This is a genomic window from Rufibacter ruber, from assembly GCF_001647275.1.
Taxonomy (GTDB): domain Bacteria; phylum Bacteroidota; class Bacteroidia; order Cytophagales; family Hymenobacteraceae; genus Nibribacter; species Nibribacter ruber_C.
This window is the reverse complement of the sequence record NZ_LRMM01000028.1, coordinates 1-57,671: the sequence shown is the minus strand read 5'-3', so window position 1 is coordinate 57,671 and position 57,671 is coordinate 1. Positions and strand designations below refer to the sequence as shown.

Annotated in this window: 48 protein-coding genes (1 of these 48 running past the window's edge); 24 read left to right on the top strand and 24 right to left on the bottom strand. The window is 52.8% G+C overall.

Features of this window, described 5'->3' with window-relative positions; all coding sequences use genetic code 11:
- Together A8O25_RS12430 and A8O25_RS12425 are read left to right on the top strand one after the other, a co-directional pair.
- Window positions 1-1,581, top strand: the 3' portion of a protein-coding gene (locus A8O25_RS12430; RefSeq protein WP_153042727.1) for an AsmA family protein. It extends 84 nt beyond the left edge of the window; 1,581 of the gene's 1,665 nt are visible here — the last part of the coding sequence; its start codon lies beyond the left edge, outside the window; its stop codon occupies window positions 1,579-1,581.
- 58 nt (window positions 1,582-1,639) lie between these two features.
- On the top strand, window positions 1,640-2,560 hold the full coding sequence (locus A8O25_RS12425) for a serine hydrolase (RefSeq protein ID WP_153042726.1): 921 nt from the start codon (window positions 1,640-1,642) through the stop codon (window positions 2,558-2,560).
- Window positions 2,561-2,666: 106 nt separating this feature from the next.
- On the opposite strand, the gene A8O25_RS12420 is transcribed toward A8O25_RS12425, so the two are convergent.
- From A8O25_RS12420 to A8O25_RS12395, 6 genes are all read right to left on the bottom strand, one after another.
- Entirely contained in the window at window positions 2,667-3,566 is a 900-nt protein-coding gene (locus tag A8O25_RS12420) for a carbohydrate kinase family protein (protein ID WP_066835303.1), read from the bottom strand.
- Window positions 3,567-4,029: 463 nt separating this feature from the next.
- Complete coding sequence (locus A8O25_RS12415; RefSeq protein ID WP_066835301.1) at window positions 4,030-5,277, bottom strand: RNA polymerase sigma factor; 1,248 nt, start codon at window positions 5,275-5,277, stop codon at window positions 4,030-4,032.
- Window positions 5,261-5,614, bottom strand: coding sequence for a YciI family protein (locus tag A8O25_RS12410; RefSeq protein WP_066835299.1), 354 nt, complete (start codon window positions 5,612-5,614; stop codon window positions 5,261-5,263). The genes A8O25_RS12415 and A8O25_RS12410 overlap by 17 nt, the downstream gene beginning before the upstream one ends.
- A 579-nt stretch (window positions 5,615-6,193) precedes the next feature.
- Window positions 6,194-7,309, bottom strand: a complete 1,116-nt coding sequence (locus A8O25_RS12405; protein WP_066835292.1) for a serine hydrolase domain-containing protein — start codon at window positions 7,307-7,309, stop codon at window positions 6,194-6,196.
- A 733-nt stretch (window positions 7,310-8,042) separates the two neighbouring features.
- Window positions 8,043-9,149 carry a GAF domain-containing protein gene (locus A8O25_RS12400; protein ID WP_066835290.1) on the bottom strand — a complete coding sequence of 369 codons (1,107 nt, stop codon included), beginning with the start codon at window positions 9,147-9,149 and terminating at the stop codon, window positions 8,043-8,045.
- Window positions 9,150-9,459: 310 nt separating this feature from the next.
- Window positions 9,460-10,434: a LysR family transcriptional regulator gene (locus tag A8O25_RS12395; RefSeq protein WP_066835288.1), complete on the bottom strand. Its 975-nt coding sequence runs from the start codon at window positions 10,432-10,434 to the stop codon at window positions 9,460-9,462.
- A 146-nt stretch (window positions 10,435-10,580) separates the two neighbouring features.
- On the opposite strand from A8O25_RS12395, the gene A8O25_RS12390 reads away from it, so the two are divergent.
- The 4 genes from A8O25_RS12390 to A8O25_RS12375 are packed head-to-tail and all read left to right on the top strand — an operon-like array spanning window position 10,581 to window position 14,360.
- Window positions 10,581-12,017, top strand: coding sequence for an NADP-dependent isocitrate dehydrogenase (locus tag A8O25_RS12390; RefSeq protein ID WP_066835329.1), 1,437 nt, complete (start codon window positions 10,581-10,583; stop codon window positions 12,015-12,017).
- A gap of 35 nt (window positions 12,018-12,052) precedes the next feature.
- Complete coding sequence (locus A8O25_RS12385; RefSeq protein WP_066835283.1) at window positions 12,053-12,898, top strand: DUF6671 family protein; 846 nt, start codon at window positions 12,053-12,055, stop codon at window positions 12,896-12,898.
- A 4-nt stretch (window positions 12,899-12,902) separates the two neighbouring features.
- Window positions 12,903-13,391, top strand: coding sequence for a hypothetical protein (locus A8O25_RS12380; RefSeq protein WP_066835281.1), 489 nt, complete (start codon window positions 12,903-12,905; stop codon window positions 13,389-13,391).
- A gap of 6 nt (window positions 13,392-13,397) precedes the next feature.
- On the top strand, window positions 13,398-14,360 hold the full coding sequence (locus A8O25_RS12375; RefSeq protein WP_066835279.1) for a sodium-dependent bicarbonate transport family permease: 963 nt from the start codon (window positions 13,398-13,400) through the stop codon (window positions 14,358-14,360).
- A 122-nt stretch (window positions 14,361-14,482) separates the two neighbouring features.
- Here A8O25_RS12375 and A8O25_RS12370 read toward each other — a convergent pair whose 3' ends face one another.
- The 7 genes from A8O25_RS12370 to A8O25_RS12340 all read right to left on the bottom strand — a co-directional run bounded on the left by A8O25_RS12370 (window position 14,483) and on the right by A8O25_RS12340 (window position 21,550).
- Window positions 14,483-14,833, bottom strand: a complete 351-nt coding sequence (locus tag A8O25_RS12370) for a DUF6370 family protein (RefSeq protein WP_206598682.1) — start codon at window positions 14,831-14,833, stop codon at window positions 14,483-14,485.
- Between the two features lie 286 nt (window positions 14,834-15,119).
- Window positions 15,120-16,103 carry a 23S rRNA (adenine(1618)-N(6))-methyltransferase RlmF gene (rlmF, locus tag A8O25_RS12365; RefSeq protein ID WP_066835278.1) on the bottom strand — a complete coding sequence of 328 codons (984 nt, stop codon included), beginning with the start codon at window positions 16,101-16,103 and terminating at the stop codon, window positions 15,120-15,122.
- 570 nt (window positions 16,104-16,673) lie between these two features.
- Window positions 16,674-17,993 (bottom strand): ABC1 kinase family protein, encoded by a 1,320-nt coding sequence (locus A8O25_RS12360; protein ID WP_066835276.1) that lies wholly within the window; start codon window positions 17,991-17,993, stop codon window positions 16,674-16,676.
- Between the two features lie 5 nt (window positions 17,994-17,998).
- Window positions 17,999-18,664 (bottom strand): TetR/AcrR family transcriptional regulator, encoded by a 666-nt coding sequence (locus A8O25_RS12355; RefSeq protein WP_066835274.1) that lies wholly within the window; start codon window positions 18,662-18,664, stop codon window positions 17,999-18,001.
- 142 nt (window positions 18,665-18,806) lie between these two features.
- Complete coding sequence (locus A8O25_RS12350; protein ID WP_066835272.1) at window positions 18,807-19,127, bottom strand: serine hydrolase; 321 nt, start codon at window positions 19,125-19,127, stop codon at window positions 18,807-18,809.
- A 73-nt stretch (window positions 19,128-19,200) separates the two neighbouring features.
- Window positions 19,201-20,748: a PDDEXK family nuclease gene (locus tag A8O25_RS12345; RefSeq protein ID WP_066835270.1), complete on the bottom strand. Its 1,548-nt coding sequence runs from the start codon at window positions 20,746-20,748 to the stop codon at window positions 19,201-19,203.
- 64 nt (window positions 20,749-20,812) lie between these two features.
- Window positions 20,813-21,550 (bottom strand): Cthe_2314 family HEPN domain-containing protein, encoded by a 738-nt coding sequence (locus A8O25_RS12340; protein WP_066835268.1) that lies wholly within the window; start codon window positions 21,548-21,550, stop codon window positions 20,813-20,815.
- A gap of 210 nt (window positions 21,551-21,760) precedes the next feature.
- Between A8O25_RS12340 and A8O25_RS12335 the strand changes: the two genes are divergently transcribed.
- Window positions 21,761-23,002, top strand: a complete 1,242-nt coding sequence (locus A8O25_RS12335; protein WP_066835266.1) for a DEAD/DEAH box helicase — start codon at window positions 21,761-21,763, stop codon at window positions 23,000-23,002.
- Window positions 23,003-23,430: 428 nt separating this feature from the next.
- Here the strand turns inward: A8O25_RS12335 and A8O25_RS12330 are convergent, their stop codons facing one another.
- Complete coding sequence (locus tag A8O25_RS12330; protein WP_066835264.1) at window positions 23,431-23,805, bottom strand: endonuclease domain-containing protein; 375 nt, start codon at window positions 23,803-23,805, stop codon at window positions 23,431-23,433.
- Between the two features lie 371 nt (window positions 23,806-24,176).
- On the opposite strand from A8O25_RS12330, the gene A8O25_RS12325 reads away from it, so the two are divergent.
- From A8O25_RS12325 to A8O25_RS12310, 4 genes are all read left to right on the top strand, one after another.
- Window positions 24,177-26,414, top strand: a complete 2,238-nt coding sequence (locus tag A8O25_RS12325) for a TonB-dependent receptor (protein WP_338152747.1) — start codon at window positions 24,177-24,179, stop codon at window positions 26,412-26,414.
- 352 nt (window positions 26,415-26,766) lie between these two features.
- Complete coding sequence (locus tag A8O25_RS12320; RefSeq protein ID WP_066835259.1) at window positions 26,767-27,549, top strand: SDR family NAD(P)-dependent oxidoreductase; 783 nt, start codon at window positions 26,767-26,769, stop codon at window positions 27,547-27,549.
- A gap of 147 nt (window positions 27,550-27,696) precedes the next feature.
- Window positions 27,697-28,338: a DsbA family protein gene (locus A8O25_RS12315; protein ID WP_066835257.1), complete on the top strand. Its 642-nt coding sequence runs from the start codon at window positions 27,697-27,699 to the stop codon at window positions 28,336-28,338.
- A 308-nt stretch (window positions 28,339-28,646) separates the two neighbouring features.
- Window positions 28,647-29,558, top strand: a complete 912-nt coding sequence (locus A8O25_RS12310; RefSeq protein ID WP_066835255.1) for a universal stress protein — start codon at window positions 28,647-28,649, stop codon at window positions 29,556-29,558.
- 518 nt (window positions 29,559-30,076) lie between these two features.
- Here the strand turns inward: A8O25_RS12310 and A8O25_RS12300 are convergent.
- On the bottom strand, window positions 30,077-33,337 hold the full coding sequence (locus tag A8O25_RS12300; RefSeq protein ID WP_153042725.1) for a DUF3098 domain-containing protein: 3,261 nt from the start codon (window positions 33,335-33,337) through the stop codon (window positions 30,077-30,079).
- A 404-nt stretch (window positions 33,338-33,741) separates the two neighbouring features.
- On the opposite strand from A8O25_RS12300, the gene A8O25_RS12295 reads away from it, so the two are divergent.
- The 5 genes from A8O25_RS12295 (at window position 33,742) to A8O25_RS12280 (ending at window position 38,091) form a co-directional block, all read left to right on the top strand.
- Entirely contained in the window at window positions 33,742-35,022 is a 1,281-nt protein-coding gene (locus A8O25_RS12295) for a sensor histidine kinase (protein WP_066835251.1), read from the top strand.
- Between the two features lie 350 nt (window positions 35,023-35,372).
- Entirely contained in the window at window positions 35,373-35,951 is a 579-nt protein-coding gene (locus A8O25_RS12290) for a hypothetical protein (RefSeq protein WP_066835249.1), read from the top strand.
- Window positions 35,952-36,003: 52 nt separating this feature from the next.
- Window positions 36,004-37,110 (top strand): DNA alkylation repair protein, encoded by a 1,107-nt coding sequence (locus A8O25_RS12285; RefSeq protein WP_066835247.1) that lies wholly within the window; start codon window positions 36,004-36,006, stop codon window positions 37,108-37,110.
- Window positions 37,111-37,378: 268 nt separating this feature from the next.
- Window positions 37,379-37,537, top strand: a complete 159-nt coding sequence (locus tag A8O25_RS23520) for a response regulator transcription factor (protein ID WP_206598681.1) — start codon at window positions 37,379-37,381, stop codon at window positions 37,535-37,537.
- Entirely contained in the window at window positions 37,525-38,091 is a 567-nt protein-coding gene (locus A8O25_RS12280) for a response regulator transcription factor (RefSeq protein ID WP_206598680.1), read from the top strand. The genes A8O25_RS23520 and A8O25_RS12280 overlap by 13 nt, the downstream gene beginning before the upstream one ends.
- A 60-nt stretch (window positions 38,092-38,151) precedes the next feature.
- Here the strand turns inward: A8O25_RS12280 and A8O25_RS24235 are convergent, their stop codons facing one another.
- From A8O25_RS24235 to A8O25_RS23405, 5 genes are all read right to left on the bottom strand, one after another.
- A complete protein-coding gene (locus A8O25_RS24235; RefSeq protein WP_066835244.1) occupies window positions 38,152-38,829 on the bottom strand; it encodes a SusC/RagA family TonB-linked outer membrane protein in 678 nt (225 codons plus the stop codon).
- A gap of 464 nt (window positions 38,830-39,293) precedes the next feature.
- On the bottom strand, window positions 39,294-40,784 hold the full coding sequence (locus A8O25_RS12270) for a TonB-dependent receptor plug domain-containing protein (protein ID WP_074987975.1): 1,491 nt from the start codon (window positions 40,782-40,784) through the stop codon (window positions 39,294-39,296).
- Between the two features lie 127 nt (window positions 40,785-40,911).
- Entirely contained in the window at window positions 40,912-41,868 is a 957-nt protein-coding gene (locus A8O25_RS12265) for a hypothetical protein (RefSeq protein ID WP_066835240.1), read from the bottom strand.
- A 233-nt stretch (window positions 41,869-42,101) separates the two neighbouring features.
- Window positions 42,102-42,611, bottom strand: a complete 510-nt coding sequence (locus A8O25_RS22975; protein ID WP_153042724.1) for a cupin domain-containing protein — start codon at window positions 42,609-42,611, stop codon at window positions 42,102-42,104.
- Window positions 42,612-42,629: 18 nt separating this feature from the next.
- The gene (locus tag A8O25_RS23405) at window positions 42,630-43,124 is read right to left on the bottom strand and encodes a hypothetical protein (RefSeq protein ID WP_066835238.1); all 495 of its coding nucleotides are present in this window, start codon (window positions 43,122-43,124) and stop codon (window positions 42,630-42,632) included.
- Window positions 43,125-43,417: 293 nt separating this feature from the next.
- Here A8O25_RS23405 and A8O25_RS12250 point away from each other — a divergent pair, with 293 nt between their 5' ends.
- The 6 genes from A8O25_RS12250 (at window position 43,418) to A8O25_RS12225 (ending at window position 49,841) form a co-directional block, all read left to right on the top strand.
- Window positions 43,418-45,817, top strand: a complete 2,400-nt coding sequence (locus A8O25_RS12250; RefSeq protein WP_066835236.1) for a heavy metal translocating P-type ATPase — start codon at window positions 43,418-43,420, stop codon at window positions 45,815-45,817.
- Window positions 45,818-45,966: 149 nt separating this feature from the next.
- Window positions 45,967-46,896: a M20/M25/M40 family metallo-hydrolase gene (locus tag A8O25_RS12245; RefSeq protein ID WP_066835318.1), complete on the top strand. Its 930-nt coding sequence runs from the start codon at window positions 45,967-45,969 to the stop codon at window positions 46,894-46,896.
- Between the two features lie 69 nt (window positions 46,897-46,965).
- Window positions 46,966-47,469: a hypothetical protein gene (locus A8O25_RS12240; RefSeq protein ID WP_066835234.1), complete on the top strand. Its 504-nt coding sequence runs from the start codon at window positions 46,966-46,968 to the stop codon at window positions 47,467-47,469.
- 98 nt (window positions 47,470-47,567) lie between these two features.
- Entirely contained in the window at window positions 47,568-48,086 is a 519-nt protein-coding gene (locus tag A8O25_RS12235) for a 3'-5' exoribonuclease domain-containing protein (RefSeq protein ID WP_066835233.1), read from the top strand.
- Between the two features lie 342 nt (window positions 48,087-48,428).
- Window positions 48,429-48,914 (top strand): RlpA-like double-psi beta-barrel domain-containing protein, encoded by a 486-nt coding sequence (locus A8O25_RS12230; RefSeq protein WP_066835231.1) that lies wholly within the window; start codon window positions 48,429-48,431, stop codon window positions 48,912-48,914.
- A gap of 249 nt (window positions 48,915-49,163) precedes the next feature.
- Window positions 49,164-49,841, top strand: coding sequence for a porin family protein (locus A8O25_RS12225; protein WP_066835229.1), 678 nt, complete (start codon window positions 49,164-49,166; stop codon window positions 49,839-49,841).
- A 194-nt stretch (window positions 49,842-50,035) separates the two neighbouring features.
- Here A8O25_RS12225 and A8O25_RS12220 read toward each other — a convergent pair whose 3' ends face one another.
- On the bottom strand, window positions 50,036-50,680 hold the full coding sequence (locus A8O25_RS12220) for a ferritin-like domain-containing protein (protein WP_066835227.1): 645 nt from the start codon (window positions 50,678-50,680) through the stop codon (window positions 50,036-50,038).
- Window positions 50,681-50,888: 208 nt separating this feature from the next.
- On the opposite strand from A8O25_RS12220, the gene A8O25_RS12215 reads away from it, so the two are divergent.
- A complete protein-coding gene (locus tag A8O25_RS12215) occupies window positions 50,889-52,229 on the top strand; it encodes an IPT/TIG domain-containing protein (RefSeq protein WP_066835224.1) in 1,341 nt (446 codons plus the stop codon).
- A gap of 196 nt (window positions 52,230-52,425) precedes the next feature.
- Here the strand turns inward: A8O25_RS12215 and A8O25_RS12210 are convergent, their stop codons facing one another.
- From A8O25_RS12210 to A8O25_RS12200, 3 genes are all read right to left on the bottom strand, one after another.
- Complete coding sequence (locus A8O25_RS12210; RefSeq protein WP_066835222.1) at window positions 52,426-53,628, bottom strand: patatin-like phospholipase family protein; 1,203 nt, start codon at window positions 53,626-53,628, stop codon at window positions 52,426-52,428.
- 1 nt (window position 53,629) lies between these two features.
- Complete coding sequence (locus tag A8O25_RS12205) at window positions 53,630-54,181, bottom strand: hypothetical protein (protein ID WP_066835216.1); 552 nt, start codon at window positions 54,179-54,181, stop codon at window positions 53,630-53,632.
- A 226-nt stretch (window positions 54,182-54,407) separates the two neighbouring features.
- The gene (locus A8O25_RS12200) at window positions 54,408-56,120 is read right to left on the bottom strand and encodes a M28 family metallopeptidase (protein ID WP_066835214.1); all 1,713 of its coding nucleotides are present in this window, start codon (window positions 56,118-56,120) and stop codon (window positions 54,408-54,410) included.
- 291 nt (window positions 56,121-56,411) lie between these two features.
- Between A8O25_RS12200 and A8O25_RS12195 the strand changes: the two genes are divergently transcribed.
- On the top strand, window positions 56,412-57,503 hold the full coding sequence (locus A8O25_RS12195; RefSeq protein ID WP_066835212.1) for a bifunctional transcriptional activator/DNA repair enzyme AdaA: 1,092 nt from the start codon (window positions 56,412-56,414) through the stop codon (window positions 57,501-57,503).
- The last annotated feature ends 168 nt before the right edge of the window (window positions 57,504-57,671 follow it).

The following is a 57,671-nucleotide window of genomic DNA, read 5'->3' as shown; positions in this document are numbered from 1 at the left end:
TTGGTGGCAATTCACCTGTATTTAAACCCGTGGGCCGAGAAAAAGCTGAAAGCCCAGATCTACCAGAAGACCCACGGGGTGTACACCCTGTACACCAAATCTGTCAGGGTCTCCCTGCTGAGTGGGTCGGTCACCATTGATTCCCTGCACCTGAAGCCCAACCTGGCGGTTTGGCGCACCCTTGACAAACAGAATCCGGCGCAAGCCGCGGCCTCCCTCGCTGACCTCCATGCCGCTAAACTGCATATAAGCGGCCTTCAGTTCATCCAACTCTTTCAGGAGAAACCGCAAACGCTCACGTTGGTAGAACTGGAAACTCCTGTTTTGCGGCTGACTCAGATGAAACAAGACACCAGCCCACCCAAGCCGTTGCATGAGAAGTGGGGGCCTCCCTTTCAAGGGTTGAAAATTGGCAGAATACGCGTGCAAAACGGCGCGGTATCTTTTAAAGAGAAACCAACGCAAAAACGGGCTCTCTATTCAGTGGCGGGACTGTCTGTGCAAGGCTGGGGGGTGGAGATGGACAGTGCCGCCTTTCAAGACACCGCTCGGGCATTCTATATGCGGGAATTCACCGCCAACGCCAGAGAAACCTCCTACTACCTGGGCAACGGGAACTATGTGATAAAGAGCGGGGCCATCCAGGCCGACTCTAAAACCCGGGAGGCCACCCTGGCCAAGCTGCAGTTGGTGCCGTTACGCAGTGCTGCCGCCATGTCTAAAGTTATCGGCGAAGCCGCCACCAGACTCCGGGTCCAGATTCCCGCGGTACGTATGAGGCAGGTTGATTTTCACACCCTTTCCAGGAGCTCCAATGTTCACATAGGGGCAGTGCTGGTGCAAGAGCCCAATGTAAGCGCTTACAAGAATGACAACTACCTTCCCACCAAAAAAGAGGGCAAGCTGCCGCATGATTTTATCAGGCAGTTGCCCACCGGCGTAAACATTAGAAAGGTGCAGGTGAAAGACCTGTATGTGCGATATGATGAAATAGCGGCCAACGCTTTCAAGCCGGGCTACGTGACGGGCAGCCACATCAATTTCACCCTCACCAACCTCACCAATGACTGGCGGCTCATGTCGCGCAAGACCCCGGCCATCTTAAAGGTAAGCGGGCTGCTGATGGGGAAGGCTTTTCTGCAGGCCACCGTCAGGCTGCCGCTGCTAGACCCCAGCGGCTACCACACCATGCAGGGCACCATTGGCAGGGGCAATCCTGCCATTCTCAACCCCATTATTGAACCCAGCATGTTTGTAAGCGTGAAAAGTGGTTTCCTGCAGAAGGGCTCTTTTGCTATGGAGCTGACCCGGGTGTCTGCTTCCGGTTCTTTGCAACTGCAGTATGATGAGTTTCAGATCTCGCTCCTGAATGAGGAGAAAGAGAAAAAGCAGTCACTGGGCAAGAAGCTGAAATCTTTGGTGGCCAATAAGATTGTGTTGAAATCAGAGAGCGAAAAAGACGGGAAAGCCCCCCGCCATGGGGAGATTAAGTTTCAACGCCGCCGGGAGCGGTCTTTTCTTACGTACTGGAAAGACTGCCTGGCCAACGGCGTGCTGTCTGTGATTGGGGCGCCCAAATGAGCAGGGGTTTGATCTTTTACCGCTGAAGGGTTACCTTGGGGCAAACCTGCTGTTCCCCATGAAACTCTTTGTTTTTCTTCTGTTCCTGTTGGTAAGTATGTCTATGCCTTTTGGGGCGTGCGCCCAGTCCCAGCCTCCCCAGCTCCTGAGACAGAAGACAGAAGCTGAGATCAGGCGTATTCTGGAGGCGTCACCCGCTGTGACGGGGTTGGTGGCCGTTGACCTCACCTCCGGCGAAACCCTCCAGTTCAACCAGGACATGGTGTTCACCCAGGCCAGTGCCATTAAAATCCCCATCTTGCTGGAAGTGTACAACCAGGCGCACCAGGGCAAGTTCAAGCTCACCGACCTCAGGGAAATTAACCCGGCCAACGTGGTGGGCGGCACCGGCATCCTCAAAGACCTGGTTGACAGTGCGCAGTTCAGCATCCGGAATTTGGCCGTGCTCATGATCACCTTAAGCGACAACACCGCCACCAACGCGCTTATTGACTTGGTGGGCATGCCCCACATCAACGCTACCTTGCAGAAAATGGGCTACAAACAAACCAAGGTGCAGCGCAAAATGATACAGTCGGCGGCCAGCGGACGGGGCGAGGAAAACATCTCCACCCCCGCAGAGGCGGCCAGAATGCTGCAGATGCTCCACAAAGGCGAGTTCGTGAACAAGGCTGTTTCACAGGAGATTGTCTCTGTTTTAAAGAAAAATAGCCGCGGGAACAGCCGTCTGGCAGCCGGGGTTCCCGCCAATGTGCCCCTGGCCTTTAAGCCCGGAGGCCTGAACGGCGTCTCAACCGAGTGGGCGCTGGTGCTGCTGCCAGAAAGACCTTATGCCGTAGCCATCATGGAGAACTACAAAGTGGTCGGCAAAGCCGAAACCGTGTTGGAGGAGGTGTCTGCGGTTCTGTATCAGTATTATTGGCGCCTGGGCAATGCCACCCGCTACGGCACCTACGTTGACCCTAAACTGATTAAATAGCCCACTGCGTTTTTGGCCTGTTTTCCAGAAAACAGGGCAAAAACGCAAAGCCCTCGCGGTCTTATCAACAGGAGGGGGCTTTGCGTTTTATAAGAAGGGGAATCACTTACTCTAAGTCCGGAGCCGGGCTCTGGTCTAACGCGGCCAGGGCATCCCAGTCAATGATAGGGGTGGCCCCGGCTTTGGTGGCTACCCAGGAACCCGCCCGGCAGGCTTGTTTTAAGGCTTCTGGAACGGGGGAATTGTTCAGGTGCAGGGCCAGAAACGTGGCCAGGAAGGCATCACCGCTGCCAATGGTGTCTGCTACGTCTACCGTAAAACCGGCTTGCTCAAAGAACTGGTCGCCTTGCAACGCAAGGGCGCCGTGTTCGCCGCGGGTGACAATGAGTAAATCCAGCCCAAAGCGCCGGACCAGGAAACGCATGCTCTCCTGTGCGTCTACTGGCACACCGTACCAGCCTCTGATCTCAGCCAGTTCATGGTGGTTCATTTTGGCAATATGGGCCTGGGTGAGTAGGTCCTCCAGCAGTTCCTGGCTGTAAAAGGGAGGGCGCAGGTTCACATCCAGCACATTCAGGTTTGACAACGGGAGGTACTGCCGCAGCGTTTGCCGGGTAATCTCCTGCCGCGCGGCCAGGCTGCCAAACACAAACGCGTCACAGCGCGAGACGGTCTGGGCGGCTTCGGGTTCATAGGTGATGAAATCCCAGGCGGCGGGGGCCACAATAGAATACTGCACTTCGGTTTTGTTGGCGGTATTCACCACAACCGTGCCCGTAGGGTGGGTCTGCTCCACCTGTACCAGTGCCAGGTCCAGCCCTTTCTCCCGCAGAAACAGAATCAGCTCCCGCCCCAGCTCATCATGGCAAAGCCTGCTGATCAGCCGCACCTTCTGGCCCTGGTAAGTGAGATGGATGGCCACGTTCATGGGCGCGCCACCGGGCACCTTGCCGGTGGGCAGCAAATCCCACAGCATTTCCCCGAAGCAGACGATTTCCTTTGGCATATTTTATGAGTGAATGAGCGGTTGGGTGAAGGGGTGAAAATACGTTTTTATACTCATTTCAGGAAAACACGCCGGAAACAGGTTCAGTTTTTTTCTTTGGTGGGGCCCTGCATTAAACCCCTGGTTCAAGTTGCTCACCTGGCCACTATGCAGGGAGTTTACCATATCTGTAAGCCGGCTTCCGGCTGCCCATCAAACCCGCACATGAACGTCTAAAGTGCCAGTACTACCGCGCCCAGCTCAAAACCCTTGTTCATCAGAAATTGTGCTCTCGCTAAACTGGCGGAAGAATAAGTCTTCAATGCTAGTCTCCATTTGCTTTTGCCGGCCATAACCGCGAGCGAAAGGTGCTTCTATCCCGTTTTTTGAGCAGCCTGGCAGCGCTCAGGTGCGGGGCAACCGCTAAGATGGGTTCATTTGAAGCTCATTTACAGCGCAAAAAGCACATGTACGCACGCTCTTGCTAAATCAACTGCTCCTGCTTCTGCTGTATGATTTGCTGCCGGGCGGGGGAAGAGGTGAGACGGAGGGCGGTCTGGTAACAGGCCTTGGCGCGAGCCGTCTGCTGCGTGCGCACATATAAATCGCCTAAGGCGAGATGGTACAGATAGTAATGGCTGGCCTCTTCCTTCATCTCCAGCAGCAACGCAATGCCTGCCTCCAGACCGTCACACTCAGCTACGGCAATGGCGCGGTTGAGGGCTACCACAAAGTTCTGCTTTTGTTGCAGGAGCAGGTCATAGAGGCGTTTGATGGCGCACCAGTCGGTGTGGGGGTAGGAGGGCGCGGCGGCGTGCAGACTGGCTATGCAGGCCTGCAGGTAGTACGGGTTCACCTGGGCCGGAAAAGCGTCTTGCAGGAAATGGAACCCCCGCCTGATCAGGTGCCGGTCCCATTGCGCACGGTCCTGCCGGGCCAACGGCACAAAGCGGCCCTGCCCGTCTACCCTGGTCTCAAACCGCGAGAGGTGGAAATACAGGAGTGACAGCAAGTGCCGCACCGGCAGTTCTTTGCCCGCGAAGCGCTGGTCCAGCAGGTGGGTGAGCCGGAGCGCTTCATAGCAGATTTCCTGGTTCAGGAGGCTGGTGCCCCGGGTTGTGTCATAGCCTTCATTAAAGAGCAGGTACAGCACATGCAGCACATTCTGGAGCCTTTCGGGCGAAGCCAGAATATCTATTTCTATGAAATCTGGCGAAAGATGCTGGAAAAACTTTTTACTGCGCTGCAGGCTTTTGTAGACCGCGTCTTTGCTTTGCTGCAGCCCCTGCGCAATCTCCTCCACGCCAAAGCCGCCCAGATGTTTGAGGGAGAAGATGAGCTGCGCCGAAGAAGACAGTTGGGGATGGCAGCAGGCAAACAGCAGCTGCAGTTGGCTGTCACGGGTTTCATCATCGCCCGGGGCGAAATAGTCCTTTTCAACCTCCAGCTGCTGCACCGCCGTCTGGTGCACCGCCCTGCGGGTGAGGTGGTTCAGCAGCTTGTTTTGCGTCACCCTCAGGAGCCACGCTTGCGGCTTTTCTGGGAGCCCTTTGGTGGGCCACACCTTCAACGCGGCGTAAAATGCCTCCTGGAGCGCGTCTTCAATGTCTTGCTGGTGGGCGGCGCCGTAGCGGCGGTACAAGAGGGAGAACACCTCTCCGTAGGTTTCCCGGAAGAGGTGTTCAGGGGTGAATTTCGGCGCGGCCGAAGGCAGGTTAAGCGGGTGGGGCATAGTCCATGACGGGTCTCACCTCAGTGGTGCCGCCCCACAGGTGGCAGGGGCATTCTTTGGCAATCGCCACCGCCTGCTCCAGGTTTTCGGCCTGAAGGAGGTAGTAGCCGCCAATCATCTCTTTGGTTTCAATAAACGGGCCGTCTGTGACCAGCGCGTCTTTGCCTTTGATGTACGCTCCGGTTTCCTCCAGTCCGTCGCCGCCCTGCAGGTGACCGGCCTGGGCCAGTTTCTGGGTCCACTGCAGGTGCGCCTGCACCAGCCGCTGCATTTCCTCCGGGTCCATTTCCTGCAGCGTGTCTACGTTGTCATACAGCAGTAACAGATATTTTTTCATACGAATGGGTTTAGGTTATATATGTTTTGGTCTATGACAAGCAGGTAGACTTATTTTGGACAGTGTGGGCAAACTTTTTTGATTTTTTTGACGGATGCTCAGGAAGAGCACCTTTCTGTTTTGGCGCCGTTTTTCTGAAAACAGCGCCAAAACAGAAAGGTGGCGCAAGCGTTTACTCGTGTTGCTGGTTTTAAAGCTTGTTTAAAGTTGTCTTTTCTGCTGCAAATGGGTATCAAAAGAACCTGACTTTGCCTTTTTCTCCCACCATAGCGCTGCTAAGCTGCTCAAAAAACGCTTCGTCAGAACCTTTCGCTCCCCATTTTCGCTCGCAAAACCAAAATTTAAACAGGCTCTTAGGCTAATTTATGAAAAACGGCTCCAAAACAGAAGCTGAGTGAAGAACCAGCTGCTCCATTTCCTTTTTGGCTCTGGCGCGTGCGTCTGCTGGTGCCAGACAGAAGGCTGCTTGAACCAGGTAAATGTTAGACTTACAAAAGTTTCAATGGCATGGGCCGGCCTTCAAAAGGGAGCAGCTGTTTTGGGGCTGATTTCCCAAAAACAGCCCCAAAACAGAAATTGTTAATACACCGCGGCCAGTTCTGTAAAAACCCGGGGCCAGTTGGTGTTACCGTAGTCTTTGCCCAGGCGCACTATGAGGAGGTTTTTCATGGGGTTCACGTACACAAACTGCCCCAGTATGCCCTGCATCATAAAATCACCGGAGCGGGAGGGGAGCCACCACTGGTACTGGTAGCCTGCCGAGCTGCCCTGGGAAGTGTCTACCTGCGTAGATTCTTTCACCCATTGGGCGGGCACCACCTGCCTGCCGTTCCAGTTGCCTTGCTTTAAATACAGGCGGCCCAGCTTGGCGAAGTCGCGGGCGCGCGCGTTGAGGCAGCAGAAGGTTTTCTCCAGGCCGTCTTTCTTTTTGTCCAGGCTCCAGCTGGCGTCATATTCCATGCCCAGGTGCTGCCAGATGCGCTCCTGCAAATATTGGGTTACCGTTTTGGGCGCCACCACTTTGTCCAGAATGGCCCCTAAGATCTGCGTGTTCCCTGAGATGTAGTCAAACCCCTGCCCCGGGGCCGCCTTCGGTTGCATGTTGTTCACGTATTGGCGCAGGTTGCGGCCGTAGTAAAAGCTGGCGGCATCCCCAAACGGGTTCACGTAGCTCTCATTGAATTCAATGCCGCTGGTCATCTGCAGCACGTGCCTGATGGTTACGTTCTCCAGCCCGTTCTTTTTCAACTCCGGCAGGTAGTGGGTGATGGGTTCGTCCACAGATTTGATCAGTCCGTCTTCCACCGCCGTGCCAATGAGCATAGACGTCACAGACTTGGCCATGGAAAACGAAGCCACTGTACTGCTCTGCTCATAGCCGTTGAAGTACTGCTCATACTGAATGGTGTCATTCTGGATGATGAGAAAGGCCACCGTTTCACGGTCTGCCAGGTACTGATCCAGGGGCACCTCCTTCCCTGTGGGACCCAGTTTTTTTGGGGCTCTGGGCGTGGTTGCCGTTTGAAACCGGAACGGCTGCGCACTCGCTGTCAAGGGCCGGGAGGGGAATATTTTGTAGTCAGTGATGTTAGCGAAGTTGTAGAAGACAAAGCGCCCCAGCTGGCAGGAGGAAAGCGTAGCCGAGGCAAGGGAAAGGAGGCAAACTAGCCGAAGAAACTTAGAAAAGGGCTGCATGGACAAGGAGCTGGTACAGGCATGAAGATAGCGGTTTTTCGCGTTTCTCCTACTAGCGCTACCCAGCGGCTTGCCCCAGAATTTTTCCCATTAATTGCACGCATACCGTCCCCTTTTGAAGGGGGTAGGGGATGATGACGCATGCTGATTTACTCGTGCTGAGTGACGCATGTCCCAGAATCAATTTTCCATTCCTATCGCGTAAGCCAATGGTTCTTCAACGGCCTTGGTCCTCCGGTAGGGATGCGTGAGAATGTAATGGGCGTTGGAAAAGCAAGCGGCCTTTTGAATAAGAGGGGTACGGCTGAAGTATTTCGCTAGCTGTCGTTTCTGCTTTTGCTTTCGCCGCAGTGGCTTTTTACCAAGTCAGAAAATCTGTGGCCTCCCTCTCTTTCAGCCAGGCCTCTTCTTTTGATATATTGTGGGCGAAGCGGCCAAGGCAAACACCAAAGACACCAGACAACAAAGGCCAGTGATGCCCCAGCGGCGTTGTCTGTGTTGGCCGTCTGTCTTGGGGCGGCCATCCCTGACAAGGACACAAGGCAGGTGGATGGCCATGGACAAGAGGTTTAAGCAATCAAGAGTTCTAAATACTAGTACCCGCCACGGCTCTTCGTTCCGGCACCTGCTGCCGGTGTTTCAATTGGGCTGTTCGCCAACGTGCTGGTTGGCGCTGTTGCTGCTGCCCGGTTACGCCCCGCGCCTCCAGTTCTGTTTTGGTCTGGGTGGTAGATCAGGCAGGCCCCTTTGATTTGGCCTGTATGGCCGAATAGTCCTGATTGAGTTTCTTGAGGAACGTATCCATTTCTTCAGACACTTTTTTCAGGTGGCCCATATACTCTTGCAGGGTAGCGCCCTCCATGTTGTTTTCCAGAATGGCAGACGTAATCCCCAGCATGTTGGCCACCGGCCTGCGCATGACATGTGAAATGTCAAAGAGAATCTGCTCCAGCACCTGGGTGTATTCTTTCTTGTCCGTGACGTCCCGGAAGATGCCGTGCCAGACCACGGTGCCGTCTTCTTTCTTTTCGGGCTGGGAGCTAGCGGAGATCCAGAGGGTTTTGCCGCTCTCCCCCATGACCCTGAATTCTGATTGCCACAGTTGCGGGTTGCTGAAGGTCTCGTGAATACTTTGGCGTACAAAAGTGATGTCCTCTGGGTGAATCACTGTGAAAATTAAGTCAGGGTGGGCCATAAGTTTCTCAGGACTGAGGCTGGGGTGAATATCCTGAACGCCTTTGCTAATGAATGGGAAGGAGAATTTCCCCTGCGGGTTCATCTCAAACTGATATATAGCCCCCGGCACACAGTCTGTAAGCTTCTTGAGCCGTTCTGCGTTTGAACCGATGGCGGTGCCCTGTGCTACTACTAGCTTTCTGATTTCCAGGTAATCAATGGCTTTTTTGGCCAGGAGTTGTAATGCTTTTTTCTGACTTTCAGTGATTCTTCTGGGTTTGTTATCCAGGATACACAGCGTACCCAGTACATGGCCGCTGGGGGTCACCAAGGGTGCCCCTGCATAGAAACGTATATGGGTGCCCCCAAGCACTAAAGGGTTTTCTCTGAACCTTTCATCATGGAGCGGGTCTTCTACCACCAGTACTTCAGTGGGGTGGTGCAGGGTGTGCCGGCAGAAAGAGTCTTCTCTTGACGTCTCCTTAAAGCCCATTCCCATTTCTGCTTTAAACCACTGCCGGTTCTTGTCAATGAAGGTGAGCAGGGAGATGGGGGTGTCACAGATGGCTGAGGCAATTTGCGCTAATTCATCTAATTCTTTTTCTGGCGGAGTATCTAAAATTTTATACTCATAAAGTTCCTGTAAACGGCGCTGTTCATCCATAAATTCTTCTGCAACTATCAACCCGGTAGGTATTCTAGGTAGTATGAAATGCTTTGATATAATTCAGTTTGGTTTAATAAAGATACCAGGAAAATTCTAATTTTCTGTTTATGGCCTGCTTTTCTGAAAACAGGCCGAAAACAGCCTGATTCGGGGCTTTCACTGCAGGAATGGGCAAAACGGTCAGATTATTTTCTATACCTGCCTTAAAACAGTTTCTCTCGCTTAAGAACTAGTTGGAGGTTGCATTTTGTGCTCAAAACTCGCGCCTAAAATGCGGGCAGGGCACCTTGCGCCGGTCTTACTTCTATTAAATTTCATTCATGCCACCTCCGGTTGGCGCTTTGCCCAAACCACCTTTCTTGAGGTCCAGCCATCCAAACCGCTCCTGTATAATGCGTTCTTTCTCCTGTTCCAGGTGCTGCAGATAGGCGGCGGCCACCGGGGAGAAGCGGCGGTTCTTTAACCAGATCAGGTGCCAGGTAGAGGAGATGGGAAACCCCTTGACCGGCACAATCTGCAGCTCCCCCGCGCCTAGTTCATTTCTGATGCCAATCAACGGCATGATGGAATAGCCCAACCCCGCAATCACCGCCTGTTTCACCGCCTCATTGGAGGTAAGCTCCAGCTTTTTACGCACGGTGAGTTGCTGTTGGGCAAAGTACTGCTCCATCACCAGGCGGGTGCCCGAGCCCTGCTCGCGGTAAATGAGGGGGACCTGCTCAAAAATTCCCTTGTCATGGGGGAGGTGGTGGTGCCGGGCTTGTTCCCGGTTCCCAATCAGGAAGAGTTTGTTGGGCATGAGCTCTACTTTTTCTATCTGCAGCTGCTCTGGCAACACAGATACCAACGCAAAATCCACCTCGTTCTGCCGCAGGCTTTCCAGCACCTTGGTTTTATTGGTCACATCCATGACCAGGTCTATGCCGGGGTGCAGCTTCAGGAAATCTGCCAGGAAATAGGGCATCACGTATTTTCCGGTGGAAACCACCGAGATTTTGAGTCGGCCGGCCAGGTGGCCTTTGTAGGCCAGGGTGCGGTGGTTGATGGCGTGTACCTCGTTCAGGATTTTCTCGGCGGCCTGGGCAATCTCCTTGCCAAAATCAGTGATGTAGAGCTTGCGCCCCACCACCTCGGCCAGCGGAATCTCAAACTGGTCCTGCAGGTTCCTGAACTGGATGGAGACCGCGGGTTGGGTGAGGTGGAGCTCTTCGGCGGCGCGCGTGATGCTCTGGGTCTGGGTAATCTTCAGGAAGACCTGGAGCTGGTGCAGGGTGTAGTTCATAAAAAATGCTTATGCCTGGCATTAAAATTATAAACTAATATTTATAAACGCCAGTCTGCAACTTTGCGCCAGAGAAAACTTTTTAACCTGACGCTATGGAGACAAAAGACGTGACTGAGATACTAGCGGCACCTGCCGCCCCGGTGATGCCCCGCATCACGGTGGCCCACGGCGACGGAATAGGTCCCGAAATCATGGATGCCACCCTAAAGATTCTGTTTACGGCGGGAGCCCAACTGGAGATAGAGGAGGTAGCCCTGGGTGAGCATGAATACCTGGCGGGCAACAGTTCTGGCATTCCGCAGAAAAGCTGGGATTCCATTAAAGAAAACCGGGTCATGCTCAAAGCGCCCATCACCACCCCGCAGGGCGGCGGCTACAAGAGCCTGAACGTGACCCTGCGCAAAACCCTGGGCCTATATGCCAACGTGCGGCCCGTGAAGAGCCTGCACCCGTACGTGCAAACCAAACACCCGGTCATGGACATGGTCATCATCAGGGAAAATGAAGAAGATGTGTACGGCGGCATTGAGCACCAGCAGACCGATGAGGTGGTGCAGTGCCTCAAGCTCATCACCCGGCCCGGGTGCGAGAAGATTGTGCGGTATGCCTTTGAGTACGCCCGCCAGCACAACCGGAAGAAAGTGACCTGCTTCACCAAAGACAACATCATGAAACAAACCGATGGGCTGTTCCATGAGGTGTTCAGGGAGGTGGCGCAGGAGTACCCGGAGCTGGAAGCACAGCACCTGATTGTAGACATTGGGGCGGCCCTGCTGGCCGATTCCCCGGAGAAATTTGACGTGGTGGTGCTGCCAAACCTTTATGGTGATATCCTGTCTGATGTGGCGGCCCAGATCTCCGGCTCAGTGGGGCTGGCCGGGTCGGCTAACATTGGGCAGAACTACGCCATCTTTGAGGCCATTCACGGGTCAGCCCCAGATATTGCGGGGCAGGACGTGGCCAACCCCAGCGGACTGCTGCAGGCGGCCATCATGATGCTGGCGCACCTGGGCCAGGCGCGCGTAGCCCAGAAAGTGCAGAATGCCTGGCTGAAAACCATGGAAGACGGCACCCACACCCGGGACATCTACCGCGAGGGCATGAGCCGCCAGTTGGTAGGGACAGAAGATTTCGCGCTGGCCGTCATCTCCAACCTGGGTAAGGCACCGGCGCATCTCCCACCGGCCGCAACGTTTAAGAACCGTCCCATCCAGGTGCCGCCGTACCAGCGCGCGGCGGCGGCCCACAAAGAACTGCTGGGGGTAGATGTGTTTGTGCACTGGCGCGGCACCGACCCCGAAGAACTGGCCCAGCTGGTACAACCCCTGGCCAAGCAGGAGCTGGAACTGCGCATGATCACCAACCGGGGCGTGAAAGTCTGGCCGCAGGGCTTTGACGAAACCTTCTGCACAGACCACTGGCGCTGCCGTTTCCAAAGCCGAACCGGGGCTGCCCTGGCGCCCCTGCAGGTGGTGGAGCTGTTGCAGGAAGCTGTGCACCGGGGCATAGACACCATCAAGACAGAGAACCTCTACGCCTTCAACGGCAAGCCGGGCTTCTCCATGGGCCAGGGGCAGTAACCTGATCAAGTTTTCATTTACGTTAACCGTTCTCCATGTCTGCTGGTTTTGAAGGCCGTACCCTGGTAATTGCCACCATGCACCGCAAAGAGGAGGTGATTGCCCCCCTCGCGGAAAAATACCTGGGAGTCACCTGCCAGGTGCCTCTCCACTTTGACTCTGATGCGCTGGGTACCTTCTCCGGGGAGGTGGAACGTACCCAGCCCCCCCTGGAAACCGCCCGCCAAAAGTGCCTGGAAGCCTTGGCGCTCACCGGCGAGACCCTGGGCATTGCGAGTGAGGGATCGTTTGGGCCGCACCCCTCGGCGTGGTTTGCCCCGGCCAATGAAGAGGTGCTGCTGCTGCTGGACACTGCCCGGGAGTTGGAGGTGGTGGTACGCAAGATCAGCCTGGAAACCAACTTCGCGGGAGCAAAGGTGCACACGCAGGAGGAGCTACAGGCCTTCGCCCGGCAGGTGCTTTTCCCGTCGCATGGCCTTATTCTGAGCGCGGCGGCGGGAAGCACCGAGGGGCTCCAAAAGGGCCTTACTTCCTGGCCGCAACTGCTGGCGGCGTTCCGCTCTCTGGTGGCCAGCCACGGCAGCGCCTACGTGCAAACCGATATGCGCGCGCTCTACAACCCAACGCGCATGCAGGTCATTAAGCAGGCGGCCCAGTTGTTGATGGAGCGGTGCACTACCTGTTGCCCCGCTTGCCACACACCTGGGTTTGGGGTGACGCAGGCCATCAGGGGCTTGCCCTGCCGGTTATGCGGGTTGCACACCCAGAGTGTCAGGAGCCTGGAATCTGCCTGCCAGCGCTGCTCCTTCACCCGCCAGGATGATTTTCCCGGTGGGGCCCAAACCGAAGATCCTACTTACTGTGAACACTGTAACCCTTAGACCCATGAAAAACACGCTGATTCTTACCGGCATTGCCGCACACCTGCAACAGCAGTTGCAGCAGGAGTTTGGGCAGAATACCTATTTCCTGACCGCCCTGGGAACCGTTTTCGCCCTGGAACCGGAGACCGGGTACGGAGACGCGCTGGTGGACCTGGTGCTGCGCAATCAGATCACTGAGGTGTACCTGGTGCAGGACACGTCGTGCCCGGTGCTCACGCACGCCCTGAACCCATCGTCCGGTATGGAGACCTGCGCCCATAATTTTCTGCAGCAACTGGCCAAAGACCATTCCGCAGAGATTCTGCAGCACCCCACGTTGGCGGGGCAAAAGAAATGTCTGGCCCAGTTGAACCTGTACCGCCAGGCCGAGCAACTGCGGCGTTTGCCTGGTTTCAGCGCTCTGCTGACCCAGGGGAAGGTGGCCCTGCAGGTGCGGGTCACCGACCAGGCGCCGGTGCGGGCCACTTTTGAACTTCAGCCCCAGACCTAAGCCCTTATGGATTTATACTTACTCATTGACAATCTTACCAGCCCTGCGCTGTTGTTTTTCATGTTGGGGATACTGGCGGTACGGGTGAAAAGCGATCTGGAGATTCCCGCCTCTACCTCAAAGTTTATTTCCTTGTACCTGCTGCTCTCCATTGGTTTCAAAGGCGGCCAGGAGCTGGCCCACAGCCACTTTTCCATGGAGATTGTCTGGTCGGCCCTGCTAGGGATTGCCCTGTCCTGCGGGGTGCCGCTGTACACGTTCTTCCTCCTGAAGAAGCGGCTCAGCGTGGAGAACGCCGGGGCCATTGCCGCCGCCTACGGCTCAGTGAGCGCGGTAACCTTTGTGAGCGCCGTCTCTTTTCTGGAGATGCAGGGGCTCACGTTCAGCGGGCACATGGTGGCCGTGATGGCATTGATGGAAGCCCCGGCAATCATTGTGGGCGTTTCGCTGGTCATGCTTTACCGCGGCAAGCAGGAGGCATCTGTGAATCTGGGGCAGGTGGTGGCCCATTCCTTCACCAACGGAAGTGTTCTGCTGATTCTGGGCAGCCTGGTCATTGGCTTGTTGACCAGCCAGGAGCAGGCCCAGGGCATTAAACCGTTCACCACTGATCTGTTCAAGGGCTTTCTGGCGGTTTTTCTGCTGGACATGGGCTTGGTGAGTGGCCGCAAGTTGAGCGCTTTTTTCCAGAACGGCTGGTTTACGTCTCTGTTTGCGGTGGTGGTTCCGTTGGTGAACGGCTGCGCGGTGGCGGTTCTCAGCAGCGGGGTGACGCAGCAGGTGGGCAACCGGTTTATCTTTGCGGTGCTGGCGGCCAGTGCCTCTTACATTGCCGTGCCCGCCGCCATGAAAATGGCCGTACCCAAGGCCAATCCCGGTATCTTTCTGCCCATGGCGCTGGCTGTGACGTTCCCGTTGAACATCACGCTGGGCATGCCGCTTTACCTGGCCCTGATTAGCGGGTGGTAGGGGAGCCGCCGGGGCAGAGAACCTGTACTTCCCCGGAGGGGGCGAGACTGTAGGTTTTCCGTTTTTGCCTGTTTTGGCCAAACAGGCCAAAAACGGAAAAAAAGTCCTTCTTTCTGGAAGGGCTATTTTTTAGCGGGTTCTGTCACCAGTTGGAAAGACGTGGCCTTGAAGCGGTTGTTCTGCACCGTGCCCTGTACCCGGGCCTGCCGGATGGCGTTGCAGAAGCCGTCTTTGGCGTGGGCGTCTCCGTGGGCGTCTATGTCGGTACCGTCCACAAAGTAGGCTTTCCCGTCTATTCGTACGGCCAGGTCACAGCCGTGGCCTTTCAACCCGAACTTGCATTGGCCACAGGCCGCCTCAACGGTCTGCACCGGTGGATTTTGCTTTGTTGGAGCGGGGGCAGGCGTTGCGGTCTGGGCGAAGGCCCCGCCCGCTGCCAGGCTGAACAGGAAAGAGAGGAAAAGTGCTTTCATCTTGTTGGTTTTGTTTAGCTGATGTCTCTACAAAGATACGTGGAGCCTGCCGCAAAGGTAGAACCAAGGCCGCCTGTCTTTCCCTCTCCAGTTTTGCGGCGGTTACCGAACGTGCCAGGTCCTGAACTCAACTTATCCTTTCTAAAGCCACCGGCGAATATCATATTCCTGCCGGGAGGGGACTTTCTCCCGACCCTTTTGAAGATGATTCCCTGCCCAGAAGAGGTAGGATGACATTGATCGATTGCAATCCTCTAAACTTGAGTTGCTTGCTCCGCAAATTTCTTTACTTCTTTGCCCACCTCCGCTGCACCCAGTCGGCTTTTTGAGCCGGGGTGAAGAAGGTCCAGGCCAGGAGGCGGCTGGCTTTGTTGCCCTGGTGCATAGGCAGGGTTTTTACCTCAAGGGCGTTAACCTGTTCCAGCGCTTTGTAGACGTTTTTCAGGTTTTCTGACTTAGACACCAGCGTAGAGAACCAGAAGCACGACTGGGCGAACTCCTGGCTTTGCCGCACCAGGTTGGTGAGAAACGCGGCTTCCCCGCCGGCGGTCCAGAGTTCATTGTGCTGCCCCCCAAAGTTCAAGGTTGCCTTGGCCACGCGTTGCCCTTTGAGATTGCGCACCTTCCGGAGGCTGCCCGCCTTCGCCTCGGCCGCCGAGGCATGGAACGGGGGATTGCACAGGGTGAGGTCAAACTGCTCGCCGGGCTGAATTATCCCCCTGAAAATGTCTGCGGCGTTCGGCTGTAAGCGGCAGGTAATTTTCCCTTTCAGAGATGGGTTGGCCTGAATGATGTTGTTCGCGGACTTGATGGCCACCGGGTCAATGTCTGCGCCCACAAAAGACCAACCGTATTCTTTGGTGCCCAGAATGGGGTAAATGCAGTTGGCACCCACGCCAATATCCAGGCATTTCACCTGCGGGCCCCGCGGAATGTCCCCTTCGGTGCTCACCGTGTTTTGGTCTCCCAGCAGGTCAGCGATGTGGTGGAGGTAATCGGCGCGGCCGGGAATGGGCGGGCAGAGGTAATTGGCGGGAATGTCCCAATGTGTAATGCCGTAGTAATGTTTGAGCAGGGCCTTGTTCAGCGCCTTCACGGCCTGGGGGTTGAAGAAATCCACGGAGGCATCGCCGTAGGCATTCACCTGCACAAAGGGTTTCAGCTCCGGGCTAGACGCTATCAACGCCGGGAAGTCATAGCGCGCCCGGTGCTTGTTTCTGGGGTGTAAGCCCGACTTTTCTTCGGGGTGTTCTTTTTTGGGAGGGTGCATAAATGCCAAGATGAAGGTACGTGCCTTTTACATTTTGCTAAGCAAGTAGACAAAAATAGTTTTATATATTTTTTGTCATCCTGAAAGGAACTTGTGGGCAAGCTGTATTTCTGCTTTCTACAGGCTTTCTTCATTCGCCCACCAAGTCCCTTCAGGAGGATAGATAAGAAATTTCCGTCTCACTTCTTACAAATATAAAAGCCACCAGCCCGGGCGGGTGTACGGCAAAGGTACAACCATAAGCTGGTGGCAGAAACCCCATACCCCTTTATTATAGCTCGACTTTAGCGTCTTTATTGAGCGATTCATTTCACGCATTCCGTCCCCCTTTGAAGGCCTAGGATGACCAAGGCAGTAGAAGAACCGCCAGCTTTCACTACAGGAATAGAAAGATAACCCCTCGGGAATGCTTATTCGGCAATACCTATTCAGCACGAGTAATCATCCCCCTACCCCCTTCAAAGGGGGACGGAATGCGTAGAAAATTAACTTCCCAGCCGTTTAGATGGAGATTCTCCCCTCAAGGGGAGAATCTGTAGTAGAGCCAGCAATATATGTATGCAGGTCTTCTTAAGCCAGCCACATTGGTTTAGTGGTGCTAATGTGCGCGCCTAGCTGGTTCAACAGGCTGTACAGGCCGAAATAGGTGCGGTTGATGAACAGCCCGTGCCGGGAGCCGCGCGCCTGCCTGGACTGCCGGAACATCTTGTCTTTGGAGATGCGGTCGCCGAGGGTGTAAATCTGTTGGAAGTAGCTGTCCTGGGCGAAGTCAAAGGTCTCTGAGTGGAACGGTCGGCCCAGCAAGGCAATCATCTCCTTGAACACGCCTTTGAAGTAGGCCTGCTCGGCCGGGGTGTCGCGGTCACTGATGAAGTCCAGGTCAAAGAAAATCTGGTTCAGCTGGGCCTCGTTCAACAGCGACTCTTTTTTGATGAGGGAGAAGTACCCGCGGTAAAAATCCTCTGGGATCACCTTCACGCAACCAAAGTCAATGATGCCCAGCGTCACGCCTTCCTGAATGATGAAGTTGCCGGGGTGCGGGTCGGCGTGCACTTGTTTGAGATGGTGCACCTGGTGGTGGTAAAAGTCCCAGAGGGCCTGCCCAATTTGGTTTCTGTCTTCCTGCGTGGGGTTGTTCTGGAGCCATTCTTTCAAGTGTGCGCCCTCCAGCCAGTCCATGGTGATGATGCGCGCCGTGCTCAGGGCCGGGTAGTAGTTAGGGAAGTTCAGGTGGGGCAGATGACGGCAGGCGGTGGCAATCTCCTGGGAGCGCTGCACCTCCAGCTCGTAATCGGTTTCCTCCAGTAGTTTCTCCTCTACCTCATCCATGTAATGGTCCATTTCCTTCTCGTTCATGTTGAGCAGGCGGTAGGCGAAGGGCCGCACCATGCGCAGGTCTGAACTCACGCTTTCGGCCACGTCGGGGTACTGCACCTTCACGGCAAAGGTCTTCCCGTCTTTGGTGGCCTTGTGCACCTGCCCAATAGAGGCCGCGTTGACCGCCGAGGGGGAGAAGGTGTCAAACATCGCTTCGGGTGTACGGCCGAACGCCTTCTGGAACGTGCGCACCACCAGCGGGTACGACAGGGGCGGGGCGCTGTACTGGGCCATGGTGAACTTGTCCTGGTACGCACCGGGCAGCATGGTCTTGTCCATAGACATCATTTGGGCCACTTTGAGGGCACTGCCCTTCAGTTGGCTCAACGAGGTATAGATGTCCTGGGCGTTGTGTTCGTGCAGCTCCTCTTTGCTGAGCGAGGGGTTCACTATTTTCTTGGCGTAGTGTTTAATGTAATTGCCGCCTACCTTGGCCCCGGCGCCCAGAAACTTGGTGGCCCGCTGTACCTTGGAGGTGGGAATATGGTCTTGCTCTTCAGGGGTATGGCTCATGCGAGTTATTTAGACTGGTACAGGAATTTGGCGAAGTCAAAGAAGGAGTCCACCGCGTTTCTCCCAATCACGTCAAAAAACAGGTTCACAGATTTTTCAATGGCGGCATCGGTGCGCTCAAAGCCCGGCGAGGTGTCTTTGAGCCAGAACTGGAAGATGAACAGGGTTTCTAGCCACAGCACCTCGGGGTATTTGTCTGAGATGTACTTGCGGTTTGCAATCTGCTCGGTTTCCTTGCCTTCCTGCACCAGGGTTTTGGCGAAAGCCAGATACTTATTCTTAAAACTCTGGACTTCCTGCGGCGTGACCTTCTTGAAATCAGGCTGCTTCTCATAGAGCGCCAGCAAGTAGCTTCGGTTCTTTTTGAGTTCCTCAATACAGGTGAAATAGAAGGAGAGGAGCTTCTCCTTAGGCGAGTAGTGGGCGTACGCCTCCTGCGCGAGCATATCGGTGAGGGTCTGCTCAAAAATGGATTCCCACACGCCGCCTTTCACCCCCTGAAACGAGGTGTAAAACGTGTAGAACTCCTGCTCCCGCATCTGCAGGCTCTGGGCGAATTTATACACCGACACCGGCTCCTGGCCCGTCTCCAGTACATGGTGCACAAAGGCTTCCAGAATTCTGGTTCGGGTGTTTTTGCCCGAAAGGTTGGTCTTTTCTATGTTTTCCATTGGGTTCGTATCTTCTTTCAATGGAAATAACCAGGGCGGGGCAGAGGTTTACATCTGGCACGAAATGTGGCAGAAAGTTTTCCGTTTTGCCTGTTTTCTAGAAATCAGGCCGAAAACGGAAGGTGGGGGTTAGGAAGGTGAGTTAGATGGGAAATAAAGGATGGTTTAGTTTTTTCTCGTCTACCAGCAGCCCCAGCGCCGCCGCCGTGAACGCCTTGGTGTTAGAGGCTATCCCGAAGCGGGTGTGCATATCGGTTTTCTCGCGGCTGTTCAAGCTCCGCACCCCGTAGCCTGCCGCGTGCACCACTTTCCCGTCTTTCACCACGCCCACCGCAATGCCTGGCACGTTGAACGCCTGCATGGTGCGCTGCGCCAGCTCGTCTATCTGCGCGCCGGTGAGCCCTTGGGTGAAACCGAAGGTAGTGGTAATGAGGAGGAAGAGGGTGAGGAGGAGGGGTTTCATTTTTGGTTAAGGTGGTTGATTAAAAGTATGATAAATTTAAGAAGTGTTAACTTGCCGTCATACATTGATTTGGTTAATTTTTTTTGAAATATTTGTTTTTTAGAAAAGTATTTCTGTTTAATAATCTTTCCAATTCATATTTAGACCACGTAAATGATGTGTCAATTCTCATTTTATCTTTAAAACCATCAAGCATGTCATATAAGGTTGCATCTATTACACTTGAAGTAAATACTCCATATCCTTTTGCTCCATAATGCATAATCACATTGCCAGCATTAGGAACTTTTGAAGCAGATAATGATGAGTCGTCTGAATAATATTTACATTGGAATATATAAAGTTCTGGCTCTGAAGTAGGATTTCCTCTGGTTTTGATAGTTATATCTCTTCCTCCGTCTCTTGATTTTGATTTTCCCATTTTCTTTATTGTAGATGAATCAAAATGTGGATGACAATATAATATATCATAACAGAGCTCTTCAAATAAATTGTCGTTAAGTTCTTTCCAATCGCAATTGCCTGAAATTGATAGATTTATTAAGTTTTGAGTCTTTGAAAAAATTGGGTTTAGAGAGTAATGTAAATTTTTAATTTCTTCAAAATTCAATGAGTCGTAGGAGAAGAAGATATAATGAAAGTTTTTATAATTAGCAATTATTATATCTCCATACTCTGAAATGCAATACTTGATGCTTGATTCGTCAATTTGTACATATTGGCTATGATTTACTTTTTTACTGCTCTTTACAGTAGTAGTGACTTTGCCAAAAAGATTTAATTGTTTTGTTTCTTTTTTCGACAAAGGATAAATTTTTAATTTTTTTTCTAGTACTCTTTCTGTGCAACTAATTGAATTTCTTAATGCTTCAAATTGGGTGAAATAAACTGCTGCGGAATTGCTTACTAATATCAATTTTCCCTCATGACAAACTTTGTCGGCTTCCTCAATAATTAACCTGCCCTCTAGACCCGAATACTCGTGAAGGCATCTAACAATATCTGTATTGGGTGGAATAATCCAATTTTCTGTAGAAAAGTAAACAGGTTCTTTTAGTGATATGGTTAAGGGGCTTCTCCAAAAGCCGTATCTATGTTCAGGGTATTTACGATAAGCTTTTGTAAAGAACTTGCTTTCAGATTCACTATGCTCAGCTGCCATTTCCCAATAAGCACCATTTATTAAATTTGCCCAATAGTTGTTAATTAGTTCTGGGAAGTAAAAGGTTTTTTTAGAAAAAGTTTCTTCATGTTCAGAAACCTCATCAAAAAAAGAAATTTTGTCTAAATCAGTTATGTCCGGTGATTCACCGACTATAATTTTAGAATAGTAATATAGCTTTTCAGTGAGTTTATCTATGTCAGTTGCTCTGCATTTAATTTTAAATTCTTTATAATATTTATCCTTAGTTGAGACCTGTGCGTCGACGATATTAATAAATGGAGCTATTGATTCTGCACAAAATGAAATTTCTGCATAGTCACTGATTATGTCGATGTTACTACTTGAGAACCCAATGGAAGGGAGAGGGAAGATAATTTCAAAGACTAATTGTTTGTGGATTTCTCTTTTGAATTCATTTTGATTTATATTTGCTATGTTTGTAATATTAAATTGCATATGATTCTATTATAGGGTTAATTAATCTCTTCTGAAAATGTGTTTGTCGAAAAACGTAAGGATGCTAATTAGTTGATTTAATTATCTCATTAAGTTTGTCTGTCGATTTCTCTAGAAGCTCTTTGATGATATCTAAAATAGCAATTGACTCTTTGTGAAGATTTTTAATTGCCTTTTTTACTTGCATGTCTGTGTAATTTTTCAAACTAGAAGTTGTCAGTGAACCAATTATTTTGTTATAGTCTTCCCAAATGACTGTTCCACTTAAAAGGTCTATGTCAGCTTTTCCAGAATGCAGTTTATTATTTCTTTCTTTTTTTAGTTTGTCAAGACTTTGTATTAATTTGTCAGTAATTACGGCAATATCATAATAACCTTCCTTTTTTATTTTGTCTTTAAAATTATAAATTGATAACTTTTTTAAATCTATATTTAGACCGTATACTGTCGAGCCAAGCCTAGCGACAATATCACCAAGAGTAACCAATCTTATAAAGTAGTTTTCAAAATGGTAATTATAATATGTCTTTTGTGATTCTATTGCAGAATAGTGCTCTAAAATAAGAGCTCTCTCCTTTCTTAAGAATAGTAATGTTAATTCTAAATCTTGAAGAACAGTATAAAAGTTTGTAAAGTAATGTAATATCGTTTTTAGTTTCCTTTCTTTATAAGTTCCCATTTTTTCATATTCTAGGGAAGAATCTTTAAGAGCTTCTTCAAATTGCCTTGGCACGAAAGTCAGAAGCGCCTTAGCAAGGTCGTACTCAAACTTTGTGCCTTCAAAATGTTCTTCTAATTTCATTCAATGAATATTTTATAAACCTAATATACATTTATTTTTTTAATCTTATTATTCCGGCCTCTTTTCCCAAAAACAGCTTCAAAACGCAAAACCACCGCCTCCGCCTGCAAAACCCAGAAAGAAATCGCACCTTTGTAGAAGTTTCGGCGGGGGAACCGTAAAAGGGGAGAACCGCCACCACCTAGGCCGCCGGCCGGAACCATTGCGCCCATGAAATTCGAGGATTACCATATCAACCCCGCCATCAAGAAAGCCCTGGACAAACTGGGCTTCAAGAAACCCACCGATATCCAGTTCAAGGCCATTCCGCCCATCTTGAAGGGCGAAGACGTGCTGGCCATTGCGCAGACGGGTACGGGCAAGACCGCCGCGTTTGCCATTCCGGTGCTGCACCTGCTGCATGAGCGCAAGCAGTACGGCCGGGCAGATGGCATCAAGTGTCTGGTCATGGTGCCCACCCGCGAACTGGCCATCCAGATTACCGAGGTGTTCAAGACCCTGGGCAAGCACACCCGCGTAGAGACCATGACCGTGTTTGGCGGCGTGGAGCAGGCGCCCCAGATTGAGAAACTGCAAGACGGCATAGACGTGCTGGTGGCCACCCCCGGCCGCATGTTTGACCTCGTGAGCCAGGGCCACATCCGGCTGGAGCGCGTAGAAATGCTCATCCTGGACGAGGCCGACCACATGCTGGACCTGGGCTTCATCAAAGACATACGCGACGTGCTGCGCCACCTGCCCCGCAAGCGGCAGACGCTGTTCTTCTCGGCCACCATCAATGAGCACATCAAAGACCTGGCGTACTCGCTCGTGACCAAGCCCATTAGAATCCAGATTTCGCCCAAAGACCCCGTGTCTAAGAACGTAGACCACAGCGTGGCTTACGTGGGCATGGACGACAAACGCTTCTTTCTGGAGCGCGTGGTGAAAGAGAACGAAGGCAGCAAAATACTGGTGTTCGTGCGCACTAAAGTGCGGGCCGAGCGCGTGCACAACGCCATGGAGCGCGTGGGCATCACCACCGAAACCCTGCACGGCGACAAAGACCAGAAAGACCGCCTCACCTCGCTCAACCGCTTCAAACGCGGCGACGTGAAAGTGCTCATCGCCACCGACGTGAGCTCCCGCGGCATTGACATCCCCAGCGTGGAGTACGTCGTCAACTATGACCTGCCCGACGTGCCCGAAAACTACGTGCACCGCGTAGGCCGCACCGGCCGCGGAACCCAGAAAGGCAAATCCGTCTCGTTCTGCAGCCCCGAGGAAAAACCTATTCTAGACGTGATTGAGGAATACCTGGGCAAACCCATCAAAGTGCTGGAAATCCAGAAAGACGACTACACCGCCACCATAGACTTCTCTTCTGAGGTAAAGCCGGATTTGAAGTCATTGCTGCGTGAGGTGGAGGAGTTTGAGAGCCAGAAGAAAGGCAAGAAGCATAAGAAGAAGTAGAGGACCTCACCCCCGGCCCCTCTCCCACGGAGAGGGGAGGCGTTTCATCCGTTTTCGGGCTGTTTTCAGGAAAACAGGCTGGAAACGGATTTTTTTATTTATAGAGCAGTAGGCAAGATGCTTCCTATTGAAAAGGCTTTTTCAACAAAGGGTAAGTTAACCAATAGCTCCCACTAAACGCAGATTCTCCCCTTGAGGGGAGATAAAGAGGGGTGTTTACACAGGAGAGCACGCATTGTGAAACATTCTTTCTTTTATGATCCAGAAGTAATTCCGCGCCAAAGTTGGGAACGCCATGACCGGCTGGTGTAAACACCCCTCTTTAGAGCTGCGCTCGCTACCTCAAACTCTCGTTTGGGTAATCCTGGGGAGAATCCGTGGTTGGTAAACTGTTTTACTGAGGTACTGGTAATGTTTAAACAGGAGAGTCACTTTTGCTGATTCTTATGCTCCTCTATCCAGTGGTAAATCTCCTCCACCACAAATCTGATATTCCGCTTCACATCAATGTCTTCAAACCGAAGGAACGTCACTCCATACGCCTTTAACTCTTGCTCCCTCTGGTGGTCATACGCTACTTTGTCATCATGGCTGTCGCCGTCAACTTCAATGGCCAGTTGCAGCTCATGGCTGTAGAAGTCCACAATGTAGTGGAGCATTGGCACTTGCCGGTGGAATTGAACCCCTAATTTTCTGTCTTTGATTTCCTCCCAAAGTAGTACCTCCGCCAGCGTACTGTTCTTGCGGAGATATTTTGCCTTTTCTCTAAGGTCTGGGCGGTATGGAATGATTCTGTTGGGCATTAAGAATAGTAAGGAATGCGTGACCGACAGGTATAAACACCCGTCTTTAGAGCTGCGCCCGCTGCCTCAAATTCCCGCTTGGGCAATCATCAGGGGAGAACTAAAAAGTAACAACTGCTTTTGAGAGCTTATACTAAGCTATAACCTATAGCAACCGCGCCTGGGCAAAAGCCATCACAGGTTTTTCAAAACCTGTGAGGTCTACCTCAGCCACCGTCCTTCTAACAACTCCTCACCATCCCACTCACATCCAAACTGATAAAACTTATCTAAACATTTGTAGTACCGCCTCGTATTTTATTTTTAGGTTTGCCTAAAAATATGTTTTAGTCTATTTAATTCTGAAGATGCGACTACTGTTACTTTTCCTTTTGACCTGTTTACTCCACTTGGGAGCCATTGCCCAACAAATGACCATCACCGGCACCGTGCGCGACGCGCAGACGCGGGAGCCACTGGGGTTCTGCAGCATCAGCGTGGTGAATTCCAGCCTGGGCACCATGACCGATGAGAAGGGACGGTTCACCCTGAAACTCCCGCAGGTTCAACCCAACGGCCAACTGGTGGTTTCTTTTCTGGGCTACCAGAACGACACGCTTCCGCTGCAGGCGGGGAAAACCACTTACCCAATCAACCTTCGGCCCACGGCCGGGAACCTGAGGGAAGTGGTGATCACAGGCACCATGAAAGAGATGAGCCGCCTGGAGAGTCCGGTGCCGGTGGAGGTGTACACGCCTGCGTATTTCAAGAAGAACCCCACGCCCACGTTGTTTGAGGCGGTGGGCATGATCAACGGGGTGCAGCCGCAACTCAACTGCAACGTCTGCAATACCGGTGACATTCACATCAACGGCATGGAAGGCCCGTACACGCTCATCCTCATTGACGGCATGCCCATTGTGAGCAGCCTCTCTACGGTGTACGGCCTCAACGGCATTCCCAACAGTCTGGTGGAGCGGCTGGAGGTGGTGAAAGGTCCGGCGGCGTCTTTGTACGGCTCTGAGGCCATGGGCGGCATTATTAACGTGATTACCAAGAGTCCGCTGAAGGCGCCGCGGGTGAGTGCCGAGGTGTTCGGGACGAGCTGGGGCGAGGTAAGCTCAGACGTGGGTGTGAAGTTCAAGGCCGGTCAGGCGCACGGGCTGCTGGGCATCAACTACTTTAACTACCAGAACCCCTTAGATAAAAATAAAGACGGCTTCACCGATGTCACCTTGCAGCAGCGCATCTCGGTGTTCAACAAGTGGGATTTTGAGCGGAAGGAGAACCGCGTGGCCAGCGTGGCGGCGCGTTATGTCTATGAAGACCGCTGGGGCGGACAGATGGACTGGACCAAAGAACACCGCGGCTCAGACCAACTCTACGGCGAAAGCATTTACACCAAGCGCTGGGAATTGATTGGCCAGTACCAACTGCCGCTGCCCCAGAAAATCATGGCTCAGCTGTCGGTGAACCGGCACCAGCAGAACTCCTTCTACGGCACCATGCCCTTCCTCGCCGACCAAACCGTAGCCTTCGGGCAGCTGTACTGGGACAAGCCGCTCACGCCCCGCCACAACCTTCTGCTGGGCACCTCGTTCCGCTACACCCACTATGATGACAACACCCCCGCCACGGCCACGGCCGATGAGGTGAATCCCAGAAACGCCCCCGTAACTACGCCCTTGCCCGGGGTGTTTGTGCAGGACGAATGGACCCTCACGGAGAAGCACAAGCTGCTGCTGGGCTACCGCTATGACTATGACAAACGGCACGGGCACATTCAGTCGCCGCGGGTGGCGTACAAGTGGTCGCCGGGGCCGCAGCATACGGTGCGCGCGAGTTTCGGGACAGGCTACCGGGTGGTGAGTCTGTTCACCGAGGACCACGCCGCCCTCACCGGTGCCCGCGAGGTGGAGATTACCGAGGAACTGAAGCCGGAGCAGTCCATTAACAGCAACCTGAACTATGTCTATCAGGCCGCCTGGCAGCCGTTCCTGTTTACGTTAGACGTGACCGGTTTCTACTCCCGGTTCAGCAACAAAATCATTGGTGACTTTGACACCGACCCAACAAAAATCATCTACTCCAACCTGCGCGGGCACGCGGTCTCCCAAGGCGTGTCTGTGAACACCGAGCTCTCGTTTTACATGCCGTTAAAGTTGGCGGCGGGCCTCACCTACATGCGCGTGTACCAGAAAGAGGCCGAAGGTGAGGGGGCGCTGGTGAAGCGGGTGCAGCTGCACGCGCCGGAGTGGTCTGGCAATTTTCTGGCGGGCTACACCTTCCCCGGAAACTTCACCGTTGACCTCACCGGCACCTTCTACGGCCCCATGCGCCTGCCTGTGCTACCCCATGATTACCGGCCGGAGTATTCGCCGTGGTTCAGCCTGGTCAACGTGCAAGTCACCAAGAAGTTTGACCATGGGCTGGAGGTGTTCGGCGGACTCAAGAACCTGTTCAACTTTGTGCCCCAAGACCCCATCATGCGGCCCTTTGACCCCTTTGACCGCACCGCGAATGACCCCATCACCAACCCCCATGGCTACACCTTTGACCCCAGCTATAACTACGCCTCGCTGCAAGGGATAAGAGGGTTTGTAGGCGTGCGGTATCATCTGTTTCAATGAGAGAAGTGCGTTTTTAGGCTGATTTTGGGAAAACAGGCCGAAAACAGCAAGAGTAAACCAAACGGGAAGTTGGCAGAATATGTCTTCAGAACCTCCCAGAAGGGAGGAGCAACTACGTTTTCTAATGGGGATTAGCCCTTGAGGTTTGCCCAAATAAGGGTTTGCTGCAGCAGCGAAGCTCATAAAAAGCTGCGTCACCAGTAAACCAGGCATTCTCAGCTAACTTCCCTCCAGGGAAGGGAACGTTTTTGCGCTGTTTTCAGAAAAATAAGCCGGAAACAGAAATCCAGAGAATGCTGCCCATACAACTTCCTGCTGTTTTCCTTCGAATACGGGACTAAAACTGAACCCAATGCAGAGCTATTATTCTTCAAAAGTTGTCCTTATTACCGGCGGTGCCCAGGGCATTGGTCTGGGCATGGCGCAGGCCTTTGCGCAGGCGGGAGCCCAGGTGGTGATCACCGATCTGGACCAGGAGGCAGGGCAGGAGGCGCTGGAGCGGCTGAAGGGGCAAAATTTAACGCTAACGTTTATAGCCTGTGATGTAAGCCAGGAACAGCAGGTGCAGCAGCTCATGGCGCAGGTGCAGGAAAAATTCGGGCGGCTGGATGTGCTTGTCAACAACGCAGGCATTGCCTCGCCGCCCAGGACTCCGCTGGCAGAGTTGCCCATCTCTGAGTTTGACCAGGTGCTGGGCGTGAACCTGCGGGGGCCGCTGCTATGCAGCAAATACGCGCTCCCGCTGCTAAAGAAAGCCGCGCATCCTGCCATCCTGAACATCACGTCTACCCGCGCGTTCATGTCAGAACCCAACACGTTTGCCTATTCTGCCTCTAAAGGCGGATTGGAGGCGCTTACCCACTCCTTGGCAATAAGTTTAGGGCCAAAGATACGAGTAAACGCCATCAGCCCCGGCTGGATTGAGACGGGGCCCTGGGAGAAAGAGAGCAAGCGCTATGAGCCCCACCACCGCCCGCAAGACAAGGCCCAGCACCCGGTGGGGCGGGTGGGCACGCCCGAAGACATTGCCCGGGCGGCATTGTTCCTTTGCTCAGACCAGGCGGGGTTTATTACCGGCCAGCGCCTCACCATTGACGGCGGCATGACCGTGAAAATGATTTACCATGATGAATAGCCCTGATTTCTGTTTTCGGCCCGTTTTTAAGAAAACAGGCCGAAAACAGGCATTCTTTCAGTGGGTTCTTTGGTGATATTTAACCACCGAAGTGAATCTTTGTGCCGCCCTTGCCTGTAAAAAGAACCGGAACATTGTGTAATGCCTATGCTGAAGCTGCCTGATAACCCGCTCCTTTTATATGTCACAGACCCCATGTGTGCCTGGTGTTATGGGTTTACCCCCATTGTTAGGCGGCTGCGGGCGCTGTGGTACGGCCGGTTATCAGTGCAGGTGCTGGTGGGCGGGTTGAGGCCTTATGCGCAGGAACCCCTCAGTGACCTGGAAAAAGACAATCTGGCCGTGAGCTGGCACCGTGCCCAGCTGAAATGCCAGTTGCCGTTTGACTACAAATTTTTCCTTCGGCAGGAGCTGACCTATGACACAGAACCCGCCTGCCGGGCGCTGCTCACCGTGAAGCACCTGCGGCCCAACCTGACGCTGGAAGTACTGAGGGCTCTGCATTCTGCCTTCTACGCAGATGGCAGGGACATTAGTAAACCCGAGGTGCTGGTGGAGGTGGTACGGCCGTTTGGGATCTCTGAGAACTTGTTCCTGGCCCTGTTTGAGACCGAGGAAATCTACAGGCAAACCCAGCAGGAGTTTGAGATGGTGGAGCGGCTGGGGGTGAGTACGCTGCCCAGCGTCTACCTGGACCACCCCAATGGCCCCCGCCTCATCTCCCGCGGCTTCTGCGCCCTCCCAGAACTGGAGGAACGATTGCTGCAGGCGTTTGAAATCCCTTTTTAAGCCTGCACCACTGTTTTTACAGGCAGCCCGCTTTGATGAGGATCTTTCAGGTTTCCATGCTATGTGAGCGCGCTTTGGGTGGGGAAATTACCAGCGAGGGGCTGTTGTAAGGTTTGCTTTCGGCACGGAATAACATCTTCCGGAAAGGTATTTGTCAGCAGATCCTCTGTGTAGGTGATGCCGCTTTGCAGCGCTAAATTTGTTTTTTCTGAGTTCCACCAGTGACTCTGAACCTTAGGCCAGGTAACGGAAAACCATTTGGGGGAGTAGACGAAAAGGAAGCCTTTTCTCATGAAACCTGCAGAACTATGAAAACCATTGCCTTACTCACTGATTTCTCACAGGAAGCCCATCAAGCCATTCATTTTGCGGTAGAGCTGGGCCGTACGCTGCAAGCCCGGCTGGTGGTGGTGCATTCCTTTGACCCCAACAATTATGTGCCTGGTACCACCACATCGGTCTCAGGGGTAAACTGGTCAGACCCCACGCTGTATGTGCCCAACCAACTGGAACTGACCAATGAACGGGAAAAGATGACCCGGGAGAACCTGTGGCGCCTGGTAGAAGACATACGGCAGCAGGCACAGGGGCTGGAGGTGCAGGGCGAGGTAATTCTGGGTGTGGGCATGGATTCTGCCGTGACGTATCTGCAAACCCAGGCCGTAGACCTGGTGGTGATGGGCACCAAAGGCGCTGACTCGGCCCTGGAGCGGTGGGCGGGGACCAACACCGCCTATGTCATGAACCACGCCCCCTGCCCGGTACTGGCCGTGCCCGCGCATGCTGACTACCACGGCATTAGGAAAATTGTGTACGCGACAGACCCGTTTCAGGAGGAGGAATGGCACCTGCGGGAACTGCAGGCGCTGGCCCAGATTTTCAGGGCAGAGATCACCGTGCTGTACGTGCAGGATGATCTGGACTCACAGGAAAGCGAAGACCGCTGGCAGGCCTTTGTGAACAGGTGGTCTACTCAGGTGCCCTCCCTGCGTTTTGCGCGCCAGTTCAATGATAAAACCGCCGAAGCCATTGAAGAATACGCCCACGCCAGAAATGCTGACCTGCTGGTGGTGGCCAAGCACCACCGCTCTTTCTGGAACAGGCTCTTTGGGGGCACCAGCCCCGCCGATAGGTTAGTGTTTGACAACGTGTTGCCTACCCTGTCGCTTCCGCCGCTGGAGGAGGGGCAGGCCCCGCAGGGGACCTTGTTCTCTAGCTAAATGCAAAGAAACGGTACTGGCGCAGCCACTAGCAGGTCTAAAGACACTGCCAGGTCTTTTTAAATAACCGCTTTTTCTGTGGAGGAGGTTAGGTTGCTGGAGCCAATTACGTATTACCATTTGTACACGCGTGGCATCAACGGTGAAACCATCTTTAGAAGTAAGCATAACTACGTCGGCTTCCTGGAGCTGTTCTTGGCGGCAGAGAAAACTACATGGCATTCCATGATTCTATGGCGCAAGAACATCTTTAAAATAGAGCACCCTTCCTGATAGAAGATGACCTATAGCCTCTGCTCACAAGACCTGGCAATGTCTTTCAGGTTTGCTAATATCCGGGTCAATTGCGTTTTTGGCTGTTTTTCAAAAAACAGCCCAAAAACAGCAACTGCTTGTGAAGGGACTTTTTCAAAGGAGTGAGAACGAGCCGCAGTCACCAAAAGCTTCTACACTTCGCCCACAAGATCCTTGCAGGATGACAAATAAGGATAGAACCCCCAATTCTAAATTCCTAATTCTTAATTCTTAATTAAATTGTATTCCCGCAGAAACACCTCCTCCAACTGCTTTGCTTGGGGCAAACCGCCTGCATACGCCGCCTGCACCAGGTTCTGCAGACCGTACAAGTTCACACTCCGTTCACGCTCAAAATACGCGGGCTGGGTGCGGTAATACTGCAGCTGTGTTTCAAACCTTCTGGCCAGCAGCTGCGCCAACGCCTGCGCCTCTTTTTTCAATCCGGCCTGGGCCAGCGGCAGCACCAAACCGGCGCTTTCAAAGTTGTGCGGGGCGCCTTGGTCGGGGAGCAGGGCCAGGCATTGCTGCAGCACTTTCCGCGCCTGGGCGGTGTCTCCGGCGGCCAAATGCGCCAACGCTAAATCAGCGAAATTGCGGCGGTACACAGGCACAATCTGCGTCACAAAATTCTCCTCGTAGGGGTGGTCGTTTTGGTTTAGCCCGGTGAACCGGAACCTCTGCAGCAGGCTTTCCTGGGTGCGGGGACGGTCCACGAAGTATTCGGCTTGCGGGTCTGGGTTGCGGGCGGGCACCAAGCGCAGGGCCATGCCCTCCAGTTGCAGGAACGGCTGCAGGCCCAGCTCTGCGGTCTCGGCGCCGGTGCTGGCGAAGTAGATAGGCCGTTTCCATTGGTTGGTGGCCAGCACGTCCAGCAGGAACAGGTGTTTTTTCTCCAGCGCCTCCGCTTTCAGTTCCCAGTTCAGGACGGCCGGAATCTGACTGGCTCGTTCAAGTGACACTACCCCGTTCTGCAGCACCGCCTCCCGGTTCACGGGCAGGCTCAGCTTTTTGGTGGGCAGCACGTTGAGGGTGCGGCCGTTCTGGGTTTGCACCTGCAGAGCGGGGTGGTGCTGTTGGAGCAGGTGCAGGTACTGGTTCAGGTCCATGCCGCTGTCCTGCACGCTGGGGTTGGGTACATAGGGCAGGTAGTTGTTGTTGCTGAAGGCGTAGTGCGGCAGCTTAAGCGTGGTGGGCAGCGGGGCCGAGGCATTCACCTGCCGCATGGCCTGCTCGGCGTACCAGTCGGTGTTGAGGTAGGTCATAACCAGCACGCGCACATCGGTCCTGAAGCCCTCCACCTCCTGCGCGTACCACAGCGGAAACGTGTCATTGTCGCCGTTGGTGAATAGAATGGCATTGGGCGCCACGCTGCTCAATAGGTTTTTGGCTGAGTCAAGGGCGTGGGAACGGTGGGAGCGGTCATGGTCGTCAAGCCCTTCGGCGAAGAGAATGGCGGGGACAGAGAGGGCCAGCACCATGGCCAGTACCGCCGCCGCCACGGCAGATTTTACCAGTTTCCGCAATCCTTCGGCCAAGGCCAGAACCCCCAAACCCATCCAGATGCTGAAGGCGTAGAAGGAGCCCGCAAAGGTGTAGTCGCGCTCCCGCGGTTCCACGGGCGGCTGGTTCAGGTAGAGCACAATGGCCATGCCCGTGAAGAAGAAGAGCAGCAGCATAACCCACGCGTCTCTGTTTTGGCGCCGAAATTGGAAAAACAGGCCAAAAACGCCCAGCAGAAACGGCAGCAGGAAAAACTGGTTGCGGTACTTGCTGCTGGCCATGGGCTGGGGCAAGTCGTTTTTTTTCTCCCACGGCCACAGCACGCCCGCATGCTGCACCTCACTCTCGCGGCCAATGAAATTCCACCCGAAGTACCGCCAGTACATGTGCCCCAGCTGGTAGTTCCACAGGAAGCTCAGGTTCTGGGGGAAGCTGGGTTTCTGCCCCTGCCGCACGTCCACCCAGTGCTGGTACGCCCGCAAATGTACGGGCTGGTCTGAGTAGAGGCGCGGCAGCAGCGTGTTGTCTTTCTCGTCATAGACGCTCTCAAATTTCTGGTCCACCACCGCGTATTTCCCGTTCTGCGGCGCGTACACTTGGCCCGTGTTCTCATAACTCTGCGCCTGCGCCTGAAACTGCGGACCGTACAGCAGTGGCCGGCTGCCGTACTGCTCGCGCTTGAGGTAGCTCACAAATGACAGAATGTTCTCCGGGTTGTTCTCGTCAATGGGCGGGTTGTAGCCGCTCCGGATGGGCACCATCAGGTAAGACGAATAACCGGTCAAGACCAGAATAAAGGCCACCAGGGCCGTGTGCAGCAACGGTTTCTGGTGGTTCTTGGCCCAGCGCAGCCCGTACTCCATAGTCGCCGCCAGCAGCAGCAGAAACACCGCCGCCCCGCCGCCGTACGGCAACCCTATGCTGTTCACAAAAAACACCTCAAACGCTCCGGCCACCGAAGGCAAGCCCGGAATCATGCCTTCCATCACGGCCAATACCAACGCCCCGCCCACGGCCAGCGCGGCCAGAATTCCTGCTTTGGAAGGCTTGTAATTTTGAAAATACACCAGCAGCGCCAGCGCCGGAAGCGCCACCAGGTTAAGCAAATGCACGCCAATGGACAGCCCCACCAAATAAGCCAGGAGCAAGAGCCAGCGGACAGACTCTGGTTGGTGGGCCTGCTGCTGCCATTTCAGCGCCGCCCACACTACAATGGCCGTAAAGAACGACGACATGCCATACACCTCGGCCTCAACCGCACTGAACCAGAACGAGTCTGTGAACGCAAACGCCAGCGCGCCCACTGCCCCGCTGCCCAGCAGCAGCACCTTTTGCGCAGAGGTAGGGCCTTCGGCCGAAAGCGGGAGGAGCCGCTGGGCCAGCAGCGTGATGCTCCAGAACAGAAACAGCACCGTAACCGCACTGCTCAACGCCGACATAAAATTCATCCACCACGCCACCTGGCCCGTATCGCCTAAACTCAGCAACGTGAACAGCCGCCCGATGAGCAGAAACAGCGGTGCCCCCGGCGGGTGCGGCACCTGCAGTTTGTAGGCCGCCGCAATGAACTCGCCGGTGTCCCAGAAGCTGGTAGAAGGCTCCAGCGTGGCCACATACACCGCCAGCGCCACCAGTGCCACCAGCCAACCGGTGAGGGTGTTGAGCCTGTGGTAAAACTTCCAAAGGGAGGGGGGCTCACCCCCAGCCCCTCTCCCACGGAGAGGGGAGTTCTGCTGTTGCGTTTCCGGGGTGTTTTTCCTGAAAATGCCCCAAAACGGAAACGCCAGCCCCGTCACCACCAGCAACGGCCCCAGTGTGAGTCCCAGAAACCCGTAGCCGTGCGGGGTGGGGTCGGTGGCCATCAAGATGAACCCCAGCGCAATCACGCCCATGCCTATGAATAACGGGATGAACTGTTTTCTGGTGAAGAGAAAAGTTGCGTGCGTAGTTGGCGGTTGGGTGGTTTTAGGGGCGGTGGTCATGGTTGGTGATTATAAATTTTGATTTATTGACAAGTATTTCGTCCCCCTTTGAAGGGGGTAGGGGGATGATGACTCGTGCTGATTAGGCATTCCAGTTTCTTAGTTACCGGAGCTATAGGATATTGAGCAAGCGCAGAAGAAACTGCCGAGATAAAGCAGAATCTGTGATTCCCGCAAGTCAGAATTACTCTTTCCATTTCAAGGGTTTTATTTATTTCAAGCGGCCTTGTCATCCCCCTACCCCCTTCAAAGGGGGACAGGCAGATATGCTATTTCCTGTTCCTAAATCTGTCCATTGCAAACATACTGGCTACAGAAAGGCACCCAGGTTAATGGTTTGTAAAAAGATGTTAATGAGATGTTAACGCGGTGGCAGAGCCGCAGAAAACCTTTACTTTTAACCCATGAGCAGGAAGAAAATCCAAATCATTCTGGTGCTGGCCAGCGTGGCGCTGACCGCCCTGCTGGGCGTGCAGGGGGTGTGGCTGGCCAAGGCGTACAACGTGCAGGAGCGGGCGTTCAACCACAGCGTGCAGGTGGCTTTGACCCATGTCTCTGACCAACTGCTGACCCAATCGGGCAAGACGCCTTCTTCGGCGAAGCCCATTCAACAGGTGGCCTCCAACTTCTTTGTGGCCGAGCTGAACGCCCCGGTTGACCCGGCGCAGGCGGCGCAGCTGCTGCAACAGGAACTGGCGCAACGCCAACTGCAGGAGCCGTATGAGTTTGGCCTCTACCACAGCCTGGATGATACGCTTATGTTTGGGCGGTATGTTCCGGCCTCGCAGGGAATAGCGGCGGCTGGGGCCGAGGCGGCTGTGATCAAACATGCGCAGGAGGGGGCTGCGCCGATGTATAATCTGGCGGTGGTGTTCCCAACCAAGACCTCGTTCATCTTGAAGGAGATGGAATTCTGGTGGTACAGTACGGGTGCCTTGCTGCTGGTGGTGCTGTTCTTCGCCTATACCATGGTTCAGATTTTGAAAGAGAAGCGACTGGCCGAGCTGAAGACCGACTTCATCAACAACCTCACCCACGAGCTGCAGACGCCCATCACCAACATAGGCCTGGCCAGTGAAGTATTGCGTAAACGCGCCGAGACCTTGCCCGCGGAACGGCTCACCCGCTACCATGACCTCATTCACGCTGAAAACGAGCGGCTGCGGGCGCAGGTGGAGCGGGTGCTGCAGATGGCCACCATGGAAAGCCGCGAGCTGGCGCTCAAGAAAGAAACCGTGGACCTGCACGCGCTGTTGGAGCAAACCAGTCAGAACCTGTCGCCCCGCCTGCAGCAGCGGTTTGGGAAGCTGCGGCTGGATTTGCAGGCCACCCAGCCGCTGGTGCAAGCAGATAGCCTGCACGTGGCCAACGCCCTCTACAGCCTGCTGGACAACGCTGAGAAATATTCGCCCCAGGCGCCAGAGATTGAGGTGAGCACCCGTGACGTGGAGCAGGGCATTCTCATCAGCATCAAAGACCGCGGCGTGGGCATCAAGAAAGAATTCCAGAAGTTCCTGTTTGACAAGTTCTACCGCGTGCCCACCGGCAACGTGCATGACGTGAAAGGCTTCGGGTTGGGGTTGAGCTACGTGAAAGCCATCATGGACGCGCACCACGGGCAGGTCACCGTAGAGAGCGCCGAGCAGCAGGGCACGTGTTTCAGGTTGGTGTTGCCGGTAGGGTAACGGGGTGAGGGTGGCAGAAGGTGGGGGATTGTAAATCAGTGGTTCTTGTTGCTGCTGTTATTGTTCAGGCTTGTAAACCTTTTGCTACTTTACCCGATACTCCCCCTTTGAAGGGGGTAGGGGGATGTTTACACAGGAGTGTCCACGTATTGCTAAACCACATTTCCTTATGAACGGTTGGGTTACTTCTGTGACTTTAACAATACGTGAAACACAGAAGTAATTTTTACCTTTAAAGTTGCGAACGTCATGACCGGCAGGGGTAAACATCCCCCTTCGCCCCATTCATAGGGGGAGTATCCTAATCGCTTTGGGAATTCTATTAAGAATTAACTTCACAAATAAAGAGCATGCTCCAGAAGTTTGGAACCGTTTATCTGATAATCTTAGCCTCTGTGATCGTGAGCGGCTTGTACGGGATTTTGCATGACCAAATTACGTACTCCATTTCGCCGGAATACTACACCAAATTCAAGTTTTACCAGTTTGGGTTAGAAGACTATTTTTACCAGTCTCCCCGCCTGGGAGTTGCCCTTGTAGGGGTTCAAGCAACTTGGTTTCTGGGACTGGCAATAGGAATACTAATTGGCTTGGTTAGCTTCTTGCATAAGCAGCCGAAGCAGATGTTGCTGGAGGGGCTAAAGGCGCTGGGTGTGGTGCTGTTGGTGACTGCTTTGGTGCCTGTGGTATGCGTCCCTATCTACTTTTGGGACGATCTTTTATGTGGCGTACACTACGCCCGGTATTTAACTACCCTGCCTGATTTTGTGCCTCCCACTGTCAAAGTACATGACCACTTCGCTTTCTTTGTGGTAGGCACCATTCATAATCTGAGTTATTTAGGCGGCATGGTGGGTATGTTGGCTGGAATTATGTACCACGTCTGGAGCTCTCGAAAGCCATCTAGAGTCAATCTTGCCACCCTCTAGCGTTTTTGACCTGTTTTCTGGAAATTAGCCCAAAAAGCAAACCCGCTCTCCCATGGCCACGCCACTCAAAGAAGTCTATTCCCCGCAGTTTTATGAGGCCTTTGCCAACGTGTTGCAGAAGATTTTGCCCGCACTGAACAAAGAAGAGTTCAAGCGGCAGATCTTCAATGATAGCTGGGCAACCAAAGAGCTGAAGGAGCGCATGCGGCACACGGCGCAGGTGCTACACGGTTTCCTCCCGAAGCAGTTTCCAGAGGCGGTGCGCGTTATTTTGCAGACCATTGAAGCAATTAAGGCTCAGCGGTTTCCGGTGCGGCACGTGGAGTTCATGTTCTTCCCAGATTACGTGGAACTGTACGGGCTGGAGGACCCGGTCACCGCTAGCAAGGCCATGGAGGAAATCACCCAGTTCATCAGCTGTGAGTTTGCGGTGCGTCCTTTTCTGCTCAAATACCCCCAGCAGATGATGGCGCAGATGCTGGCCTGGTCACAACATGAACATCATGCGGTAAGGCGGTTCGCCAGCGAGGGGTGCCGGCCCCGGTTGCCGTGGGCCATGGCGCTGCCCTTCCTGAAACGCGACCCATCCCCCATTCTGCCCATTCTGGAGAACCTGAAAGCCGATGCTTCTGAATTTGTGCGCCGCAGCGTGGCCAACAACCTCAATGACATCTCCAAAGACAACCCCGCGCTGGTGCTGCAACTGCTGGCCCAATGGAAAGGGCAGACCCCGGAGACCGACTGGGTGGTGAAACACGGCTGCCGCACCTTGCTCAAGCAGGGCCACACCGAGGTGCTGAGATATTTTGGCTTTGAGGGCGGAGCGCAGCTGGCCCTGCAGGATTTCAAAGTACTCACCCCCCAAGTGGCCTTAGGCAATAAATTGCGCTTCTCGTTCGTGCTCCAGAATACGTCTGAGCTTCCGCAGAAGGTTCGGCTGGAGTATGGCGTGTATTACCGGAAAGCCAATCAATCGCTGGCCCGCAAGGTGTTTAAAATAAGTGAGCGGGAGTACGCGCCGGCAGAGCAGGTGGCGGTTACCCGCAAGCAGAGCTTCAAGTTCATCACCACCCGCAAGTACTACCCCGGTCCGCACCGCGTTTCATTGATTGTAAACGGGCAGGAGAAGGAGATGGCAGATTTTCTGGTGGTGAGGTAAAGCGCCGCCATTCCAGTGGGGGTACGGCTTTCTGAAGCAGGCGGCGGCTGGTGGTTGAGGGCGTTTCTTCACAAAGTCGGTACCATCAGACGCTTGCGCCATACCTGCTGATAGACTGGCCGAAAGGCTGGGAAACAACCGGCTGCTGCAGAAAGAAGGTCTTGTGGTGGCAATTGAACCTCAAAATAGCGTTTTTGGCCTGTTTTTCAGAAAATAGCCCAAAAACGGAAACGTCCTGTGTCTTACATTTTGCTACTTGTATCTAACTATGGCGCACATTCTCATTGTGGAAGATGATCCCAACCTGGGTTTCCTGCTGCAAGACAGCCTGGAGGGCGCGGGCTACGCCGTCACGCTCTGCCCAGACGGGGAGGTCGGTTTATCGGCCCTGGCCAAACCACGTTTGACCTGTGCGTGCTGGACGTGATGCTGCCCAAACTGGATGGCTTCACCCTGGCCGAAGAAATGCGGAGGCGCAGCCTGCCGACGCCGTTCATGTTCCTCACGGCCAAAGCGCTTAAAGCCGACCGGCTGCAGGGCTTTGAACTGGGCTGCGATGATTACCTGACCAAACCCTTCGGGCTGGAGGAACTGGTGTACCGCGTAAAAGCCATCCTGCGCCGAACCTCCCAGCATCCAGAACCGGCTCCCGCAGAGCCTTCCCCGGCCTCGGCGGCCGCCGGTGTTTTCACGCTTGGCGCTTCTACCTTGGCGTTCAAAAACCTGCAGCTGCACGTGGCGGGCCACACCCACACCCTCACCCACCGGGAGGCCGAGCTGCTAAGGTTATTCGCGCAGCACCCGCACCAGCTGCTGCGCCGCGAAGAGATTCTGCAGCGCCTCTGGCAAGACGACGGCTATTTTGTGGGCCGCAGCCTGGACGTGTTCATCTCGCGCCTGCGCAAGTACCTGCAGCCAGATGCTACGGTGAAAATCACCACCGTGCACGGCCGCGGCTACAAGCTGGAGGTGGCGGCGTGATTTTCCGTTTTCGGGCTGTTTTGGCGAAAACAGGCCGAAAACGGAAAATTGGGAGTGAAGCTACAACGTGACGTTCAACTGCAGCGAGAATGTACGGGCCTTGGGATACGCAAACCCATCAAAGCCATACGCGGTTTCCGGGTCTTGCCCGGAGTAATCTGTAAGCACAAACACGTTTTGGGCGGTGGCCTCTAATTGTAAAGAAGCCCGGTTTTTGAATACCCGCCCAAAGTCATAGCCCAAAGAAAGGTATTCCAGCCGAAGGAAAGAGGCGTCTTCTAAGTAGTAATCAGAGAGGTATTGTGATTGACGGAAATTGGTTGTCAAGACACTCGTGCTCATGTTTACAATGGAGTTAGGACGGTAATTGCCATAGAAAGCCGCAAAACCGTTGTAAACTGAATGGCCTAATTCGGCCCTGGCCAAAAAATTAAATGACCATTTTTGGTACGTAAGGCGGCTATTTAAACCTAGCAAGGTAGTAGGGACGGCGCTCTGGGCAGGAACTTGGTCAGGAAAGCTGTCTCCGTCTCTGTCTTCATACTGGCCTTCTACTGGTTTTCCGTTTTGGTATTTTTGCTGCTGCAGGTAGTAAGAATAGAGCAAAGCTCCGTTCCCGTTTAGCATCTTAGGATAGGATTCATCAATAAAAAAGGTTCTGGAGCCGTACACTAACCCAGGAAGCCCTTGGAGTTTATAGGTAGCATGAGAGGCATTCAGTGACAATTTCCAGTTCAAACTTGAGGTTTGTAGAGCTGTAATGCCTATTGTCCCTTCCCAGCCTGTAGTAATTAAGTTGCCAGATGCAATAATTTGGCTGTATTGTTTATTTGAAACACTTTGAAACTGATAGGATAAAAGATCATGGGTGGTTCTATTGAAATACTCTGCGGTAACCCGAAGTTTGTCTTGGAACAGCCCAAAATCAACTCCTGTGTTAAATGAAACAATTTTCTCTGGGGCCAGATTCCCGGCACTCGTTAAAGGAAATTCACCCTGAAATCTACTTTGCGAATTCTCTGTAGAGGCAAGCAAGTTATATAGTTTACCATAGCTCGCCCTTATGTTAAGGTGTGAAATGAGTCTTTGATGCTGTAGAAAAGGTTCATCAGAGACAAGCCATCCTGCACCTAATGCGTAGGAAGTGAAGGTATTGGCCGAAGGCGCAAAGCGGGAGTGCTCATCTTGCCTTAGGGTGAAACTTATGGAGTACCGGTTCTTAAATGTATAACTCGTTTTCCGAAAAAACCTATATTTTCTAGCTCGTACGTGCCCCTTCTGATTCTACCTTGGTTATTATTGCCAGTGTCGTCAAAGTTTATAATTCGGGAGTTATAGGAATAGGAGATAGATAGCGATTGGTTAAAATACCCGGCAATTACTTCAAAGTAACTGTCTAGTTTCTCAAGGGAATCTGTATAGGAGAGGGTGTATTCTTGGATTGTATTCTTTTTTCCCTGCTCATATTGGGTGATAAAATTGTACGTGTTTGAACTGGCGTTGGGGAAGTCATCCCGGGTGCCAGTATAATGGTCAAACCCTATGTGCGCGCGGGCCTTCAGGCCAGGCAGAAACCCAAAGCTGTACTGCAATTGCAGCTGAACCAGTTCTTTCTCAGCGGTGCCATCGTTTTTCTGGCGTTCCAGCATGGTCAGTGGGTTCTTTACATTAGTTGGGAAGGATGAGTTATCTTCTGCAACTGAAGTAGGGTGAGTTGGGTTAGCCCTTAATGGTGATAGCACCATGTTCTCATTGGGAATGCGGGAGTCACTACTCCCTTTTCTTAACATAAGGCCGGTTTTTAATCTATTTTTGAAGAATGCAGGAGTGAGGGTAAGCGCCGCAGAGGTACGGGAGAAATGAGAATTGGCCAAAATCCCGTTCTGGTGCAGATAACCCAAAGAGAGCCGGTAAGGAAACCTACCCAATGTACCGCTCAATGCCAGGTTTTGGTCATGGCTCACCGCATTCCTATAAACTTCCTCCTGCCAGTCTGTATGGGCTGTACCCAAATGTTCTTTCTGCTCTGGCGTGCCATATTGGTTTACCACATCCCTGAATTGGTCAGCAGTAAGTACCGGTGTTTTACGGGCTAGCTGTGAAACTGCCAGGCGTGACGAAAATTGCACCTGTAATTTTCTAGTTGTGGGGCTTTGCTTAGTGGTAATATGCACAACCCCGTTGGCTCCCAAAGCACCATAGAGGGCAGTAGCAGCCGCATCTTTCAATAGAGTGATAGAGGCAATATCTTGCGGGTTTAGCAGGCTCAACGGAGAATCTAACAGGTAGAGAGCTTCTGTTTCCAGAATCATACCATCTATTATAACCAACGGAGCACTCTCTCCAGCTAGAGCGTAGTTGCGTTGCAACTGGATAAGTGGTCCTGCACCTGGGGCACCGTTTATACTGGTAATACGTAGACCGGCTGCCTGACCAGAAATCAAATCAGTTGGATTTGTTAGGAGGCCCCTATTAAACTGTTGCTGGGGAAATTCAGTTACAGAACTGGTTTTGCTTGCTTCCCAAAAAGGTCCATACCTGATAGCTACAGTGTCTGGCCCACTGGTTGGGGCTTCAGCCCCGGATATCTCCTGTGCCTTACCTACTAAAGGGAAAGTAAACAATGCAACACCCAGACAAAGAAGACCTGAGCACGTTAGTGTATAGAGTTTACTGAGGAATGATAAAGTCATGAAATTTTACATAGAAATAATAAGGCAAAATACACTTTTGCACGTTATCTCCAGTAGAAGTTCAGGCAGGAAAAAAATACATTCCTGTTTTCGGCCTGATTTCCCAAAAACAGGCCGAAAACAGAAATCACGCACGCGCTTCCTTTTCCTTCTCCCGTTTCTTCTGCGCTTTCTCTGCTTTCTTCTGCGCCTTGTTGGTCTCTTTGATTTTCTTGAGCTGTTCAACAATGTTGATAGAACCCGTTTTTTCCCCGTCCATCTCAATGGTGCCCACCACGTCACTTTTAGGCTCCAGCACTGAGTGCAACACCATGTGGTACGGCCAGTCCTTGTCCCCGAACACGGCTTTGAAAGTAGTTTTTAGAGGGCTCCTGATGTCTGAAGTGGCTTCTACCTGCACCGGGGTTTTGCTCTGCGCCTTGACCAGGTACACCTTCTTGAGCTTGCCAGAGGTAAACGCGAAGTCTTTCAGTTTCATCTTGATGTCATAGCGCCGCACATAAAAGTCAAAGTGGTTGGGGTTGTCAATGAGCATGGTCATGAGCATGCCCATGTTGTCCAGCCCAAAATCAGTGATTTTCACATCTACCAGCTCCTGCCCCGGTAGCGCGGGGAGTATCATGTCCAGGTCTTGGTCAAAATCCAGCTGCTGCCGACCAAACAGGCGCATGTCTATAAACGCAATAATGTGCGCGCGCACTTTTCCGCCTTCCCGCACCTGCCGCCGCACCAGTTCCCGGGTTACGTTGTGGTTCATGGTCACGGGCAGCTTGAGTTGTTGTATATCGCCGTCCTGTTCAGCTTTAGAAAATACCTTCTTGCCTTTGGCGATGCTGGTGCCGTACAGTTTAAAATCATAGGCTACGCTGTCTACTAACCCAGAGAGGAGAGAAGGCTTCACCTGGGTCACCATATTCATAGTGGCAGTCTGTTGGTCTATCTGCACGTTGGTGATGCGCAGGTAGTCAATGTCTGGGCCGAAGTACCGGACCAGCTTGCGGGTAGGGGTGAGGGCAAACACCAAACCTACCGCCACCACCAAAACCAGCAGGGCCAACAGGGTAATCTTCAGACCTTTTTTCATCTCAGCATAACGTAAGGGAAAGCGGGCAGAAAAGTACCCACTCCCGCTAACGCAACCGGTAAAAGGAGGTTGGTGACGTGTTGATAATTAAGTATTTACCCTGATGGGTTTAGGCAGAATGACTGGGCTGAAAAAAAGTAAGGAGGAGGGAAGCTGTTTTTGCGCTGTTTCCCCCAAAACAGGCTAAAAACGCTTCCCGTCCTCCTTAAAGAACAGTGCCTTCCGGCGAAGCCTTATTTAATCAAGGCCATCTTAAAATTGGTGAGCGCGTGTACGGCATGCGGCACATGGGCGGGTATCTGTATGATTTGACCGGTTTTCAGGGTCTGCGCCCTCTCCTCCTCCGGAAACTCAAAGGAACATTCGCCTTCCAGCATGATCAGGAGCGCGTCTTTGGGCGTGGTGTGGCTTTTCAGGCCCTGGCCTTTGGCAAACGCAAAGAGAATGATTTTTTGCCCGTCCTGGTCAGAGAGAATCTTGCTTTGGAAGCGGTCTGCTGAATACTCCAGCGTACCGGCCAGATCAGGTAAAATATGTTTCTGCATTTTATGCGTGGTAATATGGTTTCTGAGCAGGCTTTTGAGGCTCTCCAGGTAGTCTTCATAGCGGTCAACGGGGGCGTTGGGCTGCGGCGGAAGCGTGAGCGGGTTCTCCTCCAGGTACTGGTACAGCTCTGGGTAGTTACTCTGGATATTGGAGGTGAGCCAGGTGATCTCTTCTAACGTTTGGGTAGCGGTTCTCATAGAGGTAGGGCTAAGAAGTTAAGAAACCAGTTCCTGTAGTTGATGGAGGCGAAGGCGCTCCTGGTGTTTCTCCAGAATTGTACTCTTGTGCACCACGCCCGCCGTGTACAGCAGCCCTCCAAACTTGAGAAACTCCAGCGCCACATACATGAAATGGAGGTTGCTGCTGCCCGGGTTGTTCCCGTTAATAATAGCCAGGGCGCGCACATCCAGGGCCGGCAGTAGCCAGAAGGTCTGCAAGAGCAGGATGGCGGTGAAACAGCTCACCAGTGTCCATTCCTTTTTGGTGGCATGGTTGAAAAGCAACCCCAGAATGGCCACCGCGCAAAGGGCAATCTCCACCTTGTTCATCACCCCAAACACCAGCCGGCCAATGCCCAGACCCAAGGGCAAGGTGATGCCGGGGGCGGTGAATTTAATGGGGGCTTCAATAAAGGAAATACCCACAATCATGCCCGCCCAGACAAAGAGGGCGGCGGCGGTGACAAACGTGAGGGTATGGGAGCGCTTCATGGTGTTAAGTTCTGAGTCTTGAGTTCTGAGTTTGCGTGACAGCACTTTCCGTTTTCGGCCTGTTTTCGTGAAAACAGGCTAAAAACAGCCTCCTTCTTTCTGTTCTGAAACATACTTCTAAAACTCATGACTCAGAACTCAAGACTCAGGACTATGCGTGCTGCCATTTGCAGTACAAATATCTGCGTTCCGGGGGGCGGTGCGCATGAGGAGCGTCATGAAACGGGGTGATGTTTGTCATGTTTTTCGGCGGGGCCGGAAGGTAATTTTGTATTGGAATTAAAAGAGAAGTTATGCTCCAGACCGCACATCCAGAGACTGACGTACACACCTGCTACCATTGCGGCGATGCATGCACCAGCACCCCCATTCACTTTGATGAGAAGGAGTTCTGCTGCGAAGGCTGCAAAGTAGTCTATGAATTACTCGCTGAAAACGACCTTTGTACCTATTATACTTTAGACGACCGCCCCGGCATTTCGGTGAAAGACCCCATTGCCTCGGCGCGGTTTAAATATTTGAATGATGCCAAGGTGCAGCAGCAACTGCTGGACTTCCAGAACGACAGCATCAGCAAAATTACGTTCCATATTCCGCAGATGCACTGCAGCTCGTGTATCTGGCTCCTGGAGAACCTGAACCGGCTCAACCCCGGCGTGACCGATGTGCACGTGAATTTCCTCAAAAAGGAGGCTGCCGTTACGTTTGAGCACCAGGTGACCACGCTGGCGCAGGTGGTGGAACTCATGGCCCACATTGGCTACGAGCCCCAGATTACCCTCGCCGACATGGAAGGCCCCGCCCCCAAGAAAGACCGCTCTATTTACTATAGACTAGGTCTGGCGGGCTTCTGTTTTGGCAACGTGATGCTGTTGAGTTTCCCTGAATATTTTGGGGGGCTGCAGCACCACTTCGGGCGGTTCTTCGGGTGGTTGAACGTGCTGTTGTCGTTGCCGGTGTTTCTGTACAGCGCGCGCGGCTTCTTTACCTCTGCGTGGCAGGGTTTGCAGCAGCGCATGATTAATCTGGACCTGCCCATCGCTATTGGGTTGCTCTCATTGTTCAGCGTGAGCATCTATGACATTGCCACGGGCAAGGGCCCTGGTTTCCTGGATTCGTTCACGGGCTTGGTGTTCTTCATGCTCATTGGCAAGCTGGTGCAGCGCCGCACGTATGACTCGCTGGCGTTTGACCGGGAGTACACCTCGTACTTCCCAATCTCGGTGACGGTGCTCAAGAACGGCGAGGAAATCCCTACTTCAGTGAAAGAACTCAAAAAAGGCCAGCGTATTCTGGTGCGCAACCACGAGCTCATTCCCGCCGATTCTATCTTGTTGCGCGGCACCGCCAACATTGACTACAGTTTTGTGACCGGTGAATCTGTGCCGGTGGCGCGGGTGGCCGGGGAGGTGATTTACGCCGGGGGCCGCCAACTGGGCGAAGGCATTGAGCTGGAAGTAGTGAAAGAAGTGTCACAGGGCTACCTGACCCAACTCTGGAACCACGTGAACTTCAAGAAAGAAGAGAAGCAGACCCTGGAGAACTATGCCAACGCGGTGGGCAAGCCGTTCCTGATTGTGACGCTCCTCATTGCCGCCGCTTCATTGGTGTACTGGGTGCCGCGTGATACTGATATGGCCATCAAAGCCTTTACCTCAGTGCTGGTGATTGCCTGCCCTTGTGCCTTGTCATTGGCCACGCCGTTCACGCTGGGCGCTACGCTCCGCATCTTCGGCAAGCACAAGTTTTACCTCAAGAACAGCGGCGTGGTAGAAGCGTTGGCTAAAGCCGATGTGGTGGTCTTTGACAAAACCGGCACCTTGACCGAACCCAGCTCTGCCGAGATTACCTTTGTGGGGCATGCGCTTTCTGCGCAGGAAGAGCAGCTGGTGCGCAGTGTTCTGAAACATTCTACCCACCCGTTAAGCCAGCGCCTGTACGCCCAACTGCAAGGCAAACCGCAACCGGTTTTGAATTTCCTGGAGAAACCAGGGGCCGGGCTGCAAGGCACCGTGGGTGACACGCTGGTGGAGGTGGGGTCTGCCGTCTGGGTTGGGGCCGACTTCAAAGAGGCCCATGACAACAAGCAGACCCGCGTGTTCATCTCCTTTGATGAGGAAGTGCGCGGCTACTTCACCTTCCAGAATGTGTACCGCAAAGGCCTGCAGGAGCTGATTCAGGAGCTGGGTAAAACCAAAAAGCTGGCCGTGCTCTCCGGCGACAATGACAGCGAGGAGCCACGCCTGCGCCAGCTTTTCGGGCCGCAGGCCCAGATGCGGTTCAACCAGAGCCCCATGCAGAAGCTGGAGTACATCAATGCCCTCAAAGCCCAGGGCCATTCCCCCATCATGGTGGGCGACGGCCTGAACGATGCCGGGGCCCTGCGCCAGAGCGATGTGGGGCTGGCCCTGACAGATAACGTGACCGGCTTCTCCCCGTCCTGTGACGGTATTCTGGACGCGAAGCAGCTACCCAGGTTGGCCCATTTTATTAAATTCTCCCAGACCAGTCTTCGGCTGATATTGGCCGCCTTCGGGGTGTCGTTTATCTACAATATTATTGGCCTGACCATGGCCGTGATGGGTGAGTTTACGCCTATTGTGTCTGCCATTCTCATGCCGGTGAGTACGCTGAGTGTGATTTCTTTTGCGGTGCTGAGCGTGAAGCTGGCCGCTAAGAAAGCAAGGCTTTAAAATAGAAAAGTAGCGTTAACAGTGGGGCCGGGGTTCTTGTCATGAGAACTCCGCCTTTGCCTTTTTGGCCTGTTTTTCTGAAAACAGGCAAAAACAGGAATTGGGGCGTCAGCTGTCTGAGTTTCATATTTTTGCTGTATCTTTTCCTCATGAAGAAAACAGTTGCCCTCCCTCGTTCTCTTGCCGCATTGGTGGCCGTTTGCAGCCTCTGCCTTGGCTCCTGCGCCCAAAGCTCTTACCAGCCCGCCCCGGTGCCCCAGGTGCTGAAAGATGTAGAGATTTTGGCGGCTGACTCCATGGAGGGGCGCTTGCCCAACACCCCCGGCCATGCCAAGGCGCAGCAATACCTCCTGAAACGCTTTCAGCAGGTGGGGCTTCAGCCGGTGGGGGGGCAGTACCAGCATGCCTTCACATTTTCGCCCCGCGGAAGCAGTGCAACCGTGCCAGGGGTGAACCTGGTAGGGGTGAGGACCGGATCTTCGCCAAAAAAGATAGTGGTCACCGCCCATTATGACCATGTGGGAACCCGTAACGGACAAATTTACAACGGGGCCGATGATGATGCCTCCGGGATTGGGGCCATTCTGGCCCTCGCCGAGCATTTTAAAAAAGAAAAGCCTAAACACACCCTGGTGTTTGTTGCCTTTGACGCCGAGGAGCAGGGACTGGTGGGCTCTAAAGCTTTTGTCTCTAATTTGCCTTTCCCCAAAGAAGACATCCTGCTCAACGTGAACCTGGACATGGTGAGCATTTCAGACAAGAATGAGCTGTACGCCTCCGGTACCTACCACTATCCCTGGATCAGGCAACTGGTGGAGCAGGTGAAGTTGCCGGAGCAGTTTAGGCTGAGCTTCGGGCATGACCGCCCTGAGCAGGGCCATGATGACTGGACCCTGCAGTCAGACCATGGCAGTTTTCACCAGGCGCAGATCCCGTTCCTTTATTTCGGGGTAGAAGACCATCCGCATTACCACAAAGAGAGTGATGAGTTCCAAAACATTCACCAAAACTTTTACCTGAAAGCGGTGGAGGTGATCTTAAAGGCGGTGCAGGTGCTGGATGAGAAGTTGCCGGAGTAGCAGGTTCCAGTCTGCGGAACCAGAAAAAGACGTACAGGTTGAAAAAGGCGTAACGCATCCAAACCCCCTATGAAAACTCTCTTGATAGCCTTCGTCTTCTTCCTTGCCTTTATACCAGATGGGGCGGCTCAGTCTGGATGGGAGGCCTGGGACAAAAACTACCGCCTGGTCCATCTGCCAGAGGTCTTGAAGCTGGAGCAACAGTATGCAGACAGCATTGACCGCACAGCTGGTGAGAGCAGCTATTACATCAGGCATGATAAATACAGGTTTATGGCCATCTTTCTGGGAGAGTCCAGACCTGTAGACCCAAAGGTGCTAGGGTCTATGAAAAATGTATTCAAGCTCTCTGGCGGTGAACCAGATGCCTTAGGTCAGAATGTTGTGCATGAATACTTGTTTCAGGTTGGGGAGACTAAGTTTTGGGCACCTATGCAGAAACAGCTGGAAAAGTCATTCAGAAAAGAGGTGAAACCAAAAAAACTGGTGCTTCTCTATGGGCTGTTCCTCAATGAGCACTCCAGCAACGGGCTCTTTAATACGCTGCTTATCTCTGAATTTCAGGCGAAGTGACTTTCTGTTATCAGAAATTGGTGCATCTGCAATGTATAAGACACCTTTAGAACAGGTGGGTAAAGGGGGAGGGTACACTATTAATAGAGAATAAAGGTATGACTTACATAATGGTAGATATTGAAAGCGACGGTCCCATTCCGGGTGATTATTCTATGGTTTCCTTTGGGGCGGTGGTAGTAGAGGAGGGTCTGGGGAAAACCTTTTACGGAAAGTTGAAACCCATATCAGAAAAATTTATTCCCCAAGCCTTAGCGGTTGCAGGCCATAGCCGGGAGGAAACCCTGGCCTTTGAAGACCCTGCTGCAGTAATGGCCAGGTTTGCCCGCTGGATCAAAGAAAACACCACTGACAGACCCATATTTATCAGTGACAACAACGGCTTTGACTGGATGTTCATTTGCTGGTACTTCCACCATTTTACCGGCAGCAACCCGTTTGGGTTCAGCTCCCAGAATTTAGGCAGCCTGTATAAAGGGCTTGTAAAAGACACATTCAAGACGTTTAAGCACCTTAGAAAAACAGACCACACGCATCATCCGGTGGAAGATGCCAAAGGGAACGCTGAAGCCCTGTTAACGTTGAAAAATAAGTATGGCCTGAAGATCAGACTTTAAAACAATTCTGCTTTGGGGGCACGTTCAGCTGCTCTGCTTTCTTTGAAAGAACGTACAGAAAGGCCCGGGTGGTGAGGTGTAGTATCAGGTACAAATGCTTCTTAGGGCTGGCTGCTCACCCATTTCTCACCTATTTGCATCTAATTAAGTTTCGTGTTTAAGCTACCCTTGCCGCTGTTTTTGGGCTGTTTTTGCTAAAACAGGGGAAAACAAGAGCGCATGCCATAGAAACTGCCTGCAAGTCATACGTGTTATTTGTAACATTTCCAAGAAAAATAACCCTTTTTTTTAGCCACCGTTAAAGACCACTAGCTAAACCGATGTTCCACCAACAACGAAAGCATGGTCAAGAACCAAACATATGGACTTATTCTTCTTATCATTTTTCCATTCTTAAAAGAAATCTCAGGGTCCACCACGCCAGCTCCAGCAAAGCCGGTAAACGTAAGTACCCTGCCTGTCTGGTCTCCCCAACCTGTAACGCCTGCTGAACCAGAGCACATAACGGTAGACGCTTCTGTGTACTACCCGGAAGAGGAACAGACAGATGATACGCCCTTCATCACCGCAGACGGCTCCAGAATCAATGAGCGGAATCCGCGCAAGCACCGTTGGCTGGCCTTGTCCAGAAACCTGCTGGCCCGTTGGGGCGGTGAAATTGAGTACGGAGACTCTGTGCTGGTAAAAGGGATTTCCCCCAAGTTAGACGGTGTCTACGTAGTGCGTGACGCCATGCACCGGCGCATCAAGAACCGGGTAGATATTCTGGTAGGCCCCCATGATAAAATCATGGGCTATTGGGAAGACGTAAAATTAATTAAACTGTAGGCGGTAAACGTCTGCTGCAACGTGTAAAACAGCTGCGGCCAGCCTTTCAAAGGCTGGCCGCAGCTGTTTTCTTTAGTGATGGAATCTATAATTGTTGATTTTTAACATTCTGAAAGATAATTATTTATAGCTTTTTCTAAATCCCGTTTGCTGAGAGTGTTTACCAGGTGGTCTGTTTTGGCACGGTTTTGTATTAAGACCAGGCAAGAGTCCTGCAGGCTATTGGGAACAATGAAAACAGCAAGAGAGATGAAGAAGATAATACTAATGGTGGTGGTTTTGTTATCAGGGCTTATCACAAACGTTTCTGCCCAGAATGACGGGGTGAAAGTAGGCATTAAAGCAGGGTACAGCGCCACCAGCTGGCAAGGCGAAAGCGTGAAGAGTTTCAATGAACTGCTGGAGTTCTCCAACGGAAACGTGGAGACCAAATGGCGGCACGGCTTCCATGCGGGTATGTTTCTGAGCATACCGTTGGGCAGCGGGTTTGAGTTTGAGCCGGGCGTGCAGTATTCCCAGAAGGGGATGGTGCTGGAGGGCAGGGTGCCGGGGGGCGTGGGAGAATTCCTGAATGCCAAAGTCACCCTTACCAATAAAGCAGAATACATTGACATACCGCTCTTAGCCAAAGTATACGTGGGCGAAGGATTTAACCTGTTTGCCGGCCCGCAGGTGTCTTTCCTGCTGTCTAATAACGTGAATGTGAATGCCGGGGCGCTAGGCTTCTCTGCCTACAACAATGACTTTGAGTGGAAGACCGCGCAACGCTCCGTTGACGTGGGGCTGTCTGCGGGGCTAGGGTATCAGTTCCAGAACGGGCTGAGCTTGAGCGGGGGCTATGACATGGGGCTTACCACCATAGATGACAAGGCAGATTATAAATCATACAACCACGGGTTCAAAGCCTCTGTTGGTTTCAGGTTCTAAAGAGTTTAGTTGTATAGTGAATGTGTTATAGGATGAGTAAAAAATAGGCGGACATTGTCCGCCTATTTTTTTGTTGGGGATGCCCCAGTTTCTGGCCGCTGCTTTTTCTTAGAATCAGGCTGTTTTTGGCCTGTTTTTCAGAAAACAAGCCAAAAAACAGAAACCAGGCTCTCAATTAAAAGAAAGAGAAATATCTAAGCTGAAGTTCTCTTTTTGGTTAAGAAGGAGAGGCCGGCCACTAATTTGGCGGTTGGGATCTTCTTGGAAACCAGGCCATAAATCAATACTGCTCCTGCGGCGCCAGCTACTGCATACAACGCGGTACGCAGCGGCTTGCTCAGCGCCGGTGAGGCGATGGCGGCAGGTAAGCCACCTTGGGCCGGGGCGTAGCCGGCTGCCTCGTGAATCTGGTGCAGGTGGGTCAGAACATCTGTAGAGGCTTCGCGCTGGCGTAAGATGACCCCGCGTACCTCAGCTGGCAGCTCATGGTCCAGAGCATCACGGTAGGCTTTCTGCGCCCACTCCTCCCCATAGATGCAGGAGCCCAGAATAGCTTCCTCGTTGCTGCCGGTGATGGTGGCTTTAAAGTCCATCCACTGGCGGTACAGTTTGCCTTTGGCAGTGGTGTCACGTTCAGGGCTGCCGCCGTGCTGCTGAATAATCTGGTTCAACTCATTGGCAAACGCCAGACGCTGCTGGGAGAAGCGGCGGTATACATCTTGTCTTAAAGAGTCTGTGCTTTCTTTCGCGGCGCGCTCATACCCTTCGCGGCCATCATGTACAAATTCGTTCAGTTCCTTCAGAACCTGCACGACTTTAGATTTTTCGTTCGCTGACATAGTTTCATTTTGGTTTTTCACCTGTTATGAACGTGAAAACAGCTAAGGAAGTTAGAGGAAAAAGGAACTGGCCAGATTTTATAAAATTTAAAAATGTAAAGTTGTTAGAGTACATCCTTATTTACCTACAAGTGGGTATTACTCAGGAGTCTGCATAAAGCTATTTTTGTATCAACAACATTCTTGAATCATTACAAAAAATATAAGCTTGAAGACGTTCAAACAACTCCTTGTTTACTTTTTTGCCCTGGCCCTGCTCTCTTGTGCCACCAAGGACGAAAAAGAGGAAGATCCCACCCCCCAAAACGGTACCAGCAATGGTATTAAAATTGAATCTGTTTCTCCTCTCAAAGCTGCGTTTGATACAGAAATAACTATTAAGGGGGGAAATTTCTCGGAAATCACAACTGAAAATACTGTCACTTTTAATGATAAAAAGGCTATAGTAGTTTCTGCGGCTAGAAAGGAACTTGTAGTGAAAGTACCTAAAGGGGCAGGTTCCGGCCCTATAAAAGTGGTGGTGGGCAGTAAAGATGCTTCTTGGGATTCATTTACCTATGAATTAACCAATACCATTTCTACAGTTAACTATTTTGATCACTTTTTCTTTACCAGTTTATATTTTGATGCAAACAATGCCATGCATGTAACTCAATTGTCTCCTGGTATGTTAAAAGTAATTACCGGTAGGTCTCAGGCAACAGAGCTCAGTAAAGGCAGATTGTATACTGTACCTATTTTCACGAACGGTTCATTAAGTGATGCAGTTTTTATGTTCTTAACCGCAAGCACTTTTGATCAATCAGGAAACCTTTTTCTAGCTGATCACTCCCTTATCTATAAGGTAACCCCTCAAAAGCAGGTCAGTCTTTTTGCAGGTAGCTATATTAGCAACAGTGAGATTAGGCAAATATCTGGATATAAAGATGGGCCTGCCAATCAAGCACAGTTCAATGCCATCACAGATCTGGATGTTGATAACAACGGTAACTTAATTGTGATAGAGGCCAACCGCATTCGTAAAATAACCCCTCAGGGTATGGTAAGTACCTTTGCCGGCACTGGCGTGAAAGGATATCGTGATGGTGCCGGAAACCAAGCCCAATTTGCCGGCCTCTACAAAATGGATTTTGATAAAAACTGGAATTTGTTTGTGACTGATTCAGAGAATAACTGTATCAGAATGGTAACCCCACAGGGACAAGTTAGTACCGTTGCTGGCACCAGACAGGCAGGTTATAAAGATGGGGCAGCGCTACAGGCGCAATTCTTCGGGCCAAGTGCCCTTATCTTTGATAAAGACTGGAACTTATTTGTGGGGGAAGCAGGGAATTATAGGATAAGAAAAATTGATACACAGGGTCAGGTATCTACTCTTGCAGGTGATGGAACTAACCCCTTAGTATACAAAGACGGAAAAGCTCTGGAGGCAACTGTAGATACACCTATTGATTTTGCATTTGATAAGAATGGGAATCTGTATTTTATCTCAATAAATGACCGATATCCAAGCGATTTGTCCAGAATTTGTAAAGTTATTTCTGAGTAAGAGCTTGATTAAATTTTGGTTTTGCGAGCGAAAATTGGGAGTGAAAGGTTCTGACGAAGCGTTTTTTGAGCCGCATACGCCCCACTATGGTGGGAGAAAAATGCGATGTCAGGTTCTTTTGATTCCCGTTTGCAGCGGAAAAGACAAATTTAAACATGCTCTAAGATTATTCCCGCAGCAGCCACCACCTGAAAGCTTAACAAGCATTCTGTTTCTGACCTGGCTTAGCAATTACAGGCCAGAAAAGAATGCTTTGGTTTTTATGAGCTAATGTAGGGTTGATGATTGATTCTGCTGACCAATTACTCACACCCGGCAAAGAACTGCAGCATGCCCATGCGCCCACTTTCCAGCAGGGTCCCTTATCTTTCTCTGAGAGGCGTTTGATCTTTGGTCCGTAGCCGGCGGTGCTCACAGAAACGGTTCTGTCCCAGTCGGCGGGGGTGAGCTCATGGCGGTTCAGGTTTTCAATGATAATGCGGTAAAAACCAGTAATGTAATCGGCGAAGCCGTTGATTGGGTTAGGGGCCAAGCCTTTCCGCTCCAGGTCATAGGCAATCTGGGCATCATAGTCTAAACGTATGCCTATGGTCTCTGGGTTAATAAAACGGCTCTTCCCCTCTGGGGCGGTGGCGCCTGCGGCGGAAAAATATGTAGGGTGATCAAATACCATGAGCGGGAAATTCATGAGCAACCCACCGTCTACCAGCACGTCTGTACCATTGTTGGGCAGGGGCTTGGGGAACACCTGACCAGTGCTGTCCATGAACACCGCCTGGAAGAACATGGGCACGCTCATGGAAATGCGCTCCGCGTCTTTCACTTTCATGTGAGGGAAGGTCTCGTGGCTGAAGATTTCAGAGCGTTGCCGGCTCAGGTTGGTGCCGGTGATGTAGAGATCCCGGTAGCCGTTTTTCCCCGCCAGCGCGTGAAGCTCTGCGAAGGTGAGGTCTGGGTTGCCGGTTTTCCGGGCAATGAGGTCAGACAGCCAGCCGGTGAATTTTTCGCCGCGGTACCACCCAAAGCGGTTAGACATGCGCGCGAAGCCGCCCACGAACAGGAACCGGCCATCTGCAAACTTCTGGATAGGGGTTTTGAACGTGATCTCAGTGATTTGCTGCGGTGTGTAGCCCATGGCCAGCAGACAGGCCTGTATGGCTCCCGCCGAGGTGCCCGCAATGCGTTCAATGGTCTGCAGCTGGCCCCGCCGCTCCAGTTCAGCCAAAGCTCCGCCGTAGGCAATGCCCCTGATGCCGCCGCCCTCCAGGGCCAGGTTCTTGTACACTTTCTGCTGAGTCTGTGCCCCGGCGTAGCTGGACAAGGTGAGGGAGAGAAGCGTGATAAGGAAAAGCTGTTTTGGGGCTGTTTTCCCAAAAATAGGCCAAATACGGACGCACATCTTATTCCAGTTCAAATTGCCAGGGAAGGTTGAACGGCAGCTGCCGGCGCTTGCTGCGGCCGTTGAGATCTGTGAGAAACGTGTTGATGGTTTCCTGGTACTCCAGGTGGTAATCTACATGCAGGTGCTTTTGAATGAGCGTCATGCTGCGCAGCACCAGCCGCGCCGTGGCCACGTAAAAGGTTTTATATACGCTGTCAAACTGGCCCGTGAAGTTGTCAAAGATGAGTTGCAGCAGGTACAGGTGCAGGTCAATCTCACCCTTGCGGTCTTTGGTGACGCGCTGGTAGCGGGCAATTTCCTGGGCGGCTTTCTTGAGGCCCCGGCTCAGGGCTTTGCTCAGGCTGCGGCCCGAGACGGTGAAGAGAATGTCATGAAGGGCTTCGCGGCTGCGCTCCTGCAGCGATTCCAGCGTCACGTCTTCCAGCAGCTCAAAGCTGAGGGTGTCATAGGCTTCGGCGTCTTTGCGCACCAGCCGCAGAATGAGGGCTTCCTTCTCCTTCTCAGATAATCTTTTCAACGCCTGCTTGAAGTCAGCGGAGGGTACGGGCATTTTGAAATGAGGAATTAGACATTAAGAATTTAGAATGGGCTGAGCTTAGGTAAAGCACTCTCCATGAATGTTTTCAAAATTACGGCTTTCCGGCAGGAAATGAAAGTATTGCGTTTTTGAACTGTTTTACAGAAAAGAAGCCAAAAACAGGAAAGGCTGGCCATGTGACGCCAGCCCTTCCTGTTTTTGACCTGTTTTGGCCAAAACTGCTCCAAAACGCAACGGGTTATCTTTTCATGTACTTCTCCCGCACGGCTTTGAACTCAGAGCCTGCTTTCCATTGGGGCCACTGGTTGGAGAACGCCAGGCGCCTGCCCATCTGGAAGAGCAGCTGCAGATCTGCCACGGCGCCGTCAAATTTGAAGGCAGCGTTCACCTCATCGTTCTGCTTGTGGTAAATGTTAGCGGTGAAGTTGGCCAGCAGTTTTTTGCCTTCGGCGGGGCCGAGCTGCACGTGGTCTGTGCCCATGCCGGTGAACAGCGCCGGAACGCCCGTCTTGGCAAAGTTGAAGTGGTCTGACCGGTAATAGAGGCCGGCTTCGGGGGTGGGGTCTGGGGCAAGGTAGCGGCCCGCTTTCTTGGCTTCTTCCGCCAGGATTTCCTCCAGTTCAGACTGCCCCTGCCCAATCAACACCATGTCTTTGGTGGCACCGTACGGGTTGAGCATGTCAATGTTGAGGTTGGCCACCGTTTTCTCTTTGGCGAAAACCGGGTTCTCAGCATAATGGGCCGAGCCCAGCAGCCCCTGCTCTTCAGCGGTCACCGACAGGAACACAATATTTCTCTCTGGCTTCTGAGGCAGGGCTTTAAACGCTTTGGCTACCGCCAGCAGACCGGCCGTGCCGCTGGCATTGTCGGCGGCGCCGTTGTATATGCTGTCATTCTGGGCGTCTTTCTTGCCAATGCCCAGGTGGTCCCAGTGCGCTGAATATACTATGGCTTCATCTGGGCGTTTGCTGCCCGAAATCTTGGCGATGAAATTGTAGGACTTGTCATACTTCACTTTGGCCTGAATAGAGGTGCTCACGGTCAGGCCCAGCGGCATGCCTTTGAACCCCGGTTTGGCGGCCCGCTGCAGCTCAGCCTGAAAGTTCTTGCCTGCGGCCGAAAACAGGCGCTCGGCCACGGGCGTGGTCACCCAGCCTTCCATGGCGCATTTATAGGTAGGCTTGTTCCGGTTGTCCAGGTAAAATCTGGAGGCGTTCCAGTTGTTCTGCACCACCTGAAAGCCGTAGCCCGCCGGCTCTGTGGCGTGCACAATGAGGCACCCTTTGGCTCCCTGGCGGGCGGCCTCCTCCAGTTTGTAGGTCCACCGGCCGTAGTAGGTCATGGTTCTGCCCTTGAAGAAGGTTGGGTCTGCCGAGTAGAAACCCGGGTCACTCACCAGCACCACCACTATCTTGTCTTTCACGTCCAGCCCGGCATAGTCGTTCCAGTTATACTCCGGGGCCACAATCCCGAAGCCGGCAAACACCAGTTCGCTTTCCTGAATGGTGCTGTTCACTTCAGGGCGTTTGGCCCAGACCACGTACTCCTCCAGCCCTTTCAGCTCAAACGACTGCTTGCCTTTCACCTGCATGGTGGGGGCGGGGGCAGAGGTGATCTCCACCATGGGCACCTCCTGCAGGTAGCTGTTGCCGTTGCCCGGCTCCAGCCCCAGCGCTTTGGCTTCTCTCTCCAGGTAAGCCAGCGTCTTCTTCTCACCGTTGGTGAAGGGCTTGCGGCCCTCCAGGTCATCTGCCGCCAAAGCGGTCACGTATAGGCGGTAGCTGTCTTCTGTGACTTTGGCAGAAGCGATAGGGGCGGCCGCATCGGTCGTGGGCGTAGCAGTCGTTTGGGTCGGATTAGCAGCATCGGTCTGGACCGGGTTACTTGTTTTGCAACCTGACAGCAAGGCTAAGCTGAGGGGGAGTATCCAGAAATTTGTTTTCGGGAGCATAGGTAGTTCGTTGATAAAGCTGTAAAATAGAGGAGTTCTCTCCTTAAATGAAAGTCTTGGTTTCTGTGCTAGTGGAGCCTGGGAAGGTAAAAAAGGGATTTCCTGCTGCCTTTCTGCGGGGTTTTACGCAAAACAAGCCCAAAACAGCGGGCAGAAGAAAGTAAATCAGGCTCCGGAGGGGAAATAAAAATAGTTGTCAAGTTAGCGGTTGCGGCAGGGCGGCGCTTGTTGTTGCTTTGTAGAAAAGCAAATCTGGTCAAGTGATCCTTCTTAACACCTGAACTTCTACCTATGGAAACACTTACGCTAACTCAGGACGAGGTTTTCTACCGGGCCTTAATCGCCAAGGATATTTCCTACGAAGGCACCTTCATTGCCGCCGTGAAAACCACCGGCATTTTCTGCCGCCCCACCTGCACCGCCCGGAAGCCCAAACGGGAAAACGTGGAGTTTTTCAAAACCACCAAAGAAGCGATCCTGCACGGGTACCGGCCCTGTAAGGTGTGCTCGCCCCTGGAGAAAATAGGGGAGACGCCGGCGTATATTCAGGAGATTCTGCAGGAAATAAGCCAAAACCCCAGCCGCAAATTCAAGGATTGGAACCTGCTGCAGAAAGGGGTGGAGCCCAGCAAGATCAGGCGGTGGTTTCTCAGGAACCATGGCATGACCTTTCAGGCTTACCAGCGCATGTTCCGGATCAACTCGGCTTTCAAGAAAATACAGGGCGGCGATTCTGTCACGGCCGCTGCCTTTGACACCGGTTATGAGTCCCTTAGCGGTTTCTCTGATTCCTTTAAATCGATCTTCGGGGTGGCACCTTCGCTCAGCAAGGACCAACGCGTCATTCACCTCACCCGGCTGCAAACGCCTTTGGGCACCATGTACGCCTGCGCCACGGAGGAAGGCATCTGCCTCCTGGAGTTCACCGACAGGCGCATGCTGGAGACTGAGTTTAAGGCCTTGAGCAAACTGCTGAATGCCACCCTTGTGCAGGGAGAAAACAAGTACTTCCAGATGCTAGAAGAACAATTGAACGAGTATTTCGAGGGGAAACGCAAGGAGTTCACGGTCCCGCTCTTTACCCCCGGCACCGATTTCCAGAAAGAAGTCTGGCAGGAACTTCAGCGGATTCCGTACGGAAGCACCCGTTCTTACAAAGAGCAATCCATCGCTTTGCAGAAGCCGGGCGCGGTGCGGGCGGTGGCCAACGCCAACGGCATGAACCGCATCTCCATCCTGATTCCGTGCCACCGCGTTATCGGCGAAGACGGCGGGTTAACCGGTTACGGCGGAGGTTTGTGGCGCAAGAAATGGCTCCTGGACCTAGAGCGGGAAAATACCCCCGCAGAACTGAAAGCTGGGGACCAAGGGAAACTCTTCTAACAGAGCAAATCGATAGTGCAAATCCACACTTTTAAACACCTTTCAAAAAAGAGAATCCTGGCGCAAGCCTCCCGCTTGTGTCCGCACGCCAACGCGCAAGGTGCACCTTCTGGAAGACGCCATCAAGAAGATCAACCCAGCCTTCTCTAAGCCCCTACTGTTGATGCA

Coding starts and splice junctions, on each gene's coding strand:
- A8O25_RS12335 (WP_066835266.1), top strand. CDS start 21,761: ATGAAATTCGAGGATTACCATATCAACCCCGCCATCAAGAAAGCCCTG.
- A8O25_RS12315 (WP_066835257.1), top strand. CDS start 27,697: ATGCTGAAGCTGCCTGATAACCCGCTCCTTTTATATGTCACAGACCCC.
- A8O25_RS12400 (WP_066835290.1), bottom strand. CDS start 9,149: ATGGATGAACAGCGCCGTTTACAGGAACTTTATGAGTATAAAATTTTA.
- A8O25_RS12295 (WP_066835251.1), top strand. CDS start 33,742: ATGAGCAGGAAGAAAATCCAAATCATTCTGGTGCTGGCCAGCGTGGCG.
- A8O25_RS12415 (WP_066835301.1), bottom strand. CDS start 5,277: ATGCCCCACCCGCTTAACCTGCCTTCGGCCGCGCCGAAATTCACCCCT.
- A8O25_RS12200 (WP_066835214.1), bottom strand. CDS start 56,120: ATGCTCCCGAAAACAAATTTCTGGATACTCCCCCTCAGCTTAGCCTTG.
- A8O25_RS12300 (WP_153042725.1), bottom strand. CDS start 33,337: ATGACCACCGCCCCTAAAACCACCCAACCGCCAACTACGCACGCAACT.
- A8O25_RS12230 (WP_066835231.1), top strand. CDS start 48,429: ATGGTCAAGAACCAAACATATGGACTTATTCTTCTTATCATTTTTCCA.
- A8O25_RS12310 (WP_066835255.1), top strand. CDS start 28,647: ATGAAAACCATTGCCTTACTCACTGATTTCTCACAGGAAGCCCATCAA.
- A8O25_RS12355 (WP_066835274.1), bottom strand. CDS start 18,664: ATGGAAAACATAGAAAAGACCAACCTTTCGGGCAAAAACACCCGAACC.
- A8O25_RS12395 (WP_066835288.1), bottom strand. CDS start 10,434: ATGAACTACACCCTGCACCAGCTCCAGGTCTTCCTGAAGATTACCCAG.
- A8O25_RS12380 (WP_066835281.1), top strand. CDS start 12,903: ATGAAAAACACGCTGATTCTTACCGGCATTGCCGCACACCTGCAACAG.
- A8O25_RS12220 (WP_066835227.1), bottom strand. CDS start 50,680: ATGTCAGCGAACGAAAAATCTAAAGTCGTGCAGGTTCTGAAGGAACTG.
- A8O25_RS12285 (WP_066835247.1), top strand. CDS start 36,004: ATGGCCACGCCACTCAAAGAAGTCTATTCCCCGCAGTTTTATGAGGCC.
- A8O25_RS12345 (WP_066835270.1), bottom strand. CDS start 20,748: ATGCAATTTAATATTACAAACATAGCAAATATAAATCAAAATGAATTC.
- A8O25_RS12425 (WP_153042726.1), top strand. CDS start 1,640: ATGAAACTCTTTGTTTTTCTTCTGTTCCTGTTGGTAAGTATGTCTATG.
- A8O25_RS23405 (WP_066835238.1), bottom strand. CDS start 43,124: ATGAAGCGCTCCCATACCCTCACGTTTGTCACCGCCGCCGCCCTCTTT.
- A8O25_RS12420 (WP_066835303.1), bottom strand. CDS start 3,566: ATGCCAAAGGAAATCGTCTGCTTCGGGGAAATGCTGTGGGATTTGCTG.
- A8O25_RS12340 (WP_066835268.1), bottom strand. CDS start 21,550: ATGAAATTAGAAGAACATTTTGAAGGCACAAAGTTTGAGTACGACCTT.
- A8O25_RS12250 (WP_066835236.1), top strand. CDS start 43,418: ATGCTCCAGACCGCACATCCAGAGACTGACGTACACACCTGCTACCAT.
- A8O25_RS12210 (WP_066835222.1), bottom strand. CDS start 53,628: ATGTGCGTCCGTATTTGGCCTATTTTTGGGAAAACAGCCCCAAAACAG.
- A8O25_RS12235 (WP_066835233.1), top strand. CDS start 47,568: ATGACTTACATAATGGTAGATATTGAAAGCGACGGTCCCATTCCGGGT.
- A8O25_RS12270 (WP_074987975.1), bottom strand. CDS start 40,784: ATGACTTTATCATTCCTCAGTAAACTCTATACACTAACGTGCTCAGGT.
- A8O25_RS12225 (WP_066835229.1), top strand. CDS start 49,164: ATGAAGAAGATAATACTAATGGTGGTGGTTTTGTTATCAGGGCTTATC.
- A8O25_RS12375 (WP_066835279.1), top strand. CDS start 13,398: ATGGATTTATACTTACTCATTGACAATCTTACCAGCCCTGCGCTGTTG.
- A8O25_RS12405 (WP_066835292.1), bottom strand. CDS start 7,309: ATGCAGCCCTTTTCTAAGTTTCTTCGGCTAGTTTGCCTCCTTTCCCTT.
- A8O25_RS22975 (WP_153042724.1), bottom strand. CDS start 42,611: ATGAGAACCGCTACCCAAACGTTAGAAGAGATCACCTGGCTCACCTCC.
- A8O25_RS12390 (WP_066835329.1), top strand. CDS start 10,581: ATGCCCCGCATCACGGTGGCCCACGGCGACGGAATAGGTCCCGAAATC.
- A8O25_RS12195 (WP_066835212.1), top strand. CDS start 56,412: ATGGAAACACTTACGCTAACTCAGGACGAGGTTTTCTACCGGGCCTTA.
- A8O25_RS12205 (WP_066835216.1), bottom strand. CDS start 54,181: ATGCCCGTACCCTCCGCTGACTTCAAGCAGGCGTTGAAAAGATTATCT.
- A8O25_RS12240 (WP_066835234.1), top strand. CDS start 46,966: ATGAAAACTCTCTTGATAGCCTTCGTCTTCTTCCTTGCCTTTATACCA.
- A8O25_RS12290 (WP_066835249.1), top strand. CDS start 35,373: ATGCTCCAGAAGTTTGGAACCGTTTATCTGATAATCTTAGCCTCTGTG.
- A8O25_RS23520 (WP_206598681.1), top strand. CDS start 37,379: ATGGCGCACATTCTCATTGTGGAAGATGATCCCAACCTGGGTTTCCTG.
- A8O25_RS12350 (WP_066835272.1), bottom strand. CDS start 19,127: ATGAAACCCCTCCTCCTCACCCTCTTCCTCCTCATTACCACTACCTTC.
- A8O25_RS12265 (WP_066835240.1), bottom strand. CDS start 41,868: ATGAAAAAAGGTCTGAAGATTACCCTGTTGGCCCTGCTGGTTTTGGTG.
- A8O25_RS12330 (WP_066835264.1), bottom strand. CDS start 23,805: ATGCCCAACAGAATCATTCCATACCGCCCAGACCTTAGAGAAAAGGCA.
- A8O25_RS12360 (WP_066835276.1), bottom strand. CDS start 17,993: ATGAGCCATACCCCTGAAGAGCAAGACCATATTCCCACCTCCAAGGTA.
- A8O25_RS12245 (WP_066835318.1), top strand. CDS start 45,967: ATGAAGAAAACAGTTGCCCTCCCTCGTTCTCTTGCCGCATTGGTGGCC.
- A8O25_RS12370 (WP_206598682.1), bottom strand. CDS start 14,833: ATGAAAGCACTTTTCCTCTCTTTCCTGTTCAGCCTGGCAGCGGGCGGG.
- A8O25_RS12410 (WP_066835299.1), bottom strand. CDS start 5,614: ATGAAAAAATATCTGTTACTGCTGTATGACAACGTAGACACGCTGCAG.
- A8O25_RS12385 (WP_066835283.1), top strand. CDS start 12,053: ATGTCTGCTGGTTTTGAAGGCCGTACCCTGGTAATTGCCACCATGCAC.
- A8O25_RS12320 (WP_066835259.1), top strand. CDS start 26,767: ATGCAGAGCTATTATTCTTCAAAAGTTGTCCTTATTACCGGCGGTGCC.
- rlmF (WP_066835278.1), bottom strand. CDS start 16,103: ATGCACCCTCCCAAAAAAGAACACCCCGAAGAAAAGTCGGGCTTACAC.